This is a genomic window from Pseudarthrobacter sp. S9, from assembly GCF_050156545.1.
Lineage (GTDB): Bacteria > Actinomycetota > Actinomycetes > Actinomycetales > Micrococcaceae > Arthrobacter.
Genome location: NZ_CP189576.1, coordinates 1,588,771 through 1,643,907 on the forward strand (window position 1 = coordinate 1,588,771; position 55,137 = coordinate 1,643,907).

Here is a 55,137-nt window from a genome sequence, read left to right on the forward strand (position 1 = left end):
TAGGCGCCAAACCTAAAGTCATTGACCGCTCCGGGACTTGATGGTTCACTCCACCACCATTTTCCCAAAGTGATCACCGCAACCCGGTCAGCGCCACGCGAAAAACACCAGCCACCTAGATCAGCCCCAGAGCGAGCATGGCGTCAGCCACCTTGACGAAGCCGCCGATGTTCGCGCCCAGCACGTAGTTGCCCGGGGCCCCGTATTCGTCCGCCGTGGCGGCGCAGCGATCGTGGATGCCCACCATGATCTCCGTGAGCCGCTGTTCGGTGTGCTCGAAGGACCAGGAGTCGCGGCTCGCGTTCTGCTGCATTTCCAGGGCCGACGTCGCAACACCTCCCGCGTTGGCGGCCTTTCCCGGGCCGAAGAGCACTCCGGCGTCCTGGAAAACCGCGACGGCGTCGCGCGTCGAGGGCATGTTGGCCCCCTCGCCGATGGCCACCAGGCCGTTGCGGACGAGCCGGGCGGCAGCATCGCCGTCGAGCTCGTTCTGGGTGGCGCAGGGAAGCGCGACGGTGGCGTCCACGTCCCAGACGGAGCCGCCCTCGACATAGCCGACGGCCGCGCGGCGGACCGCGTACTCCTTGAGCCGTCCGCGCTCCACTTCCTTGATCTCGCGGAGCAGTGCCACGTCAATCCCGGCTTCATCCACGATGTAGCCGGTGGAATCGGAGCACGCCACCACGGTGGCACCCAGGGACTGGGCCTTGGCGATGGCATTGATGGCCACATTTCCCGAACCGGAGACCACCACGCGCTACCCGTCGAACGAGCCGCCGCGGGTCTTGAGCATCTCCTGAGTGAAGATCACCGTGCCGTAACCGGTCGCTTCGGGCCGGACCAGCGATCCGCCCCAGGAGATCCCCTTGCCGGTGAGCACGCCAGATTCGTAGCGGTTGGTGATGCGCTTGTACTGGCCGAAGAGGTAGCCGATTTCCCGGCCGCCGGCGCCGATATCCCCGGCCGGGACATCGGTGTACTCTCCGATGTGGCGGTACAGCTCGGTCATGAACGACTGGCAGAACCGCATGACTTCGCCGTCCGAGCGTCCGCGGGGATCGAAGTCGGAGCCGCCCTTGCCGCCCCCGATAGGCATGCCGGTAAGGGCGTTCTTGAAGATCTGTTCGAAGCCGAGGAACTTGACGATGCCAAGGTACACGGAAGGGTGGAAGCGAAGGCCGCCTTTGTAGGGACCCAGCGCCGAGTTGAACTCCACCCGGAAGCCTCGGTTGATCTGCACCCGGCCGGAATCGTCGGTCCACGGCACCCGGAAAATGATCTGCCGTTCCGGTTCGCAGAGGCGCTCCAGGATGGCGGCTTCGAGGAATTCCGGGTGGCGGTCGTGGACCGGGCCCAGGCTTTCGAACACCTCCGTCACCGCCTGGTGGAACTCGCGTTCACCTGGATTCCGTGCCAGTACCGTGTTGCGGATCGTTTCGAGCCGTGCGTCCATTCAACTTCCTTGTCCTCGGGGCGCGCTTGCTGGCGCGTGGCAACCCATGAACAGTTATGGTGGCACCGGCGCGCTCCCCGGTTCCAACCGAACGGATTGCGACAGGTGCGGCCTGCGACCGGACTGGCTCAGCTGCCCGACGGCGGCCCGCCGGCCAGGGCCTGCTGCAGCAGAGCCTGGGCCGACCACCGCATAGACGCAACCGCCTGCTCCCGGGTGAGGCCGCCGATGTCGGTGAGCCAGACGAGGGCCTCGATGCCGATCGCGCTCCGAATGGCAAGCGCCAGGGACCGGACCTCGGCGTCGGTCAACCGCTTCCTGAGCGGAAGCAGCGCCTCCTCGATCCAGGCGATCGCCCGGCCCTGACGCAACGGCAGCGAGGCATCGACGGGCTCGCGCTCGAGGGAGAGTCTCAGCATGGTTCGCTGCTGGGCCTCGGTGCCAACGATCAGCCGCGCGAACTCCAGCACGACGGCGTCCAGCCGTGCCGCGGGCTCCTCGGGTGCGTCGGCCGGCAGAAGCGACTCCCGGGCAGTCTCCGGATGGGCCGCGGCCAGGAGCTCGCGCTGGCTTGGGAAGTAGCGGTACGCGGTGCTCCGGGCGACTCCGGCCGCGGCCGCCACGTGGTCAAGGGTGGGAGCCTCCCCGGCAGCTACGGCCTCGCGGGCTGCCGCCACCAGAGCCTCGAAGGTCCGGCGCTTCTGCCCGGTACGGCCGGCGTCCTGGTAAGGGGTTGACATGGACTTTATGGTACTCCAGTCTTGTTATGGGACAAGCGTCCCATAAGTTTCTCTTCGAAGAGGCGATCCCATGGCAACGGTCAGCATCCCGGCAGCGATCATCCGCACGGAAGGCCAGGGCGAGCGCCGCTGGTTCTTCGGTGGAGGAGTCCACATCTGGAAGGCCAGGGCCGCTGAGACCGGCGGGGCTTTCCTGTTGTTCGAGGACCGTATGGCAGGCGGCAAGATGACGCCGCTGCACACGCATCCCGATTCGGACGAGACCATGTACATCCTGGAAGGCGAAATCCTGATGCACATGAACGGGGAGGAGCACAGGATCGGCGCCGGCGGCCTGGCTGTAGCGCCCCGCGGCGTCCCGCACGCCTTCATGGTGGTTTCCGAGTCCGCCCGGATGCTATGTCTTCATACTCCGGGGTGCTGCGAGGCGTTCTACTGGGACGCGAGCGCTCCGCTCTCCCCCGGCGCCACCGGCGGTGACGGCGCCGGCCCCGTGGACTTGGGGCCGGTGGACTTCACCAAGGTCCAGGAATCGGCACGCAGGAACGGCGGCATCGTGCTGCTGGGCCCGCCCCCGTTTGCTCCTCGCTGATGGAGAGCCGGGCCCGGACCCACGCCGCGTCAGGCCCAGGCTGCAGAACTGGCCCAGTTTCCCGTACGAAGCAACGCCAGTTGCCCCGCGATTCGGGCGCCGCCCGCCCAAAACCGGGCCAGTCCAGTTGAGGCCGCCGCACGGAACAGCCCGGCACGCCCGGCCCCCGGGCGCAGAAAGTCCCCGCCCTCTGGACCTGCCCCGCTGGATGCGGAGACCGGCCCGGAAGACGGGGACTTTCGGGTGGGTGCGGCTAGCTGCGCCGAACCTGCACGCCGTCGGACTTCAGGAAGAGCTGCGTCTCGGACGGCCCAGCCGGGACCAGCCAGAGCACGTTGCCGCTCAGCGAGACTTCTTCCACCTCACCGGCTGCCAAAACCTGTGCGTGCTTGAGGATTTCGACCCGCTCGCCGGCCTTGAGGCTTCCCCAGTCGGAAACCGTGGCAGCGGATGCAAGGCGTCTGGACATGACCGTCCCGCGTGCTTTCATTGAACTTTTACCCCTTTGTATATGTTCGTTGCCACAACATCATTGGTGTGGACTTTCTTTTCTACTACACTTTCCGGGCCCCCGGTGGCCGTGTCGCCATGTATTTCGGGGGCGCCGGAAAATGTTCAGCTGTAGTGCATTTTGTTTCTTCTCAGGCGAGATTTCCGACGGCGGATTCGGCCGCCGCCCGGACCTCGCCCGACGCGACCAGAAGGTCAGCCGCCTCCAGCTCCGGCGACAGGAACCTGTCGGTGCCAGGACCCTCGACGACGGTGCGCAGCGCCGCGATAACGGCCGCGCCCGCCGGGCCCGGGGTTAGCTCGCCGGCGGAGAGCTGCGAGCGGATGTCCAGAGCCCGGGCGGAGGTCACCAGCTCGATCGCCAGGACGCGGCGCAGGTTCTCCACGGCGCGGCGCAGCTTGCGGGCGGCGTGCCAACCCATGGACACGTGGTCCTCCTGCATCGCCGAACTCGGGATCGAGTCCACCGATGCCGGAACGGCCAGCCGCTTATTGTCCGAGACCAGCCCGGCCTGCGTGTACTGCGCGATCATCAGCCCGGAGTCGACACCCGGGTCCGCGGCCAGGAAGGCCGGCAGCCCGTGCGAGCGGGCCGGGTCCAGCATCCGGTCCGTGCGGCGCTCGGCGATGGAGCTCAGGTCCGCGACAGCGATGGCCAGGAAGTCGAGCACGTAGGCCACCGGGGCGCCGTGGAAGTTGCCGTTGGAGCTGACGCGGCCGTCGGGCAGGACCACGGGGTTGTCGATCGCGGCGGCCAGTTCGCGCGAGGCCACGAGCGCGGCGTGGTCTACGGTGTCGCGGACGGCACCGGCCACCTGCGGGGCGCAGCGCAGCGAGTAGGCGTCCTGGACCTTGGTGTCATTGATCCGGTGCGAGGCCACGATCGGCGAATTCGACAGGACGCGGAGCATGTTGTCCGCGGACGCTGCCTGGCCCGGGTGCGGCCGGAGCGCGGCGTGCAGCTCGGGCAGGAAGACCTGGTCCGTGCCGAGCAGCGCCTCGACGCTGAGCGCGGCGGTGATGTCCGCCGTCGTGAGCAGCTGGCGGATGTCCGCGATGGCCATCAGCAGCATGCCCAGCATGCCCTCGGTGCCGTTGACGAGGGCCAGGCCCTCTTTCTCGGCCAGCGTGACGGGGGCGATCCCGTGTTCGGCGAGGAGTTCGGCGACGGGGCGGCCGCCCTTGGTTCCATACAGCGTGCCGTCCGGGCCCGTGGCTTCGCCCTCACCCATGAGGACCAGGGCGCAGTGGGACAGCGGCGCGAGGTCGCCGGAGCAGCCGAGCGAGCCGAATTCGCGGACCACGGGGGTGATGCCGGCGTTGAGCACGTCCACCATGGTCTGCAGCACCACGGGGCGGACCCCGGTGCGACCGGAAGCGAGGGTCTTGGCACGCAGGAACATGATGCCGCGGACCACCTCGCGTTCCACGGCCGGGCCCATGCCGGCGGCGTGGCTGCGGATCAGCGACTTCTGCAGCTGGGTGCGGAGTTCGTTGGGGATGTGCCGGTTGGCGAGGGCACCGAAGCCCGTGGAGATGCCGTAGGCCGGGACCTCGCTGTGGGCGAGGTCGTCAATGTGGGCGCGCACCTTGGCGACGGCGTCGAGGGCTTCCCGGGAAATGGTCACCTTGGCATCGTGGCGCGCGACGGCGACAATGTCCTCGGGGGTGACGCCGCTGGAGCCGAGCGTGACGGTGGGTGCGTGGGTGGTGATAGTCATGATTCCTACTTCTCGTTCATGGGGATGCGGACGCCGCGTTCGGTGGCGACTTCGAGGGCGCGGTCGTAGCCGGCGTCGGCGTGGCGGATGACGCCCATGCCGGGGTCGTTGGTGAGGAGGCGTTCGAGCTTTTCGGCGGCGAGGTCGGTGCCGTCGGCGACGGAGACCTGGCCGGCGTGGATGGAGCGGCCGATCCCGACGCCGCCGCCGTGGTGGATGGAGACCCAGGTGGCGCCGGAGGCGGTGTTGAGCAGGGCGTTGAGCAGCGGCCAGTCGGCGATCGCGTCGGAGCCGTCGGCCATGGCCTCGGTCTCGCGGTACGGGGAGGCGACGGAGCCGGAGTCCAGGTGGTCGCGGCCGATCACGATGGGCGCCTTGACCTTGCCTTCCTTGACGAGCTGGTTGAAGAGCAGGCCGGCCTTGGCGCGTTCGCCGTAGCCGAGCCAGCAGATGCGGGCCGGCAGGCCCTCGAACTCGACGCGTTCCTGTGCGGCGTCGATCCAGCGGTGCAGGTGCTTGTTCTCCGGGAAGAGTTCCTTGATCGCGGCGTCGGTGACGGCGATGTCCTCCGGGTCGCCGGAGAGCGCCACCCAGCGGAACGGGCCCAGGCCCTCGCAGAACAGCGGGCGGATGTAGGCCGGGACGAAGCCGGGGAACTCGAAGGCCCGGTCATAGCCGCCCTGGCGGGCCTCGTCGCGGATGGAGTTGCCGTAGTCGAAGACCTCGGCGCCGGCGTCCTGGAACTCGACCATGGCCTGGACGTGCTTGGCCATGGAGGCCTGGGCCTTCTTGGTGAAGCCTTCCGGATCGGCCGCGGCCTCGGCCTGCCATTCCGCCATGGTGATGCCTTCGGGCAGGTAGGACAGCGGGTCGTGGGCGGAGGTCTGGTCCGTGACGATGTCCACGGTGAGCTCGCCGGCGTTGTGCCGGCGCAGGATCTCCGGGAACACTTCGGCGGCGTTGCCGACGTAGCCCACGGACCAGCCGCGGCGCTCTTCCTTGGCGGCCAGGACCTTGGCGATGGCGGTGTCGAGGTCCGTTTCGACCTCGTCGAGGTAGCGCTTGCCGGCGCGGCGGCTCAGCCGGGTCTCGTCGACGTCGACAATCAGGCAGGCGCCCTCGTTCAGCGTGACGGCGAGCGGCTGGGCGCCGCCCATGCCGCCGCAGCCGCCGGTCAGGGTCAGCGTGCCGGCGAGGGTGCCGTCCTCGTCCCCGGTGAGCCTGCGGGCGATCGCCGCGAACGTCTCAAATGTGCCCTGCAGGATGCCCTGGGTGCCGATGTAGATCCAGGACCCGGCGGTCATCTGGCCGTACATCATCAGGCCCTCGGCCTCGAGCCGGCGGAACTCGGGCCAGTTCGCCCAGTCACCGACGAGGTTGGAGTTGGCCAGCAGCACGCGCGGCGCCCACTCGTTGGTGCGGAAGACGCCGACCGGCTTGCCGGACTGGACCAGCAGGGTCTCGTCCTTTTCCATGGTTTCCAGGGTGCGGGTGATCGCGTCGAACGCGGCCCAGGACCGGACGGCGCGGCCGGTGCCGCCGTAGACCACCAGGTCATCCGGGCGCTCGGCGACCTCGGGGTCCAGGTTGTTCATCAGCATCCGCAGCGGGGCTTCCGTCTGCCAGGACTTGGCGGTGAGCTTGGTGCCGCGGGCTGCCTTGACCGGGCGGGCACCGGTGGTGAAATCGGCGGGTGCCATGAGGGGCTCCTTAGTTTCTTGGATGGATCGGGGAATGAGGTTCTGTATCAACTAAAGCCTGTCCGCGGCGGCGGTGACAGGCCCTTCGGGCGGGTGCTGTCCGGGATTCCAGACACGCCCCTCCCCCGTTGCCCTATCACTTCCGGTCGTTCAACCCGGCGGATGGGGACCGTAAGTGATAGGGCAACGGGTCAGGCGGACGGGCGGCCGTGGATCCGGATGGAGAGTTCGTCCGCGACCTTCTGCACGCGCGCGGCCAGGGCGGGCCACTGCTCCGCGGGCAGTTTCTCCTCGAGGAAGGTCACGGCGACGGCGGCGGTCGGCCAACCGACGTGGTCCGTGACGGCGGCGGCGATCGAGCCGAAGCCGGGCGTCACCTCGCCGTGTTCTGTGGCGTAGCCGCGCTGCCGGACCTGGTCCAGGTGCGAGGACAGCGCGGAGTACTTCATGATGGCACCTTCCATATCGTGCCGGGCCGTGAACGCGGCGGCGTTCGGGTACAGCGCCCGGACCTGGGACTTCGGCAGCGCGGCCAGGATGGCGCGCCCGCTCGCGGTGAGGTGGCTGGGCAGCCGGACGCCGACGTCGGTCACCAGCGACGGGCGGTTCTTGGCCCGTTCCTCCACGATGTAGAGCACGTCGCGGCCGTGCAGCACGGCCAGGTGGGCGCTTTCGCCGATCACGTCCACGAGCGAGGCGAGCATGGGCCGGCCCAGCCGGGAAAGGGGTTCCTGGCGCGAATAGGCGGAGCTGAGTTCGAAGGCGCTGATCCCCAACCCGTAGCGCTGCTCCTCGTGCAGGTGCAGCACGAAGCCGTTCGCTTCCATCACGCCGAGAAGGTGGTAGACGCTGGAGCGGGGCAGTCCCAGCGCCGTGGCAATGTTCGACGCCGCCATCGGCCCGCGCTTGGAGGCCAGCAGTTTTAGGATGCGCAGGGTGTTCTCCGCCGCCGGCACCTTGGACGCCGCCTTGGAACCGGCGGCTTTGGGGGCAGGCTTGGAGCCGGCGGCTTCGGGAACAGGCTTGGCGGGGGCGTGGGCGACGGCGTTGGGCGGCGCGGCCGCGGTCGATGCCGCGGGCAGGGTGCTCAGGGTAGTGCTGGTGGCTGGCATGGGTCCTCTTCAAAATCGGGCGGTGTCCGGTATCCCGTACTTAAGCATGCGCCCCGTTGCCACCCACAGCCAGACCACATTGGTACTGCCTGTCTGGAATCCCGGACAATGCCCGTCGCCGATGCGATGCAGGCCCTTCTGCCCTAGTCCGCACCGTGGTGGCGGTGCTTCGATGAACGTGCGCGCGCGGACGCGAAGCATGGACTCCATGCGCCGGCTCGCGGGATTGTTCCTCACGGGAGAGGGCGTGGAAGGCATGGACCCAGCGCTGTCGGGCAAGGTCGCACTGGTTGCCGGCGCGACGCGCGGCGCCGGCCGCGGCACCGCCGTCGCCCTCGGGGAGGCAGGAGCGATTGTGTACTGCACCGGCCGCACGGCGGCCGGCCGGCGTTCCGACTACGACCGCCCGGAAACGATAGAAGAGACTGCCGGCCTTGTCACCGCCGCCGGCGGAGTGGGCATCGCCGCCGCCGTGGATCATCGTGGGGCGGACGAGGTGGAGGCCCTTGTGCAGCGGATCGACACTGAGCAAGGGCGGCTTGATGTCCTGGTCAATGACATCTGGCGTGGTGAAAACCTCATCGAATGGGACACCCCACTGTGGGCCCACGACCTGGACGCCGGGCTGCGGATGCTGCATCTTGCGGTGGACACGCATCTCATCACGAGTCATTTCGCACTGCCCCTGCTCACCCGGCGCCCCGGCGGCCTCGTCGTGGAGATGACTGACGGGACCCGTGAGTACAGCGCGGGGCATTTCCGGGTCTCGGTGTTCTATGACCTCGTCAAGAACACTGTGCTCCGGCTTGCCTTCAGCCAGGCGGAGGAACTCAAACCGTCCGGCTGCACGGCGCTGGCCCTGACGCCTGGCTGGATGCGATCCGAGATGATGCTCGAACACTTTGGCGTCACCGAGGCGAACTGGCGGGACGCCGCGGCCACCCAGCCGCACTTTGCCGCGATCTCGGAAAGCCCGCGGTTCGTCGGGCGCGCGGTCGCGTCCTCGCGGCAGACCCTGATCTGCACAGCCGCACGGGCGGCTCGTACTCCTCCGGCGGACTGGCACGCGAGTACGGCTTCACCGACGTTGACGGCTCGCAGCCCGACTGCTGGCGGTATCTGGTGGAAGTGCAGGAAGCGGGCCTCCGGGCCGATGCGGCCGGATACCGCTGAGTTGCCCGTGACAGCGTGTCCCGCCCGACGGCGCCGATCACCGTGCGCTAGAAATGCCCCATGACCAGCACCCTGACTCCCGAACTCGACGCCGCCATCCGGGAAGGCTTCAGGAACCGCGACCGCGACAACATGCAGCCGACCATCGACTACTTCCACAGGCTCCTCGATCAGCATCCCGGCAATCCCTTTGTCCTGTACGAGGTCGGCGGATCCTACGACACGGCCGGCGAGGAGGAACGCGCCCGCGGGTACTACGAGCAGGCGATGGACGCCCGCCTCGACGGCGACGCCCTGCGCCGGTGCCTGCTGCAGTACGGCAGCACCCTGCGGAATCTCGGACTCTATGACGAATCCCTGGCGGCCTTGCTGCGCGCCCGCGCCGAGTTCCCAGAATCCGACTCGGTCCGCCTTTTCCTGGCCCTTTCGCTGCACGCCGCCGGCCGCAGTGATGCCGCCGTGGCCGAGCTCCTGGAGCTGTCGGCGGACCGCATCCGCACCGATGAGGTGACCCGGTATGAGGCCGCCCTGCGCCGAAATGCCGCCCACCTGGCGGAGCTTGACGGCCAGGCCAACAGCCGCCCACGGGGCCTGCCCGGGTAGCAGCAATCCTGCCTGAGGCGGACGTCCGGAGGAAGGACTACGATCTGGATCATGAAGCAGACGTGGGAGCCATCCCGGGACGGCGTCCTGGTCCTTCCGTCCGGCCGGCGCATCCGCGGCCGCGGCCTGCGCCACCCGCTGCCAGCCGGGCCGCTCCCCGAATTCGGGGTTTACCTGCTGGGGGAGCAGCCGCCGCCGGTGGAGTGGGAATCGCGATGGGTGCACTGGCCGGATCTCCGGTTGCCGGCCGACGAAGCCGACACCCTGGACGCCCTGATGGAGGCGTGGCGCCGGGCCGAAGCCGAGCGGGTCGAGATCGCCTGCTGGCGCGGCCGGGGCAGGACCGGCACCGCGCTTGCCTGCATCGCCATCCTGGACGGAGTCCCACCCGAGCAGGCCGTGTCCTTCGTGCGCGAGCAGTACCGGCGTCGGACGGTCGAGACGCCGTGGCAGCGCCGGTACGTCAGCCGCTTCCAGGCACAGCAACAGTGACGGGCCGGCGCGCTCAGAGGGTAACGACGACCTTGCCGCGGGCCCGGCCGTCGTGCACGTACTGAATGGCCGCGGGGGCATCCATCAGCGCATAGCTCTTGTCGATGACCGGCGTCACTGTGCCGGCCTCCAGGAGCGGCGTCAGGAACCGGAGGTCATCAGGGCTTTCCACGGACATCACTCCCTTCAGCTTCTGCCCCACGAAGAGGGACAGCAACGCCGCCCCCAGCGAGCGTTCAAACCCGCCGGTCCACCGTCCGCCGCCTTCCCCACCGACGATGGCCAGGGTCCCTTTGGGAGCGAGCGCACGCCGGAGGTCTGACAGCGGACGGTTCCCTGCGGTGTCGAGGATGAGGTCGTAACGCTTACCGGCTTCCGCGAAGTCCTCCCGGGTGTAGTCAATGACATGGTCCGCACCGATCGACAGGACCAGGTCCACCTTCGCGGTGCTGCACACGCCGGTCACGTTCGCTCCGAACGCTTTGGCCAGCTGCACGGCGTAGGCGCCCACGCCTCCGGCCGCTCCGATGACCAGGACCTCCTGCCCGGGCTGAACCTGGCCGCTGTCACGGAGGCCCTGGAGGGCCGTGACGGCGGAGATGGGAACGGCGGCGGCCTGCTCGAAGCTGAGGTTCGCCGGCTTCAATGCGAGCCTGCCTTCCTTGGCGCACACGTACTCGGCAAAGGAACCGTCGCAGGTGCCGAACACTGCGTCCCCCGGACGGAAGCCGACGACGTTTCTTCCGACGGCCTCCACCTGGCCCGCCACGGCCCTGCCCCGGATGCCGGTCTTCGGCTTCTTCAGCCCGTAGCCGATGACGCGGGTCAGGTACGGAAGACCCGACATGAGGTGCCAGACGCCCTGATCGACGCCGGCGGCGCGGACGCGGATCAGCACGTCGTCATCGCCGGGCACGGGCTTCTCGACATCACGCAGCTCCAGCACATCCGCAGGGCCGTAAACGTCTTGGATGATCGCTTTCATTGTTCTTCTCCTTGGGCTTGCGGGTATTGGAATACGTCGTCGAGCGGCACCCTGAGCACATGGGCAATCTGGAATGCCATCTCCAGGGACGGTGAATAGCGGCCCTGTTCGATTGCGATGATGGTCTGGCGGGTCACGCCGATGCGTTCCGCGAGCTCCGCCTGCGTCAGCTCGCCGTGCTCGAACCGCAGGCGCCGGATCGAGTTCGTGACCCTGGTCGGCTTCACCATGGCTGGAAGCCCTTGCGGTAGGCGACGATCTTTGCCACGGAGCCCAGGATCGCCGAGAGGACAAAGGCCAGGTAGATGGCGTTGGCGATCCAGAAGTAGTCGAGTTCAGCCATCGCCATGATGAGCGCCGCCACTGCCCCGATGACCAGGAAGGACTGGCCGATGTACTCGCCGAAGCGGTAGATCTCCTTGTCGCGCTGGTCCTTCATGCCGGCATCCTTGGCCGAAGCGGTCCGGATCACGATGTGAAGCACGATCGACGCTGCGATGGACACGCCCACCGTCCACAGCAGCGGCGCCACGTACGGCACCTCCGTGAGCGGCATGGTGCCGGCCAGCCCGAAAACGACGGCGAGGTACACCGCGTAGGTTCCCACAGCCAGCACCCCCATGATCCAGGCGCTCTTCTCTTCGAATGACATATCGCTCCCGATCAACCAGCCCCATGTAAAACAAACCTGACATCTCGAAAGTAAAGAAAACCGGACATGATGTCAAGAGTTTTCGACTTCCTAACGGGGGTACAGTTCGACGGCGGGCACCCGCCCCGCCCGCGCTGCGGCCAGCCCCGCAGTCTGAAATCAAAGACACAAACTCCCCGTGAGTCTCATCACAGCCTTCCCGGACATGGTCTGCTTGATAGCGATCCCCCTCCCAATGACGAGAAGGTACTCGCATGCAACAAGCCCAAACAGCCACTAAACCGGCCCCTGCCGGAAAGTCCGACGGCGCCGCCGGCAAGACCAGCGCCGCCGGCAAGACCAGCGCCGCCGTCGACACCGTACTGAGCCGGGGACTCAACGTACGCCACATCCGCTTCATGGCCCTGGGGTCGGCAATCGGAACCGGGCTGTTCTACGGCTCCGCGTCCGCCATCCAGAAGGCCGGCCCGTCCGTGCTGTTCGCCTACATGATCGGCGGCGCCGCCGTGTTCATGGTGATGCGCGCCCTCGGCGAAATGGCCGTGCGGCATCCGGTGTCCGGCTCCTTCGGCCAGTACGCGAGCCGCTACCTCGGCCCGCTGGCCGGCTTCGTGACCGGCTGGACCTACGTCTTCGAGATGGCGATCGTGGCCATCGCGGACGTCACGGCCTTCAGTATCTACATGGGATTCTGGTTCCCCGACGTTGAGCGCTGGATCTGGGTGCTGGCCATCATCTTCTTCCTGGCGGCCCTGAACCTGCTGAGCGTGAAGGTCTTCGGCGAGCTGGAGTTCTGGTTCTCGCTGATCAAGGTGGCGGCCATCGTCGCCATGATCGCGGGCGGCGCCGCCATCATCGTCTTCGGCTTCCAGGCCGGCGGCGCCACCGTGGCGCCGGGACTGGGCAACCTCGTGGAGCACGGGGGCATGTTCCCCAACGGCTTCGAAGGGCTCCTGGCCTCCTTCGCTGTCGTGATGTTCGCGTTCGGCGGGATCGAGACCCTGGGCATCACCGCCGGCGAAGCGGCCGATCCCAAGACCGTCATCCCGAAGGCGGTCAACACCGTTCCCGTGCGGGTCCTGCTGTTCTACGTGCTGACCCTCGGCGTGCTGATGAGCCTGTTCCCGTGGGACGGGATCGGCACCAACGGCAGCCCGTTCGTACAGATCTTCAGCGGCCTGGGCATCCCGGCCGCCCCCCACATCCTCAATGCCGTGGTGATCACGGCCGCACTCTCGGCGATCAACAGCGACATCTTCGGCGCGGGCCGGATCCTCTTCGGCCTTGCCCGGCAGGGCCACGCGCCCGCGAGCTTCGGAAAGGTCTCCCGTCACGGCGTGCCGTGGATGACCGTGGTGATGATGACCGTCATCCTGCTGGTGGGCGTGGTCCTGAACGCGGTCATCCCCGAGGACGTCTTCCTGCTGATCGCCTCGATCGCCACCTTCGCGACCGTGTGGGTCTGGGCGATGATCCTGGCATCCCACGTCGCCATGAAACGCGAGATCGCCCGCAACGGGCTGCCGGCGTCGGAATTCCCCTCCCCGTGGTGGCCCGCCGCGTCGGTGTTGACCGTCGCATTCATGGCCCTCGTGATCGTGATCCTGGGTGCCTTCGAGGACACCCGCGTGGCGCTCTACGTGGGCGCCGTCTGGCTCGGCCTGCTGGTGGTGGCCTACCGGCTCTGGGTCCGCGGCCACGGACGGGCACGGGCCGAACTGGCGGACGAAACCTCGCAGCTTCCGCAGGTGCCCGCCGCGGGATAATCCCGCCGCGCCGGACCCCAAGGCGGAGCCTGCCGGGGCCGGCCCGCCGGGGCTAAGATCAGGCATGGTTCCCATCACCAACCTCCTGACCTTTGCCCTCGCCGCCCTCCTGCTCATCGCGGTCCCGGGGCCCAGCGTGCTGTTCGTGATCGGGCGGAGCCTGGCCCTGGGGCGCAAGGGCGGACTCCTGAGCGTGCTGGGGAACGCGATCGGCGAGCTGCTGCAGATCGCCGGAGTGGCCCTGGGCGTGGGGGTGGTGCTGGCCCAGTCCGTCGTGCTGTTCAGCGTGGTCAAGTTTGCCGGCGCCGCCTATCTCATCTACCTCGGGATCCAGGCGATCCGGCACCGCGGAGGTGGCCCGACGGTGGCGGATCCCTCGCCTCCGACGTCCACCGCCCGCGTCCTCCGGGAGGGATTCATTGTGGGCGCCACCAACCCCAAGTCGATTGTTTTCTTCGTCGCCGTACTCCCGCAGTTTGTGGACTACTCCGCCGGCGCGATTCCGCTGCAGCTGGGCACGCTCGGGGCGGTCTTCCTGCTGATCGCCCTGGTCTCGGACAGCGCCTGGGCCCTCGCGGCAGGCACGGCCCGGCGCTGGTTCGCCCGTTCGCCCAGGAGAATCGCCACCCTGGGCACCACCGGCGGCGTGATGATGATCGGTCTGGGCGGCACCCTGGCCCTAACAGGCAACAAGAGCTAGCGCCGAAGTGGCAGATAATGCCCATATTCGGGACTCAAAGTCAATCAGTCGTTGCAACGATGGGTGTCAGGCGCGGTGGCGATGAGTGGAGGCGGGCGGCGGCAACTACCGTGCGGACCAGCCGCCGTCCATGGTGTAGCTGGCGCCGGTGACCATGCCGGCGTCGTTCGACGCGAGCCACGCCACGAGGGACGCCACTTCCGCCGGCTCCACGAGCCGCTTCACGGCGGATTCGGTCAGCATGATCTTGGCCAGCACCTCGGATTCCGGGATGCCGTGGACCGTGGCCTGATCCGCAATCTGCGCCTCGACCAGCGGCGTCCGGACGTAGCCGGGGTTGATGCAGTTGGACGTGACACCGTGCTCCCCGCCCTCGAGCGCCGTCACCTTGCTCAGCCCCTCCAGGCCGTGCTTGGCGGATACATAGGCGCTCTTGAACGGCGAGGCCCGCAGACCGTGCACCGAGGACAGGTTGATGATCCGGCCGAAGCCGTTGGCGTACATGTGCGGCAGTGCGGCACGGATCAGCAGGAACGGGGCCTCGAGCATGAGCGTGATGATGCGGCGGAAGTCGGCCGGATCGAAGTCCTCGATGGGGCTGATGCGCTGGATCCCGGCGTTGTTGACCAGGATGTCGCAGTCAAGGCTGAGGGATTGGAGCGCGTCGACGTCGAGCAGGTCGACAGCCCAGGAGGTGCCGCCGACCTCGTCGGCGAGGGCTGCTGCGGCGGCTTCATCAACATCCGCAATCACCACCTTGGCACCCCGTGCGGCCAGGGCACGCACGCTGGCTGCGCCGATCCCGCCGGCGCCGCCCGTGACCAGGGCCTTGCGGCCGTTCAAAGTGTTCTCCATAACTCAGCCTTCCAATTCAAAAAATCTACGAGGCGGCCGGCTCCAGCGGAGCTGGAGCCGGCTCAAACTCAAGCTGCTCAGACTCAGGCAGCTCAGCGTGCGGCTGCGACGGCCAGGCCTTCGCGTTCGGCGTCGGCCCTGTCCACTTCCTCGAGTGCGATGCCCTTGGTTTCCTTCAGGCTGAGCACTGCAACGGTGGTGATGACGCAGGCCACGAGGAGGTAGACCGCGGTCGGCAGCCAGGAGCCGGTGTCCTTGAGCCACTGGGTGGCCAGCAGCGGCGCCAGCGAACCGGCGAAGATCGAGGTGACCTGCGAGCCGAGCGAGACGCCGGCGTAACGCATCCGGGTCGGGAAGAGCTCGGACATGAGGGCCGGCTGGCCGGCGTACATGAAGGCGTGCAGGCAGAGTCCGATCGTCACGGCCAGCACGATGACCACCGGGTTGCGGGTGTCGAACATCGGGAAGGCGAGGAACGGCCAGGCGGCGCCGGTGATGGCACCGACGAGGTAGACCGGCTTGCGGCCCCAGCTGTCCACCAGGCGCCCGACCTGCGGGATGACCAGGAAGTGGATGACGTGTGCGATCAGCAGGGCGAGCAGGAGCGAGGAGGTGTCGTACTTGTGCACCGTCTTGAGGTAGACGATCGCGAAGCTGACCACGAGGTAGTACATGATGTTTTCCGCGAACCGGAGACCCATGGCCTGCAGGATGCCCTTGGGGTACTTGCGGATGACTTCGCGGACGCCGTAGCTGACGGCCTGCTCCTTCTCCAGCTGGGCCTTGGCCTCCAGGAAAATGGGCGATTCGGAGACGTGGGTGCGGATGTAGTAGCCGACGAACACGATCACGGCGGAGAGCCAGAACGCCACGCGCCAGCCCCAGCTCAGGAAGTCGGCGCTGCTCAGCACGTTGGACATGATGTACAGGACCAGGGTTGCCAGCAGGTTGCCCACCGGCACGGCGGCCTGGGGCCAGCTGGACCAGAAGCCGCGGGACTTGTTGGGGCTGTGCTCGGCCACGAGCAGCACGGCGCCGCCCCATTCGCCGCCCAGGGCGAAGCCCTGGATGAAGCGCAGGAGGACCAGCAGGGCCGGTGCGAGGTAGCCGAGGGTGGCGAAGCCGGGGAGGCAGCCCATCAGGAAGGTCGACACACCGATGATGATGATGGTGAGCTGCAGGGTGGGCTTGCGGCCCAGCTTGTCGCCGATCTGGCCGAAGACGATGCCGCCCAGCGGGCGTGCCACGAAGCCTACGGCGTAGGTCAGGAAGGCCTGCATGATGCCGTCCAGCTCGTTGCCGGTGGCGGGGAAGAAGTACTTGCCGAACACCAGGGTGGCGGCGGTGGCGTAGAGGAAGAATTCGTACCACTCAACGACGGTACCGACCATCGATGCGGCGACGATTTTCTTGAGCCCGGAACCCTTGGATGCGGGTGCGGCGGGGTATGTTGCAGAGCGTTCGTTTACGCTCATCTGGTTCTCCTTAGTGTCCACGGTGACACGCGCTGTGATCCACAGCACTGAAATGGCTCCATTGAGTATTGCTGCACAAAGTCAGCGATTCAATGGCCAAAGCGGCACCCCTTATGTGCAGAATTGCAGATATGAATGCCAACCCCGATGACCTTCTGGTGCTGCTGGCGGTCTCCCGCTCAGCAAAATTCACGACGGCGGCCCAGGCCCTGGGCCTGAACCACACCACCGTTTCCCGGCGGATAGCGGCGCTGGAGAAAGCCCTGGGTGGCCGGTTGCTCTCCCGCGCCGCCGGCGGCTGGGAACTGACGGAGCTGGGCGCCGAAGCCGTGCGGGTGGCCGAACAGGTGGAAAGCGCCGTCCGCACGCTGGAACAGCTCGGCCACACCCCGGATCCCATCACCGGCGTCGTCCGGATGACCGCGACGGACGGCTTCAGCGCCTATATCGCTGCCCCCGCGGTGGCAGGACTGCGCCGCGACCATCCCGGGCTCAGCGTCGAGATCATCACCGTGACCCGGCGGGCGCTCCAGCAGCGCTCCGGGCTGGACATCGAAGTGGTGGTCGGGGAGCCGCAGGTGCACCGGGCCGAAGCGTTCAAACTGGGTGAGTACGTGCTGGGCATGTATGCCTCACGGGCGTACCTGGCGGAGAGCGGGACGCCGGGAACCGTGGAGGAACTCACGGAACATCCGCTTGTCTACTTTGTGGACTCGATGCTCCTGGTGGACGATCTGGACGCCCCGCGCAGGCTCGTCCCGGCCATGAAGGACGGGCTGAGCTCCACCAATGTGTTTGTTCATGTGGAGGCGACCCGGGCCGGGGCCGGGATCGGGTTCCTGCCGTGCTTCATGGCCGATCTGCATGAGGACCTGGTCCGGCTGCTGCCGGAAGAGTTCGCGGAGCGGCTCCCCTACTGGATGGTGCTCCGGCCCGATTCCATGCGCCGGCCCGCGGTGGCGGCAGTGGTGCGGGCGCTGCGGGACCAGACCGCGGCGCACCGCGAAGCCCTGCTGGGGCGGGGAAGGAACTCATCGATTGCTCCGTAACTGCCGTTTTGAGGCCTCAAAAGGACGGTTGCGGAGCAATCGACGGCGTAAGCGGGTCGCGGCGGACGGCGGCACCGGCCGCGAAGGCCCGGACCTTGGCGTCGTCCCAGATGTGCGCCGGCACCGCGCCGCCCAGCAGGCGCCGCGCGAGGCGGGGGTCGTCGTCGAACGGGAGGTCGCTGCCGGCCATGACCATGTTGCCGTAGCGCCGGCCTTTGAGCATGGCCGGATCCGCGATGATCACGGTGTGCTCGAAGGTGTCCGCAATGGTGGCGGCGTCGTCACGGGCGTTCTTGAGGTCCGGGGCGTCTCCGGAGTTGACCACGTAGATCCCGCCGGGGGCCAGGACCCGCTTGGCGTGCTCGTTGAATTCCTTGGTGGTGAGTGACCGGGGCGTCACTGATCCGGCGAAGACGTCGCGGATGATCAGGTCCCGGGTGTGCGCGGTGAGGCTTTCTGTGACTTCCCGGGCCTCCCCCACCCGCAGTCGCAGCAGGGGGGCCTTGGGCAGATCGAACCAGCCGCGGACGTATTCCGCGAGCTTGCCGTCCAGCTCCACCACCACCTGGCGTGCGTCCGGATAGGCGGCGTGGAAGTAGCGCGCCAGGGAGCATGCGCCGCCGCCGAGGTGCAGGGCGCGCAGTTTGGGCTTTGATTCGCGGGGCCAGCGTGATTCCACGAGGGCGGAGATCCAGCGCATGTATTCGAAGTCGAGGAACAGCGGGTCCGCGAGGTCGATGTGCGAACTCATCACGCCGTTGATGCGCAGGAGCCAGCCGTTGGAGTTGTCCTGGTCCGGGATCAGCTCGCAGTCGCCGGTGTCGATGTAGTAGATGCCCTCAACCGGGCCGTCCAGTCGGGAGCCCTTGGGCACGTCCACCACTCCCGGCGCCGTGGTTCCGGTGTTCCGGCCGGCAGCCCTGCCGCGCTTGGCCATCAGCCGTCCACCGCATTGTCCATGTTTCAACCCTAGTTCACCGGCAACCTGCGCCGGGCCGGCCTGGATCATCCGCCGGAGTGGCCGTGGCCCGCCGGACGTGCGCCGGAATGGCCCGGTTTTGGCTTCCTCAGCCAGCGGTTCACGGCAGCCTGCGCGCCGGCGCCGCGCAAAGCTGGGCCACTTCCGCAAGGACGCTGCGGCGCAGGCGGCGGCAACAGCAGAGCTACAAGCTTCAGGCCCGCGAGGAAGAGGCCGTCCGGCACGGTCGCGAACTGCGCGAGCAGCACGACGGCCCCGGGCGCAGCAGGACGGCGGATGCCAGCAGCCTTTCGCGGGACCAAAGCCCCTAGCCTTCCGGGGCCAGCCGCGCTCTACTGGGGGCAGTACCGCTTGGGGGCAGAGGTACGGCCGCCGAGCCGGGAGGAAGCATGTCGGCACCCGCAGGGCAGGAGCGCGCCACCGTGGTAGTCGGCTACGACGGGTCCGAGGCCGCGCAGTTGGCCGTCCGCTGGGCTGCCGAACACGCCGCCGCAGGCGGGTACAAACTCAGGGTGGCCCACGCCTGGGTGTGGCCCGTCTTCACCAAGAACCTGGGGCCCGTCAAAGGTGTGGCCGGCAGCGGGTTGCGGCACTCGGCCGAAGCAATCCTGGCGGAGGGCGTCGAACTGGCTCGCGGCGCCGCTCAAGCAGCGTCCGGCGTTTCCGGTGCCCCGGTCTCCGGCGGGCCAGCCTCCGGTGCGCCGGTTTCCGGTGCCCCGGTCTCCGGCGGGCCAGCCTCCGGTGGGATCGACGTCGGGGGCGTCATGGAGGCAGGGCTCCCCGCGCAGGTGCTGCGCGACGCTGCCCGGGACGCACGGATGTTGGTGGTCGGCAGCCGGGGAATCGGCGGGGTGCTGGGCCAACTGGCGGGCTCCGTCTGCCTGGAACTGGCCGGTTCCTCGCCCTGCCCGCTGATGGTCATCCGGCGTCCGCGCCGGCCCGGACACCCCGTAGTGGTGGGGGTCGACGCCTCGTCCCGGAGCCCTGTGGCCCTGGCCGGCGCCGTACGGCTGGCAAGTGCCCTGGGCACCTCGCTGCAGCTCATCCACGTCGACCCGACGCGTCCCGGGACCCGGGAGGAACACGGCCGCCACGCCCCGTTCCAGGGCCAGGAACTGCTGGACCACGCGGTCTACGAGGCCCGGAAGTCAGCCCCAGGGCTGGACGTTTCCGGCGTCTTGAAAGCGGACCATGCCGCCGCCAGGGAATTGCTCGCTGCGGCGGACGAGGCGGACGTCCTGGTTCTCGGAACCCACAACCCCGGGGCAGGGCCCGGCAACACGGTCTCCGCCGTGCTGCACAAGGCCCACTGCAACGTGTTGATAACCCGCTGACCGGGCCTTCCGGTTTCCCCCGAGCGGCCGGCCGGAAAGCAGGGAAGCCCGACAGCTAGTAAACCCGACAGCAAGTAAACCGGCATTGCAAGAACAGGAACTGCTAGAAACGGAGGCCGCCGTGCGAGCCTGGCGGGTTGGACATCCGGGACCCATGTCCAGCGGCCCCCTCGTGGCCGCCGAATGCCCGGATCCCCGGCCCGGGCGTGGCGAGGTGCTGCTTAGGGTCCGGGTCTGCGGCGTGTGTCGCACGGACCTGCACCTGGCCGAAGGGGACCTCAAACCGCGGCACCCCGGCATCATCCCGGGCCATGAAGTCGTCGGCGAAGTGCTCGAACGCGGTCCGGGGTCGGTGAGGTTCCGCCCGGGCGAACGCGTGGGGGTCGCCTGGCTGGGCCGCACGTGCGGTGCCTGCCGCTTCTGTCTGCGCGGTCAGGAAAACCTCTGCCTGTCCCCCACCTTCACCGGCTGGGACCGCGACGGCGGCTACGCCGAGCTGATCACGGTGGCCGAGAACTTCGCCTACCGGATTCCTGACGACTTCACGGATGAGGAGGCCGCGCCCCTGCTGTGTGCGGGCATCATCGGCTACCGCGCCCTGAGCCGGGCGGAGCTGCCCATCGGCGGGCGGCTGGGTATCTACGGCTTCGGCGGCTCAGCGCATCTGGCCGCCCAGATCGCCCTCTACCGGGGTGCGAGGGTGTACGTCATGACACGCTCCGAAGAAGCGCGCAGGCTCGCCCTGGAGCTCGGCGCCACCTTCGCCGGCGGGGCCGATGACCGGCCCCCGGACCCGCTGGATTCCGCCATCCTCTTCGCGCCCGCAGGCGGACTGGTACCCGTTGCGCTGCGTGCCCTGGACCGCGGCGGGACCCTTGCGGTGGCCGGCATCCACCTGAGCGACATCCCGCCGCTGCACTACGCCACCGAGCTTTTCCAGGAACGCCAGGTCCGCAGCGTCACGGCCAACACCAGGGCCGACGGCGAAGAGTTCTTCCGGATCGCCGCCGAAATTCCGATCCGTCCCACCACCGTGGCGTACCCCTTCTCGGCCGCGGACACGGCCCTGCGGGACCTCGCGGAAGATCGGATCACAGGCGTCGCCGTGCTGCGCATGGACTTGACCCCAAGTAGCTGGCACTAGTTGTCGTTTTGAGCGCTCAGGTTCCCAGGACGGCCCCGGCCCTCGCTGCCGCCTCACGATTCCCGCACCGCCTTCCAGCAGCCCCATGCGGGTGACGACCAGTGCAGGGACAAAGGGGCCCCGGCCGGGACCGCTTACTAACTGATGGGACTACCTAACAAAAGGAGCACCGGCATGCATGGGAATGCGACCCGCGTCTATTTCGCGTGTCCGAATTACGGTTTGAGCTGAGACCGATGCGGGAGTTGAAGGGGCCTGAGGACAGCGGGACCCCGTCTGGGACGGGGCCCCGCTGTCCTCAGCGCCGGGAACTACTTGGCCGCCTGGACGAATTCGTTCGTGAACGTTTTCGCCAGGTCAAGGGTTTTGCCCTTGACTTCGGGGTTGGCCTGAAGAACATTGTTGACGACTTGGGGACCGTCGGCCGGCATGAGCCCGGTCGGGCTGTAGATACCCTTTTCCGCCTCAAGTGCTGCGATGTAGGCGTCCTTGCCGACGCCGGCATAGTAGTCGGCGGGCACCTTATCGGTGATCTCGGCCGCCGTGTGGTCCTGGATGTACTTCAGCGTCTTGACATAAACGTTGACGAGCTTCTGGACGATGTCCTTGTGCGCGTCGGCGTACGCAGTGCTCATGTACAGAGAGCTGGCCGGGTATGCGCCGCCGAAGGTCTGCTGCGACCCGGCAAGGGTCCGCGAGTCGTAGAGGATGAAGGCCTTGTTCGTGTTGACCAACTGGGAGACGGTCGGTTCCGTGGTCATGGCGCAGTCGATGTTTTTGTGGTCCATCGCGGCAATCAGGGTTCCGCCTGATTGAACACCGATCCGGTGCGTTTCGGCCGGTGCGACGCCGTTTTTCTGCCCGATGTACTGGGTCAGGTAGTCGGTGGAGGAACCGAGATCGGTGATGCCGAGGTTGCGTCCCTTCCAGTCGGCGGCTGACTTGATCTGGTCTTTGAGGTCGGTCCGGCACAGCTCGACCTCTCCGGGGACCTGGAGCATGGTGACCACGGCCTCGGTGGACTTGCCCTTGGCCTGCAGGACCTGGTTGTGGTCATAGAAACCACCCACCCCGTCCACCTGGCCGGAGATCATGTTCGTCTCCGCGTCCACACCGGCGGGCTCATCGGAGAGCTGGACGTTCAGGCCCGCATCTTTGTAGTAGCCGAGCTGGTCGGCCAGTTTGAAGGGCAGGTATATCTGCTTGTTCAGGCCTCCCACCATGATCTTCACCTGCTGGCCGGCCGTATCGCCGACCTGCTGCGGGGCCTGGCCTCCGCCGCCGGCGTTGTTGGCGCAGCCGGTCATGGCCGCAATCAGGGCAATCGCCGTTCCTGCTCCGGCGATCCATTTTTTCGTAGACATTGTTCTCCTCTTTGAGATGGTTGGTGCCGCGGAACGGTCCAGGTTCCGTGACGGGTGGTGAAGGGTCCGGGTGATCAGGCTTCAACGCCGGCGCTGTGCTGGGGAGGGCGCCAGCGCAGCAGCCGGTTCTCCAGCCTGGTGATCAGCCATTCGGCCATCAGCGCGACGACGGCCATGATGAGCATGGCGGACCAGATGCCGTTCTGGTTCAGGTTTCCCTGAGCCTGGCGGATCAGGTTTCCCAGGCCTTCCTGGGAGCCCAGGAATTCCCCGACGATGGCCCCGATAAGGGCGAACCCGAACGCCACGTGGAGGCTGGCGATGATCCAGGAAAAGGCGGAGGGGATGACGACCTGGCGGGTGACCTGCCATTTGCTGGCTCCGAGGATCTCGGCGTTGGCGATGAAGTTCTTGTCCACTTCACGGGTGCCCTGGAAGGCGTTGAAGAACACGCCGAAGAACACCAGGACGATGACCAGCATGACCTTGGACATCAGGCCCAGTCCGAACATGACCACGAAGGAGGACCCGAGCACGATGCGCGGAACGGCGTTGATGACCTTAAGGAAGGGCCCGATGACCTGTGAGAGGAATTCGATCCGTCCCATTGCCACCCCGAAGATGATGCCCAGGACCGTGCCGATGGCAAAGCCGATGAGTGCCTCTTCCAGGGTCACCAGGATCTGCTGGCCCAGGGATCCGTTCGCCGTTCCCACTGTGATCCACGTGTAGAGCTGCTCCACCACCCGGCTGGGCTGGCCGTAGAGCAGCGCGTCGAGCACTCCATTGCGGACCAGCAGTTCCCAGCTGCCCAGCAGCACCACCACGATGGCCAGCTGGACGGAAAGCACTTTGAGCCGGCGTGCGGTGGCCGCTCGCTTCCCCGGCGCAGCGGAGGGTTCGGGGTGTGTGGCCTGCGGTTCGCGAGCCGTCCCTGTCTTCTCTGTGCTGGTCATGGTCATTCTTTGTCCCTTCCGTCCGGGCCTGCGGTCCGGGTCGTCTGGGCGTAGGCGACGTCCACTTCCTCGCGGAGCGCTTCCCAGATGTTGTGGTAAATTTCGATGAATTTGGCATCGAAGCGGATTTCCTGCACGACCCTCGGCCGGGGCAGGTCAATCCGAAAGGTCGCTTTGACCTGTCCGGCCGGGCCGGCCGTGAGGACCACAACCTTGTCGGCCAGGGCAATGGCCTCTTCCAGGTCATGGGTGACAAAGACGACAGCGGGTTTGGTCTGTTCCCACAGGCCCAGCAGCTCGGTGCTCATTTTCGCGCGCGTCTGCACATCCAGGGCGCTGAATGGCTCGTCCATCAGCAACAGCTGGGGCTCATTGATCAGGTTCTGAGCCAGGGCGACGCGTTTACGCATCCCGCCGGAGAGCTGGTGCGGGTAGTTGCTTTCGAAACCGGCCAGTCCCACCCTTCGGATCCAGTCCCGTGCATCCCGGTGAGCCGTGGACTTGTCCACGCCCCGGTACCGGGGACCGGCGGCGACGTTCTCCAGTACCGATTGCCACGGCAGGATGGCATCGGTCTGGAACATGAAACCGGCATTGGGGGTAATGCCGGAGACCTCCTGACCGAAAACCTTAACGCTTCCCTCCGACGCCCTTACCATCCCGGCGGCCAGGGTCAACGCCGTTGACTTCCCGCATCCGGTGGGCCCGACAATCGCGCAGAATTCCCCGCGCTCCACGCGCAGATCCATATTCCGCAGCGCCGTGTAGCTGGACCCGTCCGGGGTCTTAAACCGCTTGGTAGCCCCTCTCATTTCAATCGCCGGGGCCGCCGCAACTGCAGCGGCCAAGCCCTTCATAGTTGATTCCGACACCGTTGTCACTCGAATCCTCTCCTAGCGCCTCATTTAGTTCGCGTGAGTCCGATCACATAAACTAATGTCGAGCTTAGAAAGAGATCCTGAGTGCCAAAAGCCTTCTGTAAATTCCGAAACATACCCGCGTTAATGCACGTTTCGTGCATTTCGCTCAACACACCGGCCCCGGACCGGGGACGCCGGCTGTGAGCCGGGCGGACAGCCGGCGGCCCGGCCCGGGTGGTCGGCGTCCGCTCACCTTGACGGCACAGATCCTGATCTGGATGCTGTCCATCCTGGTGCTCTCCGTGACGCTGGGCGGATTCCTTTTCACCATGGTCAGCAACCAGACTCTGGACCGTCAGTACCAGCTGCGGGCCCTTGGCATCGCCGCCACCGTCTCGCAAACGCCGCAGATCAGGACCGCACTGGTGGCCGGGGACCCGCAACACTCCATCGCGCTGCTGGCCACCGGCATCGTTGACACCGGGCAGGCTGCCTACGTCGTCGTCTCGGACCGCAACGGAATCAGGTACTCCCACCCCAACCCGGCCCTAATCGGACAGAAACTCGAAGAGCCTGTTGCCGTCCTCGACGGGCAAACACATCTGGGCTTCGACGAGGGAAGCCTTGGCCGGTCCGCCAACGCCAAAGCTCCCATCCGGGGCGCCGACGGATCCGTCATCGGCCAGGTATCCGTGGGCATCCTGGAAACCACGGAGCACGACGAGCAGGTCCAGGAAATCTGGCTGATCATCGGGTTCTGCGCCGTCGTGCTGAGCCTGAGCGTGGCCGCGTCCCTGCTGCTCTCCCGCCGGATCAAACGTGTCACCTTCGCCCTGGAACCCGCAGAGATTGCCTCGCTGCTGCAGGAACGCGAGGCCCTGCTGCACGGCATCCGCGAGGCTGTCATCGGGCTCGACGACGACGGCAGAATCACGGTGATCAACGAAGAGGCCCGCCGGCTTCTCCAGGTGGAGGGTACAGCGTTGGAACGCCCGCTCACCGAATTCGTCCCCCCGGGCCGGCTCAGGGATCTGCTCACCGGGGCCCTTCCCGGTGTGGATCAGGTGGTGTTGACAGAGGAAGCTCTGCTGGTGATCAACCGGATGCCGGTGGCTCTCTCGGGCCGGAGCATCGGGTCCGTGGTGACCTTGCGGGACCGGACGGAGATCGAGGCGCTGGTCAGGGACCTGCGCTCCGTCCAGGGGCTGATGGAGGCGATGAGGGCCCTGGAACACGAATACGCGAACCGGCTGCACGTTGTGGACGGATTGCTGGAGCTGGGCGAAATCGGCCAGGCCAGAAGCTATGTCTCCCAAATCTCCGCCACGTCCCGCTCCCTCGGAGAGGGTCTAAGGGAGCGCATCGCGCCGCCTGAGCTGGCGGCCCTGCTGCTGGCAAAGATCACCGTCGCGGCTGAGCGGGATGTGCAGATCCATGTGACGGAGGATTCCCGCCTCGAGCCGGACCACGCAGACTATCAGGCGCTGCTGACGATTGTGGGCAACCTGCTCGATAACGCCGTCGACGCCCTGGCACAGAGCCCCCGCCCGCGGACCGTGACCATCCAGCTCGATGGCGCGGACGGCGTCTTCATATCGGTCCGGGACAACGGTCCGGGCGTTCCAGCCGATAAGATTGACCAGGTTCTGGTCGACGGGTACTCCACTAAAGAAGCCCGCCCGGGCATGCGGCGCGGCATCGGCCTGGCTCTCGTGAGCCGGATTGTCCGCCGGGCCGCCGGGACCCTGGATGTTTTTCCCGGCCCCGGCGGCCATTTCGAGGTATGGCTGCCCGCCGACGCCGGCCCCAACGACGAGGACACCCAATGATCAGAACACTGGTAGTCGATGACGACTTCAGAGTCGCCGGCATCCATGCTGCACGGCTCGCCAAGGTCGAGGGCTTCGAGTGCGTCGGCGAGGTCTACACCGCCGCAGCAGCACGCGAGGCCATCAACCGCCTGCACCCGGACCTGCTCCTGCTGGACGTTCACCTGCCGGACGAGAACGGCATCTCCCTGCTGCGTTCGCTGCACGCCACCGGGGCCCAGATCGACTGCATCATCATCACGGCCGCGCGCGATCTGGCCACCGTCAGATCCGCCATGAGCAGCGGAGCAGTGTACTACCTGGTCAAACCCTTCAGCTTCGACCAGCTCCGAGCCCAGCTGGAGGCCTACCGCCGCTGGCGTGAAGAACTGGAATCATCCTCCACCGCCGACCAGGCCACCGTGGACAGCCTCTACAACCTGCGCCGGCCCGCCACACAGCCCCCCGCCCGTGCACCCAGGCTCCAGCCCACCATGCAAAAGGTCTTCGACGCCGTCCGCGCCGCCCAACAACCCATCGGAGCCGCCGACATCGCCGATCAGCTCGGCGTCAGCCGCCCCACCGCCCAGCGCTACCTCGGCGCACTGGAACGCAAAAACCTGATCGCGCTCGAACTGAGCTACGGCTCCACCGGACGCCCGATCAACTCCTACACCATCAAATAGAACCCAGAGCATCTAATTCGCGGCGAGAATCCGGACTATTCCCAGGGGCTGTGGGTGCTCATCTGGGACTCCTTCATGCTCACGGACTCAGTCGATCACAGGAAGTTGTTGCTTTGCGGACGGAACCGGCCGCTTTCCCGCGGCAACCATGATCGCGACGAACGGCGAGACCTTCGTCGACCTCCCCGTATGCCGGTCCCCCATCGCCACACTTTCCATCCGCTCCCCGGCCGGACTCTCTTGTCAGCGGCGCAGGCTCCGCCGGCGGCATCACCCCAGCAGCGCGTCGATGGTCGTGAAGCCGTAGCCAGCCTGGCGGATCCGGTTGATGAGCTGGGGCAGGGCGTCGGCATCTAGGGTGGTCCCGTCGTCGGGATTGGAGCCGACGTGCATCAGGACGATCTCCCCCGGCTGGAGGCCTGCGAGGACCCGTTCCGCCACGACCTGCGCCGTCACCCCTCCACTGGTGCCTTTCCAGCCGAGCGTGTCCACGGTCCAGCGGACCGGAACGTAGCCGAGGTTGTTGACCGTGGCGATGGTCCCGGCGTCGCGGTCGCCGAAAGGAAAGCGGAAGAGCGGCCGGGGGTCAGCACCGGCGGCCTGGATGGCCTGCTGCGCCTCCGCGACCTGCTCCCCGATCGCCCCGGCGGCAAGCCCTGTGAAACCCGGATGCGTCATCGAATGGTTGCCCACCCGGTGGCCGCCGGCGACAATCGAGGCGACCCCCGCAGGGTTGACCGCGGCCCAACTGCCCGTGAGGAAGAACGTTCCGCGCACCCCGGCTGCGGCCAGCGTCTGCAGGATGCTGGGCAGCCCGGCCGCGTTGGCTCCGGCGTCGAAGGTCAGGGCCACCACGGCGCCAGCGCCCGGGATGACCTCGACGTCGCGGCCCGCGAGCGCGGCGGGGAACGGCGCCGCGGGCGGGACCGGGACACGTGCGGGAGGCTCCGCCGGCGGAGCGGGAACGGGCGGAACGGGGGCAGGTTCGGAAGGCACCGGCCGCGCCGGGACCGGCACCGTTGCGCTGGAAGTGGGCGCCGGCGATTCCGACGGCGTCATGCCGGAAGTTGGTGTGCCGGACGCCGAAACGGACGCCGACGGTGACGCTGTCGCGGCCGGGCCCGCTGCCGGCGGCCCCGGGGACAGGAGGACCGCCGCCCCGGCCACGGCTGCCAACAGCACCACCGTAGCCGCCGCAGCCACCAAGCGGCGCCGGTCTCCGGCGAAGATCGACCACATGCTTCAGCGTGGCACCACGGGCAACTCCAGGGCTAGGGCTGAAAGGCCCGGCGGGCGTCCACGGACAGGCGGGCGTCCACGGTCCGCCGGCGGGGGCCTCATGAGCGGGTCCCTCAACAGGGAAGCTGCGGTCCGGATGCAGGTCACGGCGCTCATGGAGGAATCGCACTACAGCCGGATCGTCGCCCTGGGCAAGGAAGCGTCCGAGAGCCACGCCCCATGAGGTCCGTAAGAGCTACCGTGCCTACCGCACGACCGCCAGGGCGAAGCCGTCCCAGCCTTTGGAGCCCACGGTCTGGATCACGGTTCCGTCCAATCGCGGGTCCTCGCCCATCATCTGCAACGCGCTGATGATGCCAGGGGCGTTCACCGTGTCCATTGAGGGGTCCAGCACGGCGCCTTCCCACACCACGTTGTCCATCACCACGGTTGTGCCGCGCCGTCCGAGCCGGATGGCCCAATCGAGGTAGTGCGGGTTGTTTTCCTTGTCCGCGTCGATGAAGACGAAATCGAAGGGGCCCGCGGCCTCTTGCTCGAGGGCGTGCAGTGTGTCCAGCGCGGCTCCGACACGGATCTCCACCTTTTGGCCCAGCCCGGCGTTGTCAACGTTCGCGCGGGCCACCTGGGCATGTTTGGGGAGGTACTCGCAGGTGACCAGCCGGCCGCCGTCGGGCAGCCCCTGGGCCATCCAGATGGTGCTGAAGCCGGCCAGCGTTCCGATCTCCAACACTCGGCGGGCGCCGGAGAGCTGGACCAGCAGCTTCAGGAGCTTGCCGGCGTTGGGGGCCACCTCGATGGGCGGCATGCCGGCCTCCAGCGCGGTGGTCACGGCACGCTTGAGTGCACGGTCCGGGTGGACCACGACGTCGGACAGGAAGTTCTCGACGGCGACCCAGCCGGGGGCGGCCTGATGCTCGATCATGCCCTCAGTCTCCCAGTTGCCCGGGCCCGGCGGTAGCTTGTCCCGGGTTTAGCCTTCGCCGGGATTCGGGGATTCGCCGATCGCCTTCTCCAGGCGGTCCACCTTGCCGGTGAGTTCCCCCGAGAAGCCGGGACGGATGTCCGCCTTGATGACCAGGGAGACGCGGCTGCCGTAGCGTCCAACCGCCTCCGTGGCGCGCTTGACCACCGCGAACACCTCATCCCATTCGCCCTCGATGGTGGTGAACATGGAATCCGTGTGGTTCGGCAGCCCGGACTCCCGGACGATGCGCACGGCCTCGGCGACGGCGTCGTGGACGGAGGCGTCGCCGGGCGCCCGGCGGTTGGCGGGGGCGCCGGAGGGAGCTACTGAAAATGCAACGAGCATGTGATTTTTTTCCCTTCACGCAGTCCGGACATCCGGACAGAAATTGCAGGCAGACCGGCTCCAGTCTTTCACGGGTGTCCCGGGCGGTCGCACGCAAAGCCTGGCCGCGGGAGACGGCGGGAATCGTCACATAACGGGCTACCGGGCAGTAACAGCTTTGCCCAACCTCCGCGTTGCTACCCTAGGCAAATGAACCGCGCAGTTGATCGCAGACCGCTCCGCGCGGATGCCGCGCGCAATGTGGACAAGATCATCACCGCGGCCCGCCAGTGCTTCCGCGAGCATGGCCCCGAAGTCCCACTGCAGACCATCGCCGTCACCGCCGGAGTTGGCCCGGCCACGCTGTTCAGGAACTTCGCGGACAAGGAAGAACTGGTGCTCGCGGCGCTGAACCGGCAGCTCCGGCTGCAGGTCGATCCGGCCCTCGGCGAGGCACTGGCCGGGCCTGATGCCGCCGACGGCCTGTTCCGGGTCATTGATGCCCTGATGGGGGTTGCCAGCGAGGACGCCAACCTTCTCGGAGCCGTGGCGGGCCGCCGCGGACTGCTGACCGGCATCACCGGGGGCCTGATCGAATCCGTAGCCGTGCTGCTGGGCCGGGGACAGGGCCAGGGAACCCTGCGCAGCGATATTTCGATGACGGACATGATCCGTCTCCTGGCCATGCTGATCGGCGTCGTGGACACGATGGAGCCCGGCTCCGATGCATGGCGCCGGCCCGTGGCGCTGGTCGAGGACGCCATCCGGACCGAACGGCCGCACCGGCCGCTGCCGCCCCAGGCCCCGCTTCCCGGCACCGCGTTCGACGCCGTGCTCGGCTAGCACCGTGCTCGGTTAGGCCGATGGGTTGGGAAGCGGCAGCCGGGGTTGTCGGCGGCGTGCTGCTGGTGTACGCCGTTCTCCTTCTGCTGCTGTGGGGCTACGCCCGGAGGCACCCGGACACGGTCACCATGAAGGACGCCCTGCGCCTGCTGCCGTCATCGGGTACGCGGACGACGTCATCATTGTGGCCCTGGTGATGCGCTCGGTGATTGCGCGGGCCGGTGAAGACGCCCTGCGGCGGCACTGGCCGGGGACGCCGGAGGGATTGGACGTCATCCTCAAGCTCGCAGGGCCCGGTGCCGCACGGTGATGACCCGCACCGCGGTAACCCGGCCGGCGATGCCACGGGCCGGAACCCCGGCGGCCGGAATCCGCTGACCGGCTACGTTTGGGCGCTGAAGTCCGTGGCGTACGGCCCGGTTTCGAACTTGCGCAGGATCTCCTCGGCCACGATCCGGAGCTTGACGTTGCGGTTGTTCGAGACCTTGCTGAGGAGGTTGAAGGCCTCCGCCTGGGAGCAGCGGCTCTGGGCCATGAGAATACCTGACGCCAGATTGATGATGGTCCGCGACTTCATGGCCTGCAGCAGATCCCGGTTCATGGTCTCGGCCGATCCGAGGCGCACGGCCAGCCGCATCGACTTGGCGGCCGTGGCGGCGAAGGCCTCGCAGGCTTCGGCAATTCCGCCGTCGAACGCATCCGGGGAAGCCGCGTAGAACGTGAGGGTGGCCGCTGCGTCCTGGTCCAGGGTCAGCGGAACGCCCAGGATGCTTCGGCTCCCGCGCTGCGCGGCGGACTTCTGGTAGCGTGCCAGCCGCGGTTCCGTGGGGGCGCCCCTCACCAGTGTGGCTTCGCCGGTCTTCAGGGACTCCAGCCCGGGGCCCGCAAAACGGTCCTGCAGCTGCTCCAGGGCCAGCGCCACGGGAGTGCTGCCGGCCAGGGCTGGCGGCAGCCGGTGCCGGATGAGGCGCACCGAACACAGGACCGGAGAGCCGGCAGCGGAGGCAGCAAACTCCGCGGAAACGCCGGACAGCACCTGAAGGAACTCGTCGATACCGGCATTTTCGAGTACCAGATCCTGCAGGCGCTCCGACAGCCGGGCGCCCGGCATCAGTTCTCCGCCGGTTTGTCGTTGGCCTCGAGAAGTTGGTGCTGCAGCTTCTCTTCGGCTTCCCGGCGGCGGCGGGGCATCTCACGCAATTCCCTGGTGGACTCGCCCGGCGGAACGAACGGCTCGTGGGGCTTGGGACGATGTGCCTTGCCTGGCTCCGTGGCCTCCGGGTCGTCTTTTTCACTCATGATCGAATGCTCCCACGCGATTCCTGCGGCAAGTAGGGACTAAAGACCATTACGCGATGTCCGACAGCGGCGGGCCGGCAGTCGTTCAGTTCCAGCCGGCCAGGCGCAGCGCGGCGGCTGCGGCGGCCCCGGCCAGCACCACCACGAGGAAGGGCGCCCGGAACCACAGCGCGATTCCGGCCGCGGCCAGCGCCCCCAGCCGGGCATCGAGCGCCAGCGATTGGCCGGAGGCGGCGGCGTTGACGATCGTCAAGGACGCCAGGAGCCCGATTGTCATGGTCCCGGCAATCCTGGACATCCGGGGGTTGCGGAGCAGACTGGCCGGCACCAGGTATCCCAGCAGCTTCCAGGCGTAGGCCAGCAGGCAGGCGAGCAGCAGCCACATCCAGAGGTTCATGCGTCGCCCCCGAAGGGCTGGGCGGGAGGATGGGACGGCTGGGCGGGAGGATGGGCGGGATGCGTGCGGGGACGGGCGGCGTGGTGCTCGGCGTAGGGGTCCACGTCGGGTTCCAGGCCTTCGTCGCTGCGGCCGTGGCTGAACCAGCCGATCGCGGCCGCGACGACGGCTGCGACGAGGATCGGCACCCCTGAGGGCACGAAGGGTACGGCCAGGACGGTGGCCAGTGCGCAGACGACGGCGATCGCCACGGGCTCCCGGCCCTTCAGCCGCGGCCAGAGCAGCCCCAGGAACGCCGCCACCGCGGCGCCGTCGAGACCCCATTGCTTGGGATCCCCCAGGGCGCCTCCGGCCAGCGCACCCACAGCGGTGAACAGGTTCCAGAGGACGAAGATCCCGATTCCGGCCGTCCAGAAGCCGCGCTTTTGCTCGCGCGGGTCGGTCTGCCCGGTGCCCGTAGCCGTCGACTCGTCGATTGTCAGCTGGGCGGCGGCAAACCGGAGCCAGCCGCGGGGCTGCAGCAGGGCGTTGATCTGCATCCCGTAGATCCCGTTGCGCATGCCCAGCAGGGTCGCGGCGCCCATGGCGGCGACGCCGGAACCGCCCCCCGCCACCACGCCGATGAAGGCGAACTGCGAACCGCCGCTGAACAGCAGCAGGCTCAAGGCCATGGTCTGCCAGAAATCGAGCCCGGAGGTGACGGACAGGGCCCCGAAGGACACTCCGTAGAGGCCGGTGGCGATACTGATGGAAAGCCCGACGCGCACGGCCGGGGACTGCAGGAGTTTCACGGCCGCAGCCTTGCGCCCGATGTCTGCGGGCTCCGCTTGGTCAGGCTCCAGCCCCAGAGGATCAGGGGTGCCTGGAATGGCAGGCGCAGGCTGTGTGCCCGGCGCTGCCGGGGCGTTCCGTCCGGGCTGTAGGCCCGGCGCAGGGCGTCAATGTGCCCGGTCAGGAACACGGTGAACATGGCCGTGACGCAGCCGGCGGCGGCGCGGCGCGTGGCCGGGACCAGGAGCCCGACGGCGGCGGCCGCTTCCAGCAGTCCGCTCACCGCCACCCATTCCTCGCGGGAGAGCACCGCGAGGGGTCCGTTGGGCCTGGCCCCGGAATCGTCGCGGCAGAGGAAGTCCGGAACCACCTGGTCAAAGAATTCTGGCTCGCGAAAGTGCTTTGCGGCGCTGGCCAGCAGCAGTGCGCTCATGGCTGCCGCGGACAGTGTCTGGGTGGTCCGGCCGGACCAGCTAAATGGCATGGAACCACTCAATCACAGCCGCCGGGCCCGCCGTAATCCGCCGGACAATCCGCATCGCACTCCGGCTGGCAGGCCAGCCGGTCACCTGAGCGGCTGGCTGCCGGCCGTGAGCTGGGCGCGGACCTGGGCGGGCCGGTTCGTGGTGATCTCGTGGATGCCCAAGCCCTGGCACAGGGCGACGTCGTTTTCCGAGTCCACGGTCCAAACCCGGAACCGCCGTCCGGAGTCGAGCCAGCGCTGGACCGTGCGGGCATGCTGGCGGACATAGTCGATGCCGGGGCCGGCCATGCCTACCTCGCAGTCGTCCAGGATCCGCTCCCCTTCCGTCTGGGCGGCCTTCATGACGTTGGCCAAGGCCCCGCCCGTGAGCGCCCCGAGGCCGAGCTCTCCGCGGATTTCCGCCACGTTGACGTCGTCCACGAGCTGGCAGATGACCTCCGCGGGAGCGGATTTGAGCAGGTGTCTCACCGAGTCCGGGCTGAAGCTCATGAAGGACACCTTGATGCCCTCCAGCATTGATGTGTCCGGGTTCCAGCCCGCGTCCGCGAGGATTTGGAGCACCCTGTCTTCGAGCTTGAGCTGGTACGGGCTGGGGTGCTTGAGCTCGATCGCCAGCCCGATCGCCCGGCCAGCCGAGCGCAGGATGTCCAGCAGCTCCGGCAGGGTCAGCAGCTGCTCGGATTTGCCGCCGTATTCGTCCGGGATCCTCGCGCCCTTCCAGGAGGAGAAGTCCAGCAGCCGGAGCTCCTCGAGGGTGCGGTCGGCGACCGGGCCGGTGCCGTCCGAGGTCCGGTCAACGTTGGCGTCGTGCAGCAACACCGCATGCTGGTCACGCGTGAGGTGGACGTCGCACTCCACGCCGTCGGCGCCGTCGGCGATCGCCTGCAGGTAGGCCGCGCGGGTGTGCTCGGCGAAGGCTCCGCTGGAGCCCCGGTGGGCGTAGACCAGCGGACGGGCGGCGGCGGACTCGTCAGGGGTCATGGTGACACGTTAGCGGACGACCCCTGCCCGTGCGGGGCTAGGCTGGGCACATGCAGGCGAACGCTGAGCCAAATACTCGTACCAGGCCCGACGGCACGGAGCGGGCACCCGACGTCCAGTCCGCCGGCGCGGCCGGCCGTCAGTCCGCGGCATCGAGCGACGCCGAGAAGGCGGCGGCGCTGCGCAAGATGAAGCTGCTGGCCCTGTCGCTGCTGATCGTGATGGCCATCATTTTCGTGGCGGCCTTCGCCCTGCAGAAGCAGTATCCGTGGCTCGAATACGTCCGGGCCGCGGCCGAGGGCGGCATGGTGGGCGCCCTCGCCGACTGGTTCGCCGTCACGGCCCTGTTCAAGTACCCGATGGGGATCAAAATCCCGCACACGGCCATCATCCCGCGCCGCAAGGACCAGATCGGCGCTTCACTGGGGGATTTCGTGGAAACCAACTTCCTCTCCGAACAGGTGGTCCAGGAGAAGCTGGCCTCCGTGGATATCGCCCGGAAAGCGGGCGCCTGGCTGTCCGGGCCGGGCGGCGCCGAGCGCGTGGCCAAGGAGGGTGCCGCCGTCATCCGCGGCGCTTTCAAGGTCCTGAACGACGACGACGTGCAGTCAGTGATCGAGGGTATGGTCCGCAAGCACTTGCTGGCTCCGCCGTGGGGACCTCCCGTGGGCCGGCTGGCCGAGCGGATCTTCGCCGACGGCCACCACCACACGCTCGTGGACCTGCTCGTGGACCGCACGGTGGACTGGGTGCGGGACAACCACGAGACCGTCAGCCGGCTGGTCTCGGACCGCTCCCCGCAATGGGTGCCGCAGTTCGTGGACGGACTCGTGGGCGACAAGGTCTATGTGGAAATCCTGAAGTTCACCCGGGCGGTGCAGTCCGATCCGCAGCATCAGGTCCGCCGGTCCATCGACAAATACCTCACCGAGCTGGCCCAGGACCTGCAGCATGATCCCGTGATGATCGCCCGCGCCGAAGGCATCAAGGCCCAGGTGCTCGGCGATCCCGAGGTCCGGGAACTGGCCTCCCGCACGTGGGGCACCATCAAGGCGGCCCTGCTCACCGCCGTCGACGATCCCCACAGCGAACTGACGCTCAAATTCAAGGCGGCCGTGCACGACTTCGGCACCCGGCTGGTGGTCGATCCCGAGCTGGCCGGGAAGGTCAATGCCTGGATCGGCGACGCCGCCGGCTACCTCGTGAAGACGTACCGCTCGGACATCGCCGGGGTCATCACCGAGACCGTGGCCCGCTGGGACGCCGAGGAAACCTCACAGAAGATCGAGCTCCAGGTCGGCAAGGACCTGCAGTTCATCCGGATCAACGGCACCGTGGTGGGAGCCCTGGCCGGGCTGGCCATCTTCGCCCTGGCGCACCTGGTCTTCGGCTAGCGCCGGCCTCGGCTAGTGGCGCGTTCGGTTGCCAAGACTTCGGCTAGGCAGCGGCGACCGCTGCCTTTGCCCGGCCCCGGACGGCGAAGACTGTGAAGGCCACCGCCACGAGCGCGGTGACCACGAGCAGCAGCAGCCCGATCGAGTAGCTGTGGGTCGCGGCGTCGTAGGTGGCGCCCATGACCAGCGGCGGGAAGTACCCGCCCAGGCCGCCGGCGGCGCTGACCACTCCGCTGATGCTGCCTACTTTGCCCTGCGGGGCCAGGACGCCCACCCAAGCGAACACGCCGCCCGTGCCCAGGCCGAGCGCCGCGGCCATGGCCACGAACGTCAGCCCGGCGGGGACTTCGCCGTCGGGCTGCAGGTTCACCACCCAGCCGAGCACCGCGACGCCGGCGAGGGACGTGATGACGACAGGCTTCGGGCCCACCCGGTCCGCGAGCACACCGCCTACCGGCCTGGCAAGCACCGCGGCGAGGGCGAACCCGGCCGTGCGGGCGCCGGCTCCAGCGGGCTCGAAGCCGTAGACATCCCGCAGGTAGGTGGGCAGGTAGGTGGCGAAGGAAACGAAGCCGCCGAACACGACGGCGTACAGGAAGCACATCTTCCAGGTCACCGGGGTGCGGGCCGCGTCGGCGAGCTTGGGCAGCACGGGTGCGTTGTTGCGGCTCCAGCCCGGCGACTCCTTCATCAGGAACCAGATGAGGGCAGCCATCACGGCCAGGAGCCCGGCGATCAGCAGGTGGGTCGGAAAGTAGCCGATCCCTGCGACGAGGCGGGGATTGAGGAAGGCGGCCAGCGCCGTCCCGCCCATGCCCGCTCCGAAGACGCCGGTGGCGAAGCCCCGCCGCGCGGCCTCGTACCAGGCGCTGACAAAGGGGATCCCGACGGCGAAGACCGTTCCGGCGACCCCCAGCAGCAGCCCGGCGCCCAGGACCACCGCGAAGGAGTTGATGGTGCCGCCGAGCGCCACGAGCAGGATCGGGAGGATGGTGGCCAGCAGGACGAAGGTGAACATGGCGCGGCCGCCGTACTTGTCGGTCAGGGTCCCGACGACGATCCGTCCCAGCGATCCCACGAATACGGGCATGGCCACGAGAACGCCGGTAGTGGCAGGGTTGAGGTGCAGGTTCTGGGTGTAGAAGGAGCCCAGTGTGGCCACGGAGTTCCAGGCCCAGAAGCACATCACCGAGGCTGAAGTGGCGAGCGCCAGGTTGAGGGTCCGGCCGGCGGGGGCGGCTTGGGACGGGGACGCTGCTCCGGCCACGGTGTTCTCCTATCTGCTCTGTAATCCCGGTTCGGCTCAGCGGTTCCGGGTGTCCCGGTCGCGGGTTCCCACGGCGGACCAGCCGCGGCGCGCGGCGGTCCCAGAGGTGCGCGCGGTGGGGGCGCCGGCGCGCCTCCCTTCCTGGTCCCGGGAGCGGTAGACGATGTACGGCCGGAAGAGGTAGTGGAACGGCGCCGTGAAGGCATGGACCAGCCGGGTGAACGGCCAGATCACAAAGAGTGCCATGCCCACGACGGTGTGCAGGTGAAAGGAGAACGGCGCCGCGGCCATGGCCGCGATGTCCGGCTGGAAGATGAACAGGGAGCGGAACCACGGCGCCACCGTTTCGCGGTAGTTGTGGCCGTGCTCGCCTTCGAAAACGCTCGCCAGCGTGGTCCACAGGCCGAACACGATCGCGGCGGTCAGCACCACGTACATGGTCTTGTCGTTCTTGGTGGTGGCCATGAACACCGGTCCGGTAGTGCGGCGGCGATAGATCAGCAGGAGGATCCCGCCCAGGGTCCCGACGCCGGCGACCCCGCCCACGAACAGGGCGTTGAAATGGTAGAACTCCTGGCTCATCCCCACGGCCTGGGTCCACGCCATCGGAATGACCAGGCCGAAGAAGTGGCCCGCGATCACGGCGAGCAGACCGAAGTGGAACAGCGGGGAGGCGATCCGCAGCAGCCGGGACTCGTAGAGTTGCGAGGACCGGGTGGTCCAGCCGAACTGGTCGTACTTGTAGCGCCACACCAGCCCGCCCACCAGGACCACCACCATGACGTACGGCAGGGCTCCCCAGAGCAGGATGTCCGTGGCGGAGATGTCCATGTCAGGCCCCCTTCACGGGCAGCAGGCGCGGATCGAAGGGGTCCAGGCCCACGGCCTCGGTGGGCGGCCCGTAGCCGGCCATCCGCATGACGGCCTGTTCGTCCGCCGGGGACTTTCCGGGCAAGGTGGAGCAGATTGCCTGAAGGATCCGTGCGTACGGAAGCCGGTCCCGCAGGAGGCCGAAGCGGAGCATTTCCAGGCTGGCCCGGTAGCGGGTCAGCAGTTCCCGGCCGGCCGCCATGTCCACCACGGCGGCGTATTCCAGGACCATCGGAAGGTAGTCGGGCAGTTCCCCGTGCGTATCCACGAGGATGTCGCTTTGCCGGTACGTCTTCTTGAAGTTGCCCAGCACCTCGCCGCGGCGCCGGGTGTCCCCGTCCGTCCAATAGGACAGGTGCAAGGCATGGCGCTTGCCGAGGTCGAACTCGCGCACATAGTGGGCCTGGATCTCCATGGGCGGCGTGGACTCCAGCCGGTCCAGGACCTCCGTGAAATCCGCCACGGCCCCGGGGAACTCGGCCAGCGCGGCGCGCATGAGCGGCACCCGGCCGATCAGTTCCTCATCCGGGTAGGACAGGCACCAGGCCCCGGCCAGATACAGGACCTGGTTGCGCCGCGTCACGGCTCCTCCCCCGCCTGCGGTGGAACGGAGGGGCCGGGCTTCGCCGGGAGCGGGGGTCGTTCCGGAAACAGTCCGGAGGGAGCCCCGGTGCCGTCCCAGTTCAGCAGGTTCACCCTGCCGCGCAGGCTCGTTTCGCCGGGCGCGGTGTCCGAGGTCTGCCGGTCCCTCAGGGCGTTGAAGGTCTCCAGTGCCACCGGGACGGGCTTGCCGCTGGCCTCTCCGAACGGGGAATCCTGCATGCCCGGACCGCCGTCGAAGTCCAGCGAACAGCCCATCTCCTCGAGGTCGTGGGCCTGTTCCACGTGCGCCTTCGGGATGACGTAGCGCTCGTCGTACTTGGCGATCGCCATCAGCCGGTACATCTCGTACATGGTCTGGCCGTCCATGCCCACGGCCTCGGGGATGGAGTCGTCCGGGTCGTTGCCGAGGCTGATGCCGCGCATGTAAGAGCGCATTGCCGCCAGCTTCCTCAGCACGGCGGTGACCCGGTACGCGTCCCCCGCGGTGAAAAGTTCCGCGAGGTATTCCACCGGGATGCGCAGGGCCTCAATCGCGCCGAAGAGGTTGCCGGCGTCTTCGCCGTCGTGGCCCTGGTCGCGCAGCAGGTCCACCACGGGCGAGAGCGGCGGGACGTACCAGACCATCGGCATGGTCCGGTATTCGGGGTGCAGGGGCAGTGCCACCTTGTAGACCTTGGCCAGCGCGTAGACCGGCGAGCGCCGGGCGGCGTCGATCCAGTCCTCCGGAATCCCCTGGGCACGCGCGTCGGCCTGGACGGTGGCGTCGTTCGGGTCCAGCAGCACGTCCATCTGGGCGTCGTAGAGGTCCCGGGGGTCCGTGACGGCGGCCGCCGCGGTGACGGCGTCGGCGTCGTACAGGAACAGCCCCAAATACCGCAGCCGCCCCACGCAGGTCTCCGAGCAGACCGTCGGCAGCCCCACTTCCACCCGCGGGTAGCAGAACGTGCACTTCTCGGCCTTGCCGGTCTTGTGGTTGAAGTAGATCTTCTTGTACGGGCAGCCGGTCACGCACTGGCGCCAGCCGCGGCATTTGTCCTGGTCCACCAGGACGATGCCGTCCTCCACCCGCTTGTAGATGGCGCCGGAGGGGCAGGATGCCATGCAGGACGGGTTCAGGCAGTGCTCGCAGATCCTTGGCAGGTAGAACATGAAGGTCTGTTCGTAGGCGAACTTGATCTTGTCCTCGGATTCCCGCCGGACTTTCTCCACGATCGGGTCCAGGTGGCCGTTTTCGCTGGAACCGCCGAGGTCATCGTCCCAGTTCGCGGACCACGTGATCTTGGTGTCCTCCCCGGTGATGAGGGACTTGGGCCGGGCCACCGGGAAGTCGTCACCCAGGGGCGCGTCCACGAGGGTCTTGTAGTCGTAGGTCCAGGGCTCGTAGTAGTCCTTGAGCTCGGGCTGGATGGGGCTGGCGAAGATCCCGAAGAGCTTCTTCACCCTGCCGCCGGCCTTGAGCACCAGCTTGCCGCGCTTGTTCAGCGCCCAGCCGCCGCGCCACTGCTCCTGGTCCTCGTAGCGGCGCGGATACCCCTGGCCGGGGCGGGTCTCGACGTTGTTGAACCAGACATACTCGGTGCCGGCACGGTTGGTCCAGGCCTGTTTGCAGGTCACGGAGCAGGTGTGGCAGCCGATGCACTTGTCCAGGTTCATGACCATGCCCATTTGAGCCATGACACGCATCAGTACTGCACCTCCTGTGAACGACGGCGGACGGTGGCCACCATGTCGCGCTGGTTTCCGGTGGGGCCGAGGTAGTTGAACGCGTAGGCCAGCTGCGCGTAGCCGCCGATCAGGTGCGAGGGCTTGACCAGGAGCCGGGTGACGGAGTTGTGGATGCCGCCGCGGCGCCCCGTGGCCTCGGACTTCGGCACATCGATCGTGCGTTCCTGCGCATGGTGCACATAGACCACCCCCGCGGGCATCCGGTGGCTGACGATAGCCCGGGCCACGAGGACGCCGTTGATGTTGAGGCATTCCACCCAGTCGTTGTCCTTGACCTGGATGGCCTCTGCGTCGGACGGGCTCATCCAGACCGTGGGGCCGCCCCGGGACAGGGAGAGCATGAGCAGGTTGTCCTGGTATTCGGAGTGGATTGACCACTTGGAGTGCGGGGTGAGGTAGCGGACCACCACTTCCATGGCCCCGTCCTGGCCGAGCTTGGGTTCGCCGAAGAGCCGGTGCATGTCCAGCGGCGGCCGGTAGATCGGCAGCGCCTCGCCGATGTCGATCATCCAGTCGTGGTCCAGGAAGAAGTGCATCCGGCCGGTCAGGGTGTGCCAGGGCTTGAGCCGCTCCACGTTGATGGTGAACGGGGCGTAGCGCCGGCCGCCGGTTTCGGAGCCGGACCATTCCGGCGAAGTGATCACCGGAACCGGGCCGGCCTGGGTCTGGGCGAAGGTGATGAACTTTTCCTCGGATCCCTCGGCCAGGTCCGACAGTTTCCGGCCGGTGCGGATTTCCAGATCCTTGAAGCCCTGCACGGACAGCGCGCCGTTGGTGGTTCCGGAGAATGCCAGGATGGCCTCGGCCATTTTCGCGTCGGTGTCGATCGCGGGACGGCCGTCCGCGGCGCCTCCCAGCATGACGCCGTTGGAGCGGCTGAGCCGGTCCAGCGGACCAGCGAGTTTGTAGGTGACGTTCTTGACGGTGAAGCCCAGCTTGTCGGCCAACGGCCCGACGGCGGCCAGCTTGTCCGCGATCGCGGTGAAGTCCCGCTCCACCACGGAAAAGATGGGCATGTTCTGCCCGGGGACCGCGGGGATGGAGGTGTCCCGCCAGTCCCGGACGATTCCGCCGGGCTGGGCGAGCTGGCCGGGGGTGTCGTGCTGCAGCGGCACGCTGACGAGGTCCCGGCGGACCCCGAGGTGCGTCTTGGCCAGCCGGGAGAACTCCTGCGCCAGCAGGTGGAAGGTGTCGAAGTCGGTCTTGGTCTCCCACGGCGGGTCGATCGCGGGGGTGAAGGCGTGCACGAAGGGGTGCATGTCGGTGGAGGACAGATCGTGCTTCTCGTACCAGGTGGCGGCCGGGAACACGACGTCGGAGAGCAGCGTGGTGGACGTCATCCGGAAGTCCGCGGAGACCAGCAGGTCCAGCTTCCCTTCCGGCGCCTGCTCATGCCACTTCACGTCCCTGGGCTTGAGTCCTTCGGCATGGTCCTTGCCGAGGACGTTGTTGTGGGTTCCGAGCAGGTTGCGCAGGAAGTACTCGTTGCCCTTGGCCGAGGAGCCGAACAGGTTGGAGCGCCACAGCACGAGGGTCCGCGGCCAGTTTTCCGGGGCATCCACGTCCTCGATCGCCGGGGTCAGGGTCCGGTTCTTGAGGGCGTCGGCAATGTAGGAAGGCGTGTCCTTCGCGGTGCCGGCGGCGACGGCGGCCTCCGCCTCGTCCGCGAGGTCCAGCGGGTTACGGTCGAACTGGGGATAGAACGGCATCCAGCCGAGCCTGGCCGACTGGGCCAGGGCGTCGGCGGTGTGCATGCCGTCGAGGCTTCCGGTGGAGAGCGGGGATTTGAGCGCGTCGGCGGAGTAGCCGTCCTGCCGCCACTGGTCCGTGTGCATGTACCAGTAGCCGGTGCCGATCATGGTCCGCGGCGGCCGGGACCAGTCCAGCGCGTTCGCCAGGGACACCCAGCCGGTGGCCGGGCGGGTCTTTTCCTGCCCCACGTAGTGCGCCCAGCCGCCACCGTTGCGGCCCATGCAGCCGGTCAGCATCACGAGGGCCAGCACGGCCCGGTATGTGGTGTCACCGTGGAACCACTGGCAGATCCCGGCGCCCATGATGATCATGGAGCGGCCCTTGGACTGCTCGGCGTTGCGGGCGAACTCCCGTGCCACCCGGATGCAGGCCTGCGCCGGGACGGAAGTGATCTCCTCTTGCCAGGCCGGGGTGTAGGGCGTCGCGGCGTCCTCGTAGCCGGCGGCCCACTCGCCGGGGAGCCCTTCGCGACCGACGCCGTACTGGGCCAGCATGAGGTCGAACACCGTGGTGACCAGCCGGCCTTCCACATCGAGCACGGGTACGCCGCGCCTCAGCACGCTGCCGGCCCCGCCCGCGTCTTCGAAGCACGGCATCAGGATCTCCGCGTTTTCACCGGACACCTCGCGCAGGGACAGCGCGGGTTCGATCCCCTCCAGGTCCAGGTTCCACTTGCCCTCACCGCTGCCCGAGTAGCGGAACCCCATGGAGCCGTTGGGCACGGCGGTCCGGCCGGTCTTCTTGTCGAAGAGTACGGTGCGGAAGGCCGCGTCCTCGGCGCCGGACTCGGCCGGGAGGTCCTGGGCGGTGAGGAACTTGGACGGCACAAGCGCGCCGTCGTCGCGCCGTTCGAGCCGGACAAGGAACGGCAGGTCGGTGTACTGGCGGACGTAGTCGGAGAAGAAGGGCACCTCACGCTCGACGAAGAATTCCTTGAGCATGACGTGTCCCATGGCCATGGCCAGTGCGGCGTCCGTGCCTGCCTGGGCGGGGAGCCACTCGTCGGCGAACTTCGTGTTGTCCGCATAGTCCGGGCTGACCGTCACCACCTTGGTGCCGCGGTACCGCACCTCGGCCATCCAGTGCGCGTCCGGGGTCCTCGTCACGGGGACGTTGGAGCCCCACATCATGAGGTAGCCCGCGTCCCACCAGTCGCCGGATTCCGGGACGTCGGTCTGATCGCCGAAGACCTGCGGGCTGGCCACGGGGAGGTCGGCGTACCAGTCGTAGAAGGACGTCATCACCCCGCCGATCAGCTGGATGAAGCGGGTTCCCACGGCGTGGGAGACCATGGACATCGCGGGGATCGGCGAGAAGCCGGCGCAGCGGTCCGGCCCGTACGCCTTGATGGTGTTGACATGGGCCGCGGCTGCGATTTCGATCGCCTCCTGCCAGGAGACGCGCACCAGCCCGCCCTTGCCGCGGGCCTGCTGGTAGCGGCGGCGGCGTTCCGGGTCGCCCACGACGTCGGCGAAGGCCAGCACCGGGTCGCCGAGCCTGGCCTTGGCCTCACGGTACATCTCCACGAGGACGCCGCGGGCGTAGGGAAAGCGCACCCGCGTGGGCGAATAGGTGTACCAGGAGAAGGCCGCCCCGCGCGGGCAGCCCCTCGGCTCGTATTCCGGGCTGTCCGGGCCCACGGAGGGGTAGTCCGTCTGCTGGGACTCCCACGTGATGATGCCGTCCTTGACGTATACCTTCCAGGAACAGGAGCCGGTGCAGTTCACCCCGTGCGTGGAGCGGACCACCTTGTCGTGGCTCCACCGGTCGCGGTAGAAGATGTCGCCCTTCCGGCCGCCCTCCCGGAAGACGGCCCTGCCGTCGTCGGTCTGGTCCCATTTCGTGAAGAACCGCGCGAGTTTCAACATTGCGTCTGATGCGGGTCCATCCAACCCCGCATGGGGTCCGGCAGCCATGCCTTCCAAGCTAGGGTGCGGGTACCGGCGGGGATAGGGCCGAAGGGCACTGGTTCAGCGCCGGCGCCGGCTAAGACGAAGGGCTCGCGCCGGCTTAGGCGAAAGGCTCCAGTTCCACGCCTGCTGCTTCCAGGGCCGCGCGCACCGCGGCCGCCGTGCTGACGGATCCGGGGGTGTCCCCGTGGAGGCAGAGCGAATCCGGCCTGACCCGGATCACGGAGCCGTCCACGGCCACCACTTCGCCCTTCAGGGCGAGGCGGACCGCCCGCTCGGCCACAATGCCGGCGTCGAGCAGCACGGCCCCTTCCTGCGAGCGCGGCACCAGGCTGCCGTCCGGGAGGTAGGCACGGTCGGCGAAGGCTTCAGCGAACACGGGGTGGCCGGCTTCCTTGGCGATGCCCAGCAGTGCGGATCCCGGAAAGCCCAGGACGGGAAGTCCCGGATCATAGGCCTGGATGGCGGCGACCACCGCGGAGGCCTGCTCGGCGTCGCGCACTGTGCGGTCGTACAACGCCCCGTGCATCTTGACGTAGTCCACCGAGGCGCCCACGGCGTGCGCGACGCCGTCGAGTGCGCCGAGCTGGTACAGCACGGCGCCGAAGAGATCGTCGAAGGTCATGTCCATCGAGCGGCGCCCGAAGCCGGCCAGGTCCGGGTAGCCGAGGTGGGCGCCGACGTTGACGTCGAGCTCGTAGGCCGCGCGGCAGGTGTCCAGCATCGTCACGGGGTCCCCCGCATGCAATCCGCAGGCCACGCTGGCGCTGGTGACGAGCCGGACCATGGCGGCGTCATCGCCCATGGTCCAGGTGCCGAAGGACTCGCCGAGGTCAGCGTTCAGATCCATGGGTGTCGCCTTCCAGCGCGGTGTCGTCCGGTGGGTTGCGCGCGGGGTTGTCGGCAGGGTTGTCCTGCGCGGGTGTCCCGGGAGCGGTGCGGTTGCCGAGGGCCAGCAGCTCCCCCGGGATCGTGTCCGGCAGGGGGCCGAAGGCTTCCTTGGCATTAGCGACGACGGCGCGCCCCATGACCCTGTTGCCCACCCCGCCGACGACAGCGCCGACGCCGAAGGGCAGTACCCGGCCCAGCAGGGCCGAGCCTTGGCGCTTGAGCAAGGACCGCAGGAAGGCGCGCTGGATCCGCTCACGCACCGGGCCGAAGCCGGCCAGCGGCACCCGGCGCGCGAAGGCCGAGCCCCAGGCCTGGGACGGTCCCTTTCCCCTGCCCGCGGCCTGGCCGCTCAGCGAGCTCAGCAGTTCGGTGCCTTCCTCGCCCAGCATGATGGCCATGACCAGGGTGCTTGCTTTTTCCGGGTCCACCATCCGCAATCCGTGGAGCTCGGCCAGGGACGTGGAGAAAAGCGCTGTGGCTTCGAGGAAGCCGACCGTGGCCACGGCCGAAAGGCCCAGTGCGGCCACGGTGCCGACGCCCGGGATCACGGCCGATCCGCCGACGAGGGCCCCGCCGCCGGTGACGGCCAGCAGGTAGTCGCGCTCCAGCTTGGCGGCGAGCTGCGCCGCCGTGGCCTGCGGGTGCTTGCGTTGGAGCCGCCGGATGTTGGCCAGCACCAGCGGCCGCTGGACTTCCACCGCGCGCAGGAGCATGTTGTGGACGCCCGGCTTCGGCCTGCCGTCGGCATCGAACATGGCATTGTGAGCGGTCTTCTGGGCAATCTTCATCGCCGGGTTGCTGCGCTTGGCCATCATCGCCTCTCGTGGGAACCGGTGCTTGCTTGACTTTCGTACGCTTATCTTCCGGACAGCCGGCGGCTGCCATCAAGCCTTAACACTAGGGCGTCAAACAGTAGGGCGTCTCTCCTAATCTCTGCGTAGCCGGTTTGGGACTGCTGAGGTGTCTCTCGGACTGCCGCTATGACTGATGCCCAGTGGGCTCGGAGCGAGCAGGGCCGGGCAAATACCCGAGCATCCCGCTTCCGCTCGCGTACCCGGCTCCCTAACCTCAGGTCCAAGTTTCCGGGATGTGGAAATTCATTATCCTATTGTGAAAATGTGTGATGTGGCTTACTGTGGATTACATCCTCGACGATGAGGACGAATTCCAAGAGATTGGTCTGGATTCATGTACATCTCACAACGTGCAGGGCTGAAAGCGAGTTCGGCCCTTGCCGGGAGGGACACGGCGCCTTTGCGCATCCTCCCGTTCAGCTCTGATCGCCCCGGCGGCGCATTCAGACACCGACCGCCGTGGGCAGATCCCCGCAGCTGACCGGTTTGTGTCATTTGGAGGCACCGCCTCCGCCATCGTGCTGAAACCCGCGCGATCAACGCTCATCCCGGGCTACCGGTTTTCGAGAGCCTGCCGCTTCCCCGACGCTCTGACCCGCCGGAAGCTCCGAGCCGCAGTCCCCAGTACGTGTATGGACTATTTCGCATACCCAAAATTCTTCATTCCCAGAGAGGCTTTTCCATGAATCCGGCGCCGGATACCACCCCACAGATCGACACCCCACCGATCGATGCGGCCAACGCCGCAGATCATGCGCATCACGTTCACCACGAACACCACGAACACCACGACCCGATCCTTCATGAGCCTCCGGTTGATACCCGGGCCCTAGGGCTGGCGCCGACCAGTGCCCGGCTTTACAACCAGGATCTCGCGCCAACGAAGATGGCGGGGCGGCGGTGGACCGCCTACAGCATCTTCACCCTCTGGGCCAACGATGTGCACAGCCTGGGCAATTACGGGTTCGCGATAGGACTTTTCGCGCTGGGTCTTGGCGCCTGGCAGATCCTGCTCGCACTCGGCGTCGGTGCGGTGCTGCTCTTCCTGCTCCTGACGTTCTCGGGCTTCATGGGCCACAAGACAGGTGTGCCGTTTCCTGTCATGAGCCGCATCGCCTTCGGCATCCACGGCGCGCAGATCCCGGCCCTCATCCGCGGCGGCGTCGCCATCGTCTGGTTCGGAATCCAGACCTACCTGGCCTCGCTGGTACTCCGCGTCCTCCTCATCGCCCTGGCTCCCGGTCTCGGTGACCTCGACAAGGACTCCATCCTCGGCCTCTCCACCCTCGGCTGGGCCTCGTTCCTCTTTCTCTGGATCGTGCAGGTCATCATCGTCCGCTACGGCATGGACATGATCCGCAAGTACGAGGCGTTCGCCGGGCCCATCATCCTGGTCACCATGTCAGCCCTCGCCATCTGGATGTTCATCCAGGCCGGCGGTTCCATTGCCCTCTCCACGCCCGATGCCCTGACCGGCGGTGCCATGTGGCTCGAGATTTTCGCCGGCGGCGCACTCTGGGTCTCCATCTACGCCACGTTCGTGCTGAACTTCTGCGATTTCACGCGCTCCTCGACGACCCGCAAGTCCATCATCAAGGGCAACTTCTGGGGCATCCCGGTGAACATGCTCTTCTTCGGCCTCATCGTCATCGTCATCACCGGTGCGCAGTTCAAAATCAACGGCGTCGTGATCGGCAGCCCGTCAGACATCGTCCAATCCATCCCCAACACCTTCCTCCTGGTGGCGGCCGCCCTCGCACTGCTCGTGCTGACCATCGCCGTGAATCTGATGGCGAACTTCGTGGCCCCGATCTACGCCCTGACAAACCTCATACCCACGCGGCTGGACTTCCGCCGCGCCAGCCTGGTCAGCGCCATCATCGGACTGGTCATCCTGCCCTGGAACCTCTACAACAACCCCGCAGTCATCGTCTACTTCCTCGGCGGCCTCGGCGCCCTGCTGGGCCCGCTGTTCGGCGTCATAATGGCCGACTACTGGCTCATCCGAAAGACCAGGATCAACGTCCCCGAGCTCTACACCGAGGCCAGCAACGGATCCTACTTCTACCGCAACGGCGTCAATTTGCGGGCGGTGGCGGCGTTCATCCCGGCCGCGATCATCTCGCTCCTCATCGCCTTCATCCCGGCCCTGGAACCGGTCGCCGCGTTCTCCTGGTTTATCGGCGCGGGCATCGGAGCCATCGCCTACTTCATCGCTGCGGACCGCAAGCGGACCTTCCATGACGTTTCCGGAGAACCGATCGCCGTCCCCAGCCTCCACTGAGACTCCCAGCCATCGGCCCGGCGGCCCTCCCGGACACGGAGGGCCGGCGGGCCCCCAAAGCAGCCAACCCGAAAGACACCATGCGTATCCTCGTCGCCAACGTCAACACCACAGCATCCATGACCGAATCAATTGCCACACAGGCCCGCGCGGCCGCTGCCGCCGGGACGGAAATCGTCGGCCTGACACCTCGGTTCGGAGCCGACTCTTGTGAGGGCAACTTTGAAAGCTATCTGGCGGCCATCGCAGTGATGGACGCAGTCATCGCCTATCCGGAACCCTACGACGCCGTCATCCAGGCCGGCTACGGTGAACACGGACGGGAGGGGCTGCAGGAGCTGCTGGACGTACCCGTCGTCGACATCACCGAGGCGGCTGCCAGCACGGCCATGTTCCTGGGCCACAAATATTCGGTCGTCACCACCCTGGACAGGACAGTACCGCTCATCGAGGACCGGCTGAAACTGGCCGGACTGGACGCCCGGTGCGCCTCCGTCCGCGCGAGCGGCCTGGGTGTTCTTGAGCTCGAAGAGTTCCCGGAACGGGCGATTGAAGCCATCCTCGACCAGGCCAAACGCGCTGTTGAAGACGACAAGGCAGAGGTGATCGTCCTCGGCTGCGGCGGGATGTCCGGCCTTGATGAACAAATCAGGACCCGCCTCGGCGTCCCCGTCGTCGACGGCGTCGCAGCCGCGGTCACGATCGCCGAATCGCTGGTGCGCCTTGGACTCTCCACCTCGAAAGTCCGTACCTACGCCCCGCCGCGCCCCAAAGTGGTGACCGGCTGGCCGTTCCCCGCAGTTCAAAGCACCGCCGTTCAGAGCACCGCCGTCACAGAAAAGGTGAGCACCAATGACTGACACAACAGAACACTATGACCTCGTGATCCGGGGCCGGCGGGTCCTGACCACGGCCGGGATCGCCGCCCGGGAGGTCGGCGTCCGCGACGGCAAGATCGTCGCCCTGGAACCGCTGGGCAACGGCCTCACCGGCACCGAAATCATCGACCTGGCCGAGGACGAGACCCTCATCCCCGGCCTGGTGGACACCCACGTCCACGTCAACGAGCCCGGCCGGACCGAGTGGGAGGGCTTCGCCTCCGCCACCCGGGCCGCCGCGGCCGGCGGCGTGACCACCATCATCGACATGCCGCTGAACAGCATCCCGCCCACCACCACCGTGGCGAACCTCAAACTCAAACGCGAGGTCGCGCAGGACCAGGCGTTCGTGGACGTCGGCTTCTGGGGCGGCGCCATCCCCGGCAACACCAAGGACCTCCGCCCGCTGCACGACGAGGGCGTCTTCGGCTTCAAATGCTTCCTGCTGCACTCCGGCGTGGACGAATTCCCGCACCTGGACGCCGAGGAGATGGAGGCCGACATGGCCGAGCTCGCCTCCTTCGACTCCCTCATGATCGTCCACGCCGAGGACTCCCGCGCGATCGACCACGCCCCGCACCCGGGCGGGGACCAGTACGCCACGTTCCTGGCCTCCCGCCCCCGCGGCGCCGAAAACAAGGCCATCGCCGAAGTCATCGAACGGGCCCGCTGGACCGGGGCCCGCGCGCACATCCTGCACCTGTCCTCCTCGGACGCGCTGCCGATGATCGCCACCGCCAAACGCGACGGCGTACACCTCACCGTGGAAACCTGCCCGCACTACCTCACGCTCATGGCCGAGGAAATCCCCAACGGCGCCACCGCGTACAAATGCTGCCCGCCGATCCGCGAGGCCGCCAACCGCGAACTGCTCTGGAAGGGCCTGCAGGAAGGCACCATCGACTGCATCGTCTCGGACCACTCTCCCTCCACCCTGGACCTGAAGGACCTGGACAACGGCGACTTCGCCGTGGCCTGGGGCGGGGTGTCCTCCCTGCAGCTGGGCCTGTCCCTGATCTGGACCGAGGCCCGGCACCGCGGCATCACCCTGGAACAGGTCGTGTCCTGGATGGCCGCCAAACCCGCCGAACTGGCACGCCTGAGCACCAAGGGCCGGCTCGCGCTCGGCTACGACGCCGACTTCTCCGTCTTCGCCCCGGACCAGGCCTACGTCGTGGACGTGACCAAACTCAAGCACAAAAACCCCATCACCCCCTACGACGGCCGCCCGCTCTCCGGCGTCATCCGCAAAACCTACCTCCGCGGCACCCTGATCGACGGCCGGACACCGACCGGCAAACTGATCCGCCGCGGCGGGATCGAAAAACGCCAGAACGAGGAGACCTCGGTCAGTTACGCCTGAAACAAAGAGCCGAAGAGCGAACGGCGGAGTCAGGCGGTCATTCAGCAAGAGTCCTTCCATGAGTTCGATCGGTTTTCTGAACTCTAGTCTTTGCGTGGACCGTCGGACGCTCCCAGGTTTGTCAACTGTCCGCGGGCGCAGGGGGCTCTGCGTCCGCGGACTCCATGACGCCGTGGAGGTGCCTGGCGAGGGTGTGCTTGAGGCAGCGGCGGATGTCGTGGTGGCTTTTGCCGCTGAGACAACGCAACGGCGAAGGTTTTCCACCTCCGCTCGTTCAACCAGCGCCCAATGGCGCACGAGGTCGCCCTCCTTAGGGTGTGTTTTTACCTCTTGCCTCTCCGGTAGTAGTAGGTTCTGGAGGCTGTGCAGTTCTTCAAACTGGACCGCGCAGCAAGAAAGCAGGCAGGCCATTGCAGGAATATACTCCGGCGGCTGCGCCCTTAACCGGTTGATGGCGCGGGTGCGGCGGCAGACCAGGCCAGTGCGTCTGGCTGCCCCTGAAGCCAACGTCGACGAAGGCCGACCGTGCCGCCCGTCTCCTCGTGGGCGACCTCGCCCACTGTGGTCATGATCCGGCGACAACCTGCGTCGAGGCCGCACCCGGCTCAGCTTCTACGGCGGTCGCGGCCGCGATCGATTCAGCCAGACTCGTGTCGTTGCGCGAGATGAAGTAATGCACCGCGGCCGCCACGATTGCTCCGATGAACCAGGAGAAGGCCGAGAGAGCGCCAAAGACGGGAGCGAGCGCGAAGATCACCGCCGGGACGGCCGAGACGAGGAACGAGATGACGGCCTTGTGGTTCCAGCCGCCCGAATACGTGTAGTACCCGTGTTCCCTAAACAGGTCTCGAACCAGCACGCGCTGCTTGCGGAGCACGTAGTAGTCGATCATGATGATCCCGAACAGCGGCCCGAGCAGCGCTCCGAGCCCCCCGAGAAAAAGGTTGATCACGACGGGGCTGTTGAACAAGTTCCAGGGCGTGATGACGAGCGCGATCATCGCGGCGATCAGGCCGCCCCGCTTGAAGTCGATCTTCGATGGCCAGACGTTCGCCAGGTCGTAGGCCGGCGAGACGAAGTTCGCCACGACATTGATTCCCAACGTTGCGACAGCGAAGGTGACGGCGCCGAGCAGAAGCGCCCAGATGCTGTCGATCCGCCCGACGATCTCGACCGGGTCGTAGATGTGCTCCCCGTAGACCTTGAATGTTCCCGCGGTGACGACGACGGAGACCACGGAGAAGGCAATGAAGTTTACCGGCAGCCCCCACAGGTTCGCCGTGCGCACTGCTTTGCGAGACGGCGCGAAGCGGGAGAAGTCGCAGAAGTTGAGCATCAGGGTGGAGAAGTACGTCACCGTCAGCGCTATGGCGGCAAAGAAGGCATGTGTGACGCCCCATTCCGCATTTCCCCCCGGCAAGTCGAGGGAAATGTTCCAGCCCGCGTTGATCAAGATGTAGACGACCAGCAGGCCCATGACCGCCCAGACGGCCGGGCCGGCCCAGTCCTGGAACCTCCTGATCGTCTCCATGCCGTTTCGAAGCAGAAGAAGCTGGAGCAACCACATCAACAGGAAGGCCAGCCAGCCGAGGGTGGATTCGCCGAGGAAGTTGTTCTCCGTCAGGCCCTTCAGATCGGGCCAGATCTTCAGGGCGATGATGATGACGGCGCGAGAGGCGAGCCAGGTCTGAATACCGTACCAAGCGATTGCCACGAGCGCACGAAGCAGTGCGGGCAGGTTGGCGCCGAACGTTCCGAAGGAAACCCGGGCAAGCACGGGGTAGGGAACGCCGGTCTTCTGGCCGGCGTAGCCGGAGAGGTTCATCAGGAAGAAGACGATGATGATCCCCACCACCAGTGCCAGGAACACCTGCCAGGCACCGAGGCCCAACGCAAAGAGGCCGGCGGCGAAGGTGTAGCCGCCGAGTGAATGAATGTCGGACATCCACATCGCGAACAGCGAATAGAAACCCCAAGTGCGGTGTTCGGACGGTGCGAGGTCTTCGTTGTAGAGACGCGGACTTGCGCCCGGTGGAATTGTTTGAGACACCGTAATCTCCATTCCCTAAAACTTCCACAATGTGAAATCAAGGTCTTGAATAGTGAAATAACTCTTTGATCTGGATCACACCGAGTCAAGGCTTTTCCGCGCGCTCGGCAGTGAGCACCAACAGGGCCTTGAGCTCGACTGGCCGCCCGATGCTCGCCGCCTCCGCCCCAGACTTATTTGCATGCATGTCTGCAACTATTCCTGTGCGTGACCGTCCTGTCGACCCCCGCGATGACCCATGAAAGATGCCCGCGTGGCTGCGGCCGAAGAACCATTTTCAACCCTGTTCTACCCTTTGCGGGAGTCTAGACTTGACCCATGCGCGCGCTGAGAGCCCTCCGACCGTTCGCGCACCGGGAATACCGGGTGCTGATCGCTGCGCTGGCCATTTCCATTTTCGGCTCCGGAATGTGGGCCGTGGCGATGGTTTACGAGGTGATCCACCTCGGCGGAGGCCCGCTGGAGCTCTCCTTGGTGGCCGCAGCGGGCAGTGTGGGCCTGGTGGCCTTTGTCCTGGCCGGCGGCATCGCGGCGGACCGTGTTCCGCAGCGGCTCCTGATCATCGCCGTCGAGGGCGCCAACCTTGCCGTCGTTGCGACGATCAGCGGACTGGCCATGCAGGGCTGGCTGCAGCTCTGGCATCTGGCGCTCGGGGCGTTCGTGCTGGGCGTCGGGGCCGCGTTCTTCTTTCCCGCCTACTCGGCCATCCTGCCTCGGATCCTGCCGCCGGAAGACCTGCTGGCCGCCAACGGCATGGAGGGGACCATCCGGCCAATCCTGCAGCAGGCCGCCGGCCCTGCTGTGGCAGGCATCCTGGTGGCAGCACTGTCCCCCTCGTCTGCGGTCACCGGGGTGGCGGCATGCCACCTGCTGGCCTTCGGAATCCTGAACGTCCTCGGCCGCCGCAGCCAGCAGGCGCCCCCGGGCGCCCGGCACGGCGAAGAACCGGCCATGACTTCGCTGCTGCAGGATCTCCGCGAAGGAATTGGCTACACGGTCCGGACGCCCTGGCTGTTGTGGACCCTGCTGTGGGCCTGCATCTCCGTGCTGTTCCTGATCGGACCCATTGAAGTCCTGCTCCCGTTCGTGGTCCGGGACCAGCTCGGCGGCGACGCCCGCATGTTCGGCTTCCTGCTCGCCATCATGGGCGTCGGAGGCGCCGCGGCGTCGTTGGCCACCGCCTCATTCCCGCTGCCGCGCCGCTACCTCACCATCATGATGGTCTGCTGGGGAGTCGGAAGCCTGCCGATTGCCGCGGTGGGAATCATGGATAGTTTCTGGGCTCTGGCCCTGGCTTTGTTCGTTTTCGGCGCCACCGACGGCGTCGGCATGGTCATCTGGGGGACCCTGCTGCAGCGCCGTGTGCCGCCGCATCTCCTGGGCCGGGTTTCCAGCCTGGATTTCTTCGTCTCGCTGGCCCTCATGCCGGTTTCCATGGCCCTGGCCGGGCCCGCCGCGGAGGTGTTGCCGGTGTGGCTCATCTTCCTGGTGGCCGGCGCCGTGTGCCCCGTCGTGGCCGTGGTGGCCATGATCGTGGCCAGGATGCGGGCCGATGAGCTGACCCATCCACTGGACCACCGCACAGACCAGGGAACGGACGAGGCAGTCAAGGGCGGTCGGGTGGGCAGTTAAGGGCGGATCGGCGCCGTCAATTCGCCCTGATCTGCACCCGCGATAGCGTCCCCGCCGGTCAACGCCGCCGCATCGTTCGGGCCACCCGCCCCGAGCCCTTCAAAGGAGTGCCGGCTCGGGCCACGAGCCAACTCAGGCGCGGGCGCGCACTACGGGGATCGACGCCGTCGGAAGCCCGCTGGGGAAGACCGTTGGCTCGGGGGCAGCCACGGGCGCAAGCAATACCTGCACCGGAACGCTGCCGACGGTGACGCGTTCACCGCGCACGTCGACCTCCAGCGGGGCGCCCTCCCGGATGCCCAGCCGGATCGATCCCGGGTCCAGTTCCACGTGCAGCAGCCGGCCCTGGAGCTTCAGGTGGAAGTCGAGTCCGTCCCATTCGGCGGGCAGGCGCGGGTCGAAGTACGGCACCGGGCCCTGGTCGCGAAGCCCGGCGAAGCCGCTGACCAGCGAGCTCCACACGCCGCCGGTGGAGGCGATGTGCACGCCGTCGATAGTGTTGCCGTGGGTGTCGTCTAGGTCGATGAACAGGGCGTGGGTGAAGTGGTCCAACGCGGCCTTCCCGTAGCCGACCTCGGCCGCCATGATGCCCTGGACACAGGCAGACAGCGTGGAGTCGCCGGTTGTGATGGGATCGTAGAAATCAAAGGCGCGGCGCTTTTCCTCGGCCGTGAAGTCCTGCCACTGCAGGAACATGGCCAGCACGGTGTCGGCCTGCTTCAGGACCTGGTGCCGGTAGATCACCAGCGGGTGGAAGTGGAGCAGAAGCGGGTATTCGGACCGCGGGGTGGTCCAGTCCCACGGCTCCAGGGTCATGAAGTCGTTGTCCTGCGAATGCACCTGCAGGTCCTCGTCATAGGGCAGCTGCATCCGGTTCGCGGCCTGCTGCCAGAGCTGGCGTTCGGCGTCGTCAATCCCCGGGTGGTCCAGCGCGGCCGCGGCGCGCAGGTTGAAGCGCGCCATGACGTTTGTGTAGAGGTTGTCATTGACGACGGCGGTGTACTCGTCCGGGCCCGTGACGCCGTGGATGTGGAACTGCCCGTCCTTGCCGAAGAAGCCCAGCGACACCCACATCCGCGCGGTTTCGATCAGCAGCTCGGAGCCCAGGGTTTCCTGGAACTCCTGGTCTCCGCTGGCCCAGATGTACCGGTTGGTGGCGAAGGCGATCGCGGCGGCGATGTGGAACTGTGCGGTGCCGGCCGCGTAGTAGGCGCTGGCCTCCAGGCCGTTGATGGTGCGCCAGGGGAACAGCGCGCCGTCCACGCTGAGCTCCTTGGCGCGGATCCTGGCCTCGGGCAGGAGATCATGGCGGAATTCCAGGACCTGGCGGGCGTTGGCGGGGTTGGTGTACGTCAGGTAGGGCAGCAGGTACACCTCCTGGTCCCAGAAGTAGTGGCCGTCGTAGCCGGAGCCGCTGACGCCCTTGGCCGGGATACCGGCCACATCGGCGCAGGCGGTCGCCTGGGCCAGCTGGAAGAGGTTCCAGCGGACGGCCTGCTGGAGCTCGGTCTGGCCGGCGAGCACGATGTCGCTGGTGGTCCAGTAGCCGCGGTAGTAGGCCTCGCTTTCGGCGAAGATCCCGCCGACCGGCTTGAGGCCGGCTTCCGCGGTGTCGGCCAGGTCATCGGCGGCCTGCCCCACGGCGTAGCTGAC

General features: G+C 67.3%; 52 protein-coding genes and 1 pseudogene (2 of these 53 cut by a window edge). 19 read left to right on the forward strand and 34 right to left on the reverse strand.

From position 1 onward, the window contains the following. From ACQCSY_RS07500 to ACQCSY_RS07510, 3 genes and pseudogenes are all read right to left on the reverse strand, one after another. Positions 1-22 carry the 5' end (the start) of a transposase gene (locus ACQCSY_RS07500; RefSeq protein WP_427129474.1) on the reverse strand. 1,706 nt of this gene lie to the left of the window's left edge, so only the first 22 of its 1,728 coding nucleotides appear in the window; its start codon is at positions 20-22; the stop codon falls past the left edge of the window. A gap of 93 nt (positions 23-115) precedes the next feature. Then, positions 116-1,453, reverse strand: a pseudogene (gene gdhA / locus ACQCSY_RS07505) (NADP-specific glutamate dehydrogenase). Positions 1,454-1,581: 128 nt separating this feature from the next. Then, positions 1,582-2,193 carry a TetR/AcrR family transcriptional regulator gene (locus ACQCSY_RS07510; RefSeq protein WP_427134488.1) on the reverse strand — a complete coding sequence of 204 codons (612 nt, stop codon included), beginning with the start codon at positions 2,191-2,193 and terminating at the stop codon, positions 1,582-1,584. A gap of 70 nt (positions 2,194-2,263) precedes the next feature. Between ACQCSY_RS07510 and ACQCSY_RS07515 the strand changes: the two genes are divergently transcribed. After that, the gene (locus ACQCSY_RS07515) at positions 2,264-2,785 is read left to right on the forward strand and encodes a cupin domain-containing protein (RefSeq protein WP_427134490.1); all 522 of its coding nucleotides are present in this window, start codon (positions 2,264-2,266) and stop codon (positions 2,783-2,785) included. A 253-nt stretch (positions 2,786-3,038) separates the two neighbouring features. Here the strand turns inward: ACQCSY_RS07515 and ACQCSY_RS07520 are convergent, their stop codons facing one another. The 4 genes from ACQCSY_RS07520 to ACQCSY_RS07535 form a co-directional block, all read right to left on the reverse strand. Then, on the reverse strand, positions 3,039-3,275 hold the full coding sequence (locus tag ACQCSY_RS07520) for a hypothetical protein (RefSeq protein ID WP_427134491.1): 237 nt from the start codon (positions 3,273-3,275) through the stop codon (positions 3,039-3,041). 151 nt (positions 3,276-3,426) lie between these two features. Beyond that, positions 3,427-5,016: a histidine ammonia-lyase gene (hutH, locus tag ACQCSY_RS07525; RefSeq protein ID WP_427134492.1), complete on the reverse strand. Its 1,590-nt coding sequence runs from the start codon at positions 5,014-5,016 to the stop codon at positions 3,427-3,429. 5 nt (positions 5,017-5,021) lie between these two features. Then, positions 5,022-6,716: a urocanate hydratase gene (locus tag ACQCSY_RS07530; protein WP_427134493.1), complete on the reverse strand. Its 1,695-nt coding sequence runs from the start codon at positions 6,714-6,716 to the stop codon at positions 5,022-5,024. Positions 6,717-6,907: 191 nt separating this feature from the next. Next, the gene (locus tag ACQCSY_RS07535; protein ID WP_427134495.1) at positions 6,908-7,828 is read right to left on the reverse strand and encodes an IclR family transcriptional regulator; all 921 of its coding nucleotides are present in this window, start codon (positions 7,826-7,828) and stop codon (positions 6,908-6,910) included. Positions 7,829-8,027: 199 nt separating this feature from the next. On the opposite strand from ACQCSY_RS07535, the gene ACQCSY_RS07540 reads away from it, so the two are divergent. From ACQCSY_RS07540 to ACQCSY_RS07550, 3 genes are read left to right on the forward strand one after another with little or no spacing between them, the layout of a single operon-like run. After that, the gene (locus tag ACQCSY_RS07540; RefSeq protein ID WP_427134497.1) at positions 8,028-9,065 is read left to right on the forward strand and encodes an SDR family oxidoreductase; all 1,038 of its coding nucleotides are present in this window, start codon (positions 8,028-8,030) and stop codon (positions 9,063-9,065) included. Continuing rightward, complete coding sequence (locus tag ACQCSY_RS07545; protein WP_427134499.1) at positions 9,062-9,604, forward strand: tetratricopeptide repeat protein; 543 nt, start codon at positions 9,062-9,064, stop codon at positions 9,602-9,604. The genes ACQCSY_RS07540 and ACQCSY_RS07545 overlap by 4 nt, the downstream gene beginning before the upstream one ends. Positions 9,605-9,655: 51 nt before the next feature. Next, complete coding sequence (locus ACQCSY_RS07550; protein WP_427134501.1) at positions 9,656-10,096, forward strand: protein-tyrosine phosphatase family protein; 441 nt, start codon at positions 9,656-9,658, stop codon at positions 10,094-10,096. Between the two features lie 13 nt (positions 10,097-10,109). On the opposite strand, the gene ACQCSY_RS07555 is transcribed toward ACQCSY_RS07550, so the two are convergent. From ACQCSY_RS07555 to ACQCSY_RS07565, 3 genes are read right to left on the reverse strand one after another with little or no spacing between them, the layout of a single operon-like run. Continuing rightward, positions 10,110-11,081, reverse strand: coding sequence for an NAD(P)-dependent alcohol dehydrogenase (locus ACQCSY_RS07555; protein ID WP_427134503.1), 972 nt, complete (start codon positions 11,079-11,081; stop codon positions 10,110-10,112). Beyond that, the gene (locus ACQCSY_RS07560; protein ID WP_427134505.1) at positions 11,078-11,311 is read right to left on the reverse strand and encodes a helix-turn-helix transcriptional regulator; all 234 of its coding nucleotides are present in this window, start codon (positions 11,309-11,311) and stop codon (positions 11,078-11,080) included. Before ACQCSY_RS07560 ends, ACQCSY_RS07555 begins: the two co-directional genes overlap by 4 nt. After that, the gene (locus tag ACQCSY_RS07565; protein WP_427134507.1) at positions 11,305-11,733 is read right to left on the reverse strand and encodes a hypothetical protein; all 429 of its coding nucleotides are present in this window, start codon (positions 11,731-11,733) and stop codon (positions 11,305-11,307) included. Before ACQCSY_RS07565 ends, ACQCSY_RS07560 begins: the two co-directional genes overlap by 7 nt. A gap of 254 nt (positions 11,734-11,987) precedes the next feature. On the opposite strand from ACQCSY_RS07565, the gene ACQCSY_RS07570 reads away from it, so the two are divergent. Together ACQCSY_RS07570 and ACQCSY_RS07575 are read left to right on the forward strand one after the other, a co-directional pair. Next, positions 11,988-13,499, forward strand: a complete 1,512-nt coding sequence (locus tag ACQCSY_RS07570) for an amino acid permease (RefSeq protein WP_427134509.1) — start codon at positions 11,988-11,990, stop codon at positions 13,497-13,499. Positions 13,500-13,563: 64 nt separating this feature from the next. Then, a complete protein-coding gene (locus tag ACQCSY_RS07575; RefSeq protein ID WP_427134511.1) occupies positions 13,564-14,199 on the forward strand; it encodes a LysE family translocator in 636 nt (211 codons plus the stop codon). A 105-nt stretch (positions 14,200-14,304) separates the two neighbouring features. Here the strand turns inward: ACQCSY_RS07575 and ACQCSY_RS07580 are convergent, their stop codons facing one another. Both ACQCSY_RS07580 and ACQCSY_RS07585 read right to left on the reverse strand, forming a co-directional pair. Then, positions 14,305-15,054, reverse strand: a complete 750-nt coding sequence (locus ACQCSY_RS07580; RefSeq protein ID WP_427134513.1) for a 3-hydroxybutyrate dehydrogenase — start codon at positions 15,052-15,054, stop codon at positions 14,305-14,307. A 92-nt stretch (positions 15,055-15,146) separates the two neighbouring features. Beyond that, positions 15,147-16,529: an MFS transporter gene (locus tag ACQCSY_RS07585; RefSeq protein ID WP_427134515.1), complete on the reverse strand. Its 1,383-nt coding sequence runs from the start codon at positions 16,527-16,529 to the stop codon at positions 15,147-15,149. Positions 16,530-16,660: 131 nt separating this feature from the next. On the opposite strand from ACQCSY_RS07585, the gene ACQCSY_RS07590 reads away from it, so the two are divergent. Next, positions 16,661-17,578 (forward strand): LysR family transcriptional regulator, encoded by a 918-nt coding sequence (locus tag ACQCSY_RS07590; RefSeq protein WP_427134517.1) that lies wholly within the window; start codon positions 16,661-16,663, stop codon positions 17,576-17,578. Between the two features lie 16 nt (positions 17,579-17,594). Here ACQCSY_RS07590 and ACQCSY_RS07595 read toward each other — a convergent pair whose 3' ends face one another. Further along, positions 17,595-18,515: a spermidine synthase gene (locus tag ACQCSY_RS07595; RefSeq protein ID WP_427134519.1), complete on the reverse strand. Its 921-nt coding sequence runs from the start codon at positions 18,513-18,515 to the stop codon at positions 17,595-17,597. 431 nt (positions 18,516-18,946) lie between these two features. Between ACQCSY_RS07595 and ACQCSY_RS07600 the strand changes: the two genes are divergently transcribed. Both ACQCSY_RS07600 and ACQCSY_RS07605 read left to right on the forward strand, forming a co-directional pair. Continuing rightward, the gene (locus ACQCSY_RS07600) at positions 18,947-19,891 is read left to right on the forward strand and encodes a universal stress protein (protein WP_427134520.1); all 945 of its coding nucleotides are present in this window, start codon (positions 18,947-18,949) and stop codon (positions 19,889-19,891) included. Positions 19,892-20,012: 121 nt separating this feature from the next. Further along, positions 20,013-21,035, forward strand: coding sequence for a zinc-dependent alcohol dehydrogenase family protein (locus tag ACQCSY_RS07605; protein ID WP_427134522.1), 1,023 nt, complete (start codon positions 20,013-20,015; stop codon positions 21,033-21,035). 311 nt (positions 21,036-21,346) lie between these two features. On the opposite strand, the gene ACQCSY_RS07610 is transcribed toward ACQCSY_RS07605, so the two are convergent. From ACQCSY_RS07610 to ACQCSY_RS07620, 3 genes are all read right to left on the reverse strand, one after another. Next, on the reverse strand, positions 21,347-22,399 hold the full coding sequence (locus tag ACQCSY_RS07610) for an ABC transporter substrate-binding protein (protein ID WP_427134524.1): 1,053 nt from the start codon (positions 22,397-22,399) through the stop codon (positions 21,347-21,349). Positions 22,400-22,473: 74 nt separating this feature from the next. Further along, entirely contained in the window at positions 22,474-23,355 is an 882-nt protein-coding gene (locus ACQCSY_RS07615) for an ABC transporter permease (protein ID WP_427134526.1), read from the reverse strand. A 2-nt stretch (positions 23,356-23,357) separates the two neighbouring features. Further along, the gene (locus ACQCSY_RS07620; RefSeq protein ID WP_427134528.1) at positions 23,358-24,167 is read right to left on the reverse strand and encodes an ABC transporter ATP-binding protein; all 810 of its coding nucleotides are present in this window, start codon (positions 24,165-24,167) and stop codon (positions 23,358-23,360) included. Positions 24,168-24,469: 302 nt separating this feature from the next. On the opposite strand from ACQCSY_RS07620, the gene ACQCSY_RS07625 reads away from it, so the two are divergent. Continuing rightward, the gene (locus ACQCSY_RS07625; RefSeq protein WP_427134530.1) at positions 24,470-26,044 is read left to right on the forward strand and encodes an ATP-binding protein; all 1,575 of its coding nucleotides are present in this window, start codon (positions 24,470-24,472) and stop codon (positions 26,042-26,044) included. Next, a complete protein-coding gene (locus ACQCSY_RS07630; protein WP_427134532.1) occupies positions 26,041-26,709 on the forward strand; it encodes a response regulator in 669 nt (222 codons plus the stop codon). The genes ACQCSY_RS07625 and ACQCSY_RS07630 overlap by 4 nt, the downstream gene beginning before the upstream one ends. A gap of 270 nt (positions 26,710-26,979) precedes the next feature. On the opposite strand, the gene ACQCSY_RS07635 is transcribed toward ACQCSY_RS07630, so the two are convergent. Next, on the reverse strand, positions 26,980-27,705 hold the full coding sequence (locus tag ACQCSY_RS07635) for a polysaccharide deacetylase family protein (RefSeq protein WP_427134534.1): 726 nt from the start codon (positions 27,703-27,705) through the stop codon (positions 26,980-26,982). A gap of 34 nt (positions 27,706-27,739) precedes the next feature. Here ACQCSY_RS07635 and ACQCSY_RS07640 point away from each other — a divergent pair, with 34 nt between their 5' ends. Next, positions 27,740-28,171 carry a hypothetical protein gene (locus tag ACQCSY_RS07640; RefSeq protein ID WP_427134536.1) on the forward strand — a complete coding sequence of 144 codons (432 nt, stop codon included), beginning with the start codon at positions 27,740-27,742 and terminating at the stop codon, positions 28,169-28,171. Positions 28,172-28,192: 21 nt separating this feature from the next. Here the strand turns inward: ACQCSY_RS07640 and ACQCSY_RS07645 are convergent, their stop codons facing one another. Together ACQCSY_RS07645 and ACQCSY_RS07650 are read right to left on the reverse strand one after the other, a co-directional pair. Next, a complete protein-coding gene (locus ACQCSY_RS07645; protein WP_427134537.1) occupies positions 28,193-28,870 on the reverse strand; it encodes an O-methyltransferase in 678 nt (225 codons plus the stop codon). Between the two features lie 48 nt (positions 28,871-28,918). Beyond that, complete coding sequence (locus ACQCSY_RS07650) at positions 28,919-29,257, reverse strand: thiamine-binding protein (protein ID WP_427134539.1); 339 nt, start codon at positions 29,255-29,257, stop codon at positions 28,919-28,921. 189 nt (positions 29,258-29,446) lie between these two features. On the opposite strand from ACQCSY_RS07650, the gene ACQCSY_RS07655 reads away from it, so the two are divergent. Both ACQCSY_RS07655 and ACQCSY_RS07660 read left to right on the forward strand, forming a co-directional pair. Next, the gene (locus ACQCSY_RS07655; protein ID WP_427134541.1) at positions 29,447-30,079 is read left to right on the forward strand and encodes a TetR/AcrR family transcriptional regulator; all 633 of its coding nucleotides are present in this window, start codon (positions 29,447-29,449) and stop codon (positions 30,077-30,079) included. A 20-nt stretch (positions 30,080-30,099) separates the two neighbouring features. Then, positions 30,100-30,276, forward strand: coding sequence for a hypothetical protein (locus ACQCSY_RS07660; RefSeq protein WP_427134543.1), 177 nt, complete (start codon positions 30,100-30,102; stop codon positions 30,274-30,276). Between the two features lie 185 nt (positions 30,277-30,461). Here ACQCSY_RS07660 and ACQCSY_RS07665 read toward each other — a convergent pair whose 3' ends face one another. The 6 genes from ACQCSY_RS07665 to ACQCSY_RS07690 form a co-directional block, all read right to left on the reverse strand. Then, positions 30,462-31,190, reverse strand: coding sequence for a GAF and ANTAR domain-containing protein (locus ACQCSY_RS07665; RefSeq protein ID WP_427134545.1), 729 nt, complete (start codon positions 31,188-31,190; stop codon positions 30,462-30,464). Then, positions 31,190-31,378 (reverse strand): hypothetical protein, encoded by a 189-nt coding sequence (locus tag ACQCSY_RS07670; protein WP_427134547.1) that lies wholly within the window; start codon positions 31,376-31,378, stop codon positions 31,190-31,192. Before ACQCSY_RS07670 ends, ACQCSY_RS07665 begins: the two co-directional genes overlap by 1 nt. Before the next feature lie 85 nt (positions 31,379-31,463). Next, positions 31,464-31,775, reverse strand: coding sequence for an AzlD domain-containing protein (locus tag ACQCSY_RS07675; protein ID WP_427134549.1), 312 nt, complete (start codon positions 31,773-31,775; stop codon positions 31,464-31,466). Further along, positions 31,772-32,566 carry an AzlC family ABC transporter permease gene (locus tag ACQCSY_RS07680; protein WP_427134551.1) on the reverse strand — a complete coding sequence of 265 codons (795 nt, stop codon included), beginning with the start codon at positions 32,564-32,566 and terminating at the stop codon, positions 31,772-31,774. The genes ACQCSY_RS07675 and ACQCSY_RS07680 overlap by 4 nt, the downstream gene beginning before the upstream one ends. Next, positions 32,563-33,030 carry a DoxX family protein gene (locus ACQCSY_RS07685; protein ID WP_427134552.1) on the reverse strand — a complete coding sequence of 156 codons (468 nt, stop codon included), beginning with the start codon at positions 33,028-33,030 and terminating at the stop codon, positions 32,563-32,565. Before ACQCSY_RS07685 ends, ACQCSY_RS07680 begins: the two co-directional genes overlap by 4 nt. A gap of 81 nt (positions 33,031-33,111) precedes the next feature. Continuing rightward, entirely contained in the window at positions 33,112-34,011 is a 900-nt protein-coding gene (locus ACQCSY_RS07690) for a glycerophosphodiester phosphodiesterase (protein WP_427134554.1), read from the reverse strand. A 50-nt stretch (positions 34,012-34,061) separates the two neighbouring features. Here ACQCSY_RS07690 and ACQCSY_RS07695 point away from each other — a divergent pair, with 50 nt between their 5' ends. Then, on the forward strand, positions 34,062-35,405 hold the full coding sequence (locus ACQCSY_RS07695) for a DUF445 domain-containing protein (RefSeq protein WP_427134556.1): 1,344 nt from the start codon (positions 34,062-34,064) through the stop codon (positions 35,403-35,405). Positions 35,406-35,448: 43 nt separating this feature from the next. Here ACQCSY_RS07695 and ACQCSY_RS07700 read toward each other — a convergent pair whose 3' ends face one another. The 7 genes from ACQCSY_RS07700 to ACQCSY_RS07730 form a co-directional block, all read right to left on the reverse strand. Then, the gene (locus ACQCSY_RS07700) at positions 35,449-36,672 is read right to left on the reverse strand and encodes an MFS transporter (protein WP_427134558.1); all 1,224 of its coding nucleotides are present in this window, start codon (positions 36,670-36,672) and stop codon (positions 35,449-35,451) included. 36 nt (positions 36,673-36,708) lie between these two features. Then, positions 36,709-37,503: a respiratory nitrate reductase subunit gamma gene (gene narI / locus ACQCSY_RS07705; RefSeq protein WP_427134560.1), complete on the reverse strand. Its 795-nt coding sequence runs from the start codon at positions 37,501-37,503 to the stop codon at positions 36,709-36,711. A 1-nt stretch (position 37,504) separates the two neighbouring features. After that, a complete protein-coding gene (narJ, locus tag ACQCSY_RS07710) occupies positions 37,505-38,125 on the reverse strand; it encodes a nitrate reductase molybdenum cofactor assembly chaperone (protein WP_427134562.1) in 621 nt (206 codons plus the stop codon). Further along, positions 38,122-39,828, reverse strand: a complete 1,707-nt coding sequence (gene narH / locus ACQCSY_RS07715) for a nitrate reductase subunit beta (RefSeq protein ID WP_427134564.1) — start codon at positions 39,826-39,828, stop codon at positions 38,122-38,124. The genes narJ and narH overlap by 4 nt, the downstream gene beginning before the upstream one ends. Continuing rightward, positions 39,828-43,538, reverse strand: a complete 3,711-nt coding sequence (locus ACQCSY_RS07720; protein WP_427134566.1) for a nitrate reductase subunit alpha — start codon at positions 43,536-43,538, stop codon at positions 39,828-39,830. The genes narH and ACQCSY_RS07720 overlap by 1 nt, the downstream gene beginning before the upstream one ends. 94 nt (positions 43,539-43,632) lie before the next feature. After that, positions 43,633-44,382, reverse strand: coding sequence for a 5-oxoprolinase subunit PxpA (locus tag ACQCSY_RS07725; RefSeq protein WP_427134568.1), 750 nt, complete (start codon positions 44,380-44,382; stop codon positions 43,633-43,635). After that, positions 44,366-45,235, reverse strand: coding sequence for a hypothetical protein (locus ACQCSY_RS07730; RefSeq protein ID WP_427135734.1), 870 nt, complete (start codon positions 45,233-45,235; stop codon positions 44,366-44,368). The genes ACQCSY_RS07725 and ACQCSY_RS07730 overlap by 17 nt, the downstream gene beginning before the upstream one ends. A gap of 724 nt (positions 45,236-45,959) precedes the next feature. On the opposite strand from ACQCSY_RS07730, the gene ACQCSY_RS07735 reads away from it, so the two are divergent. The 3 genes from ACQCSY_RS07735 to allB all read left to right on the forward strand — a co-directional run bounded on the left by ACQCSY_RS07735 (position 45,960) and on the right by allB (position 49,802). Next, the gene (locus ACQCSY_RS07735) at positions 45,960-47,561 is read left to right on the forward strand and encodes an NCS1 family nucleobase:cation symporter-1 (RefSeq protein WP_427134570.1); all 1,602 of its coding nucleotides are present in this window, start codon (positions 45,960-45,962) and stop codon (positions 47,559-47,561) included. Between the two features lie 80 nt (positions 47,562-47,641). Then, positions 47,642-48,421 (forward strand): aspartate/glutamate racemase family protein, encoded by a 780-nt coding sequence (locus ACQCSY_RS07740; protein ID WP_427134572.1) that lies wholly within the window; start codon positions 47,642-47,644, stop codon positions 48,419-48,421. After that, positions 48,414-49,802: an allantoinase AllB gene (gene allB, locus ACQCSY_RS07745; protein WP_427134574.1), complete on the forward strand. Its 1,389-nt coding sequence runs from the start codon at positions 48,414-48,416 to the stop codon at positions 49,800-49,802. Before ACQCSY_RS07740 ends, allB begins: the two co-directional genes overlap by 8 nt. 565 nt (positions 49,803-50,367) lie before the next feature. Here the strand turns inward: allB and ACQCSY_RS07750 are convergent. After that, a complete protein-coding gene (locus ACQCSY_RS07750) occupies positions 50,368-51,852 on the reverse strand; it encodes an NCS1 family nucleobase:cation symporter-1 (protein WP_427134576.1) in 1,485 nt (494 codons plus the stop codon). Positions 51,853-52,170: 318 nt separating this feature from the next. Here ACQCSY_RS07750 and ACQCSY_RS07755 point away from each other — a divergent pair, with 318 nt between their 5' ends. After that, a complete protein-coding gene (locus ACQCSY_RS07755; protein ID WP_427134578.1) occupies positions 52,171-53,484 on the forward strand; it encodes an MFS transporter in 1,314 nt (437 codons plus the stop codon). Between the two features lie 132 nt (positions 53,485-53,616). Here ACQCSY_RS07755 and ACQCSY_RS07760 read toward each other — a convergent pair whose 3' ends face one another. Continuing rightward, a protein-coding gene (locus ACQCSY_RS07760) for a glycoside hydrolase family 65 protein (protein WP_427134580.1) crosses the window boundary here: on the reverse strand, positions 53,617-55,137 show its 3' portion. Its footprint extends 810 nt past the window's final position; the window shows 1,521 of its 2,331 coding nt (coding positions 811-2,331); the start codon falls outside the window, past its right edge; its stop codon occupies positions 53,617-53,619.

Excerpts from the sequence above, each read along its gene's own strand:
- ACQCSY_RS07510 (WP_427134488.1), bottom strand. The coding sequence starts at position 2,193 with ATGTCAACCCCTTACCAGGACGCCGGCCGTACCGGGCAGAAGCGCCGG.
- ACQCSY_RS07515 (WP_427134490.1), top strand. The coding sequence starts at position 2,264 with ATGGCAACGGTCAGCATCCCGGCAGCGATCATCCGCACGGAAGGCCAG.
- ACQCSY_RS07520 (WP_427134491.1), bottom strand. The coding sequence starts at position 3,275 with ATGAAAGCACGCGGGACGGTCATGTCCAGACGCCTTGCATCCGCTGCC.
- hutH (WP_427134492.1), bottom strand. The coding sequence starts at position 5,016 with ATGACTATCACCACCCACGCACCCACCGTCACGCTCGGCTCCAGCGGC.
- ACQCSY_RS07530 (WP_427134493.1), bottom strand. The coding sequence starts at position 6,716 with ATGGCACCCGCCGATTTCACCACCGGTGCCCGCCCGGTCAAGGCAGCC.
- ACQCSY_RS07535 (WP_427134495.1), bottom strand. The coding sequence starts at position 7,828 with ATGCCAGCCACCAGCACTACCCTGAGCACCCTGCCCGCGGCATCGACC.
- ACQCSY_RS07540 (WP_427134497.1), top strand. The coding sequence starts at position 8,028 with ATGGACTCCATGCGCCGGCTCGCGGGATTGTTCCTCACGGGAGAGGGC.
- ACQCSY_RS07545 (WP_427134499.1), top strand. The coding sequence starts at position 9,062 with ATGACCAGCACCCTGACTCCCGAACTCGACGCCGCCATCCGGGAAGGC.
- ACQCSY_RS07550 (WP_427134501.1), top strand. The coding sequence starts at position 9,656 with ATGAAGCAGACGTGGGAGCCATCCCGGGACGGCGTCCTGGTCCTTCCG.
- ACQCSY_RS07555 (WP_427134503.1), bottom strand. The coding sequence starts at position 11,081 with ATGAAAGCGATCATCCAAGACGTTTACGGCCCTGCGGATGTGCTGGAG.
- ACQCSY_RS07560 (WP_427134505.1), bottom strand. The coding sequence starts at position 11,311 with ATGGTGAAGCCGACCAGGGTCACGAACTCGATCCGGCGCCTGCGGTTC.
- ACQCSY_RS07565 (WP_427134507.1), bottom strand. The coding sequence starts at position 11,733 with ATGTCATTCGAAGAGAAGAGCGCCTGGATCATGGGGGTGCTGGCTGTG.
- ACQCSY_RS07570 (WP_427134509.1), top strand. The coding sequence starts at position 11,988 with ATGCAACAAGCCCAAACAGCCACTAAACCGGCCCCTGCCGGAAAGTCC.
- ACQCSY_RS07575 (WP_427134511.1), top strand. The coding sequence starts at position 13,564 with ATGGTTCCCATCACCAACCTCCTGACCTTTGCCCTCGCCGCCCTCCTG.
- ACQCSY_RS07580 (WP_427134513.1), bottom strand. The coding sequence starts at position 15,054 with ATGGAGAACACTTTGAACGGCCGCAAGGCCCTGGTCACGGGCGGCGCC.
- ACQCSY_RS07585 (WP_427134515.1), bottom strand. The coding sequence starts at position 16,529 with ATGAGCGTAAACGAACGCTCTGCAACATACCCCGCCGCACCCGCATCC.
- ACQCSY_RS07590 (WP_427134517.1), top strand. The coding sequence starts at position 16,661 with ATGAATGCCAACCCCGATGACCTTCTGGTGCTGCTGGCGGTCTCCCGC.
- ACQCSY_RS07595 (WP_427134519.1), bottom strand. The coding sequence starts at position 18,515 with ATGGCCAAGCGCGGCAGGGCTGCCGGCCGGAACACCGGAACCACGGCG.
- ACQCSY_RS07600 (WP_427134520.1), top strand. The coding sequence starts at position 18,947 with ATGTCGGCACCCGCAGGGCAGGAGCGCGCCACCGTGGTAGTCGGCTAC.
- ACQCSY_RS07610 (WP_427134524.1), bottom strand. The coding sequence starts at position 22,399 with ATGTCTACGAAAAAATGGATCGCCGGAGCAGGAACGGCGATTGCCCTG.
- ACQCSY_RS07615 (WP_427134526.1), bottom strand. The coding sequence starts at position 23,355 with ATGACCAGCACAGAGAAGACAGGGACGGCTCGCGAACCGCAGGCCACA.
- ACQCSY_RS07620 (WP_427134528.1), bottom strand. The coding sequence starts at position 24,167 with ATGAGAGGGGCTACCAAGCGGTTTAAGACCCCGGACGGGTCCAGCTAC.
- ACQCSY_RS07630 (WP_427134532.1), top strand. The coding sequence starts at position 26,041 with ATGATCAGAACACTGGTAGTCGATGACGACTTCAGAGTCGCCGGCATC.
- ACQCSY_RS07645 (WP_427134537.1), bottom strand. The coding sequence starts at position 28,870 with ATGATCGAGCATCAGGCCGCCCCCGGCTGGGTCGCCGTCGAGAACTTC.
- ACQCSY_RS07650 (WP_427134539.1), bottom strand. The coding sequence starts at position 29,257 with ATGCTCGTTGCATTTTCAGTAGCTCCCTCCGGCGCCCCCGCCAACCGC.
- ACQCSY_RS07655 (WP_427134541.1), top strand. The coding sequence starts at position 29,447 with ATGAACCGCGCAGTTGATCGCAGACCGCTCCGCGCGGATGCCGCGCGC.
- ACQCSY_RS07660 (WP_427134543.1), top strand. The coding sequence starts at position 30,100 with ATGGGTTGGGAAGCGGCAGCCGGGGTTGTCGGCGGCGTGCTGCTGGTG.
- ACQCSY_RS07665 (WP_427134545.1), bottom strand. The coding sequence starts at position 31,190 with ATGCCGGGCGCCCGGCTGTCGGAGCGCCTGCAGGATCTGGTACTCGAA.
- ACQCSY_RS07670 (WP_427134547.1), bottom strand. The coding sequence starts at position 31,378 with ATGAGTGAAAAAGACGACCCGGAGGCCACGGAGCCAGGCAAGGCACAT.
- ACQCSY_RS07675 (WP_427134549.1), bottom strand. The coding sequence starts at position 31,775 with ATGAACCTCTGGATGTGGCTGCTGCTCGCCTGCCTGCTGGCCTACGCC.
- ACQCSY_RS07685 (WP_427134552.1), bottom strand. The coding sequence starts at position 33,030 with ATGCCATTTAGCTGGTCCGGCCGGACCACCCAGACACTGTCCGCGGCA.
- ACQCSY_RS07690 (WP_427134554.1), bottom strand. The coding sequence starts at position 34,011 with ATGACCCCTGACGAGTCCGCCGCCGCCCGTCCGCTGGTCTACGCCCAC.
- ACQCSY_RS07695 (WP_427134556.1), top strand. The coding sequence starts at position 34,062 with ATGCAGGCGAACGCTGAGCCAAATACTCGTACCAGGCCCGACGGCACG.
- narI (WP_427134560.1), bottom strand. The coding sequence starts at position 37,503 with ATGGACATCTCCGCCACGGACATCCTGCTCTGGGGAGCCCTGCCGTAC.
- narH (WP_427134564.1), bottom strand. The coding sequence starts at position 39,828 with ATGCGTGTCATGGCTCAAATGGGCATGGTCATGAACCTGGACAAGTGC.
- ACQCSY_RS07720 (WP_427134566.1), bottom strand. The coding sequence starts at position 43,538 with ATGGCTGCCGGACCCCATGCGGGGTTGGATGGACCCGCATCAGACGCA.
- ACQCSY_RS07725 (WP_427134568.1), bottom strand. The coding sequence starts at position 44,382 with ATGGATCTGAACGCTGACCTCGGCGAGTCCTTCGGCACCTGGACCATG.
- ACQCSY_RS07730 (WP_427135734.1), bottom strand. The coding sequence starts at position 45,235 with ATGGCCAAGCGCAGCAACCCGGCGATGAAGATTGCCCAGAAGACCGCT.
- ACQCSY_RS07735 (WP_427134570.1), top strand. The coding sequence starts at position 45,960 with ATGAATCCGGCGCCGGATACCACCCCACAGATCGACACCCCACCGATC.
- ACQCSY_RS07740 (WP_427134572.1), top strand. The coding sequence starts at position 47,642 with ATGCGTATCCTCGTCGCCAACGTCAACACCACAGCATCCATGACCGAA.
- allB (WP_427134574.1), top strand. The coding sequence starts at position 48,414 with ATGACTGACACAACAGAACACTATGACCTCGTGATCCGGGGCCGGCGG.
- ACQCSY_RS07755 (WP_427134578.1), top strand. The coding sequence starts at position 52,171 with ATGCGCGCGCTGAGAGCCCTCCGACCGTTCGCGCACCGGGAATACCGG.